Below are 57,671 nucleotides of genomic sequence, written 5' to 3' on the forward strand. Positions count from 1 at the left end.
GAAGAAGTAATGATATCAAAGACACAACTTAACATTGATATTGTATCTGATGTGGTTTGTCCTTGGTGTGTAATTGGTTATGGTCGCTTAAAAACGGCATTAGCCAATTTTGACACTAAATTCGACGTTAATATTGTCTGGCACCCCTTCGAGCTTAATCCCAGCATGCCTAAAGAGGGTGAAAACCTGAGACAACATTTGTCGAAAAAGTACGGGACGACTTTAGAGGGCAGCATTAGAGCCAGGGCAATGTTAACGGAAGAAGGCCAAAAAGTAGGCTTTACATTTAACTACTTTGACGAAATGAAAATGCTTAATACGCATCAATGCCATCAATTACTGCATTGGGCAAAAGAAAGTGATTTGCAAAACCAATTGGCAGAAGCACTTTTCGAACATTTCTTTAGTAACAGAGGAGAGTTCACCGAAAGTGAACTCGTCAACGTAGCAGAAAAAGTAGGACTAAGCGCTACTCAAGCGGTGAATATATTAGCTAATAACTCATACAGTGAAGAAGTGAAGTTAATCGAACAACACTGGCATCAAAGAGGCATTCAAGGCGTACCATTATTTATTTTTAATGGTGAACAAGCCTTATCTGGTGCACAAGAAGTAGCAACTTTCGAACGTGTACTCAATCAATATTTAAAGTAGAGACAGCAACTATGTTTACTTATTATGAACCTGATACGGCTCCAGCGGCATCAAAACCGCTAATGGAGCAATCTTTAGCTGGTTTTGGGATGATCCCAAACCTTCATAAAATCTTAGCGGAAGCTCCAGCAACTTATAAAGCGTATAACCAAACATTTACAAGCTTTATGAAAGACACAACGTTTAGCCCGCTTGAGCAACAAGTGGTATTTATGACATCAAACTTTGAAAATAATTGCCACTACTGTGTTCCCGGTCATACTTGGATGATGAAGTCAGCTAGAATGCCTGATAATGTCATTGAAGCATTAAGAAACGGTACTCAAATACCTGATGCAAAACTTCAGGCGCTTCACGATTTCACAAAAGAATTACTGGACAATAGAGGACACATTGGCGACGACAAACTAAATGAGTTCTTAAATGCAGGCTATACAAAGCGCCAAGCTTTAGAAGTTTTAACTGGATTGGCAGCTAAATTAATCTCTAACTTTACCAATGCGTTAACACATACAGAAGTAGATGATGAGATGAAACCTTACGCTTGGGAAAAACCGGAGAAATAATATGGCATTAGAAAATCATCCAATGTGGAGGTTACCAAAACACCACTTAGATCATGATGATGCACATGACCACGTGCATTGGGTAGAGTTATTTTACGATTTGATCCATGTGGTCATCATCTTCTTACTTGGTAATTTTTTAAGTGACCACTTAACCGTGGGTGGTTTTCTAGCATTTGCCGGACTTTTTATCGCTGTATGGTTTGCATGGGCGGACTCTAGCGTATTTAACTCGCTCTATGTCAGCACAGACGTAAAACATAGATTAATCATGTCCTGCCAAATTGTAACCGCAATGGTTATGGCGGCATCAATTCCTCATGTCTTAGATAAGGGCTGGATGTATTTTGCCCTTGCTTATGCAGCCAATAGAATGATCACCGCCTATTTGTATCACAGAACCAATAGGCTGGGTGTTGAAGCTACTGTGCTTTCACGTACTGTAAGTCGCAATTTCTTTATGCTTGCTATTGTATTTGCCATAAGTGCTTTTCTACCTGCACCATTTAATTTTTTATTGTTTGGGCTTGCCATAGTTTCGATCCAACTACTATATATGCTGCCCAAAGTTGGTGTTTTAGAGTGTAAGCGATTTTTGCCTCGATTAGGGCATATGTCCGAGAGATTTGCGTTACTGCTTCTCATTGTTGTTGGGGAAGGATTCTTTAAACTCGTGATCACCCTTTCCGAAAAAGGGGTGTATAAAGTTACTCCCGAAGTACTTTTTAACTTCATGTTCGGCGGTATCGCTGTATTTGTCCACTGCTGGATTTACTTCGATTTTGTTGGCAATGGAAAACCTAAAAACCAAGAAAAGTGGACACTAGTAAACTGGTGGTTAGCGCATTTATTTCTAATGCTATCAGCGGTGATGGTGGGTGTTGCTCTTGCAGGTGAAGTGAAAGTAGGATTTTGGGATCCATACCCGCTTAAATACGGTGTAATCGGCTGTTTAGGGCTTGCATCCTATTTACTCTGTTTACTTTGGATTCAATACAACATTGAAGAGCGTATAGCTCATCGATTTGCTACCACTAAAGTTCGGATGTTTGGTGTTGTTTTAGCATTAGTGACCTTGCTGGTCTTACCCCATGTACCCGCTATTGTAGGCAATTTATTATGGGGAACAGCACTAATTTCACAAATCGCGATTCCCGTAACAAGAGCCTACCTTACATTTTCTAAAGAAGAACAGGCTAAAGTATAAAATTAATATGCTAAAGGTTTACTTAAGAATTAATGGAAAAGGCTATGAGCATTACACACAGTAAAAGAAAAAAAGTATACGAAATTCTTGAACATGGATTTGACGGTTCGAAGATTAGCCGGCTATTTAGCGCCTTTATCGTGATGCTTATCATTTTAAATGTGAGTGCCATTATTCTTGAGTCTTACAAACCAATAGGGGAAAAGTACCATAGAGAATTTTATCTATTTAACGTCTTTTCCGTCCTTGTCTTTACACTAGAGTATTTCGCTAGGATTTGGGTTTCAGTTGAATCTCCTCGCAGTGATAGTTCTGCACCAATAAAATCGAGAGTTAAATATTTATTCAGTCCAGTATCACTTATCGATTTGTTAGCAATAGCTCCTTTTTACTTGTCGTTCATATTTGCCATAGATTTAAGATATCTGCGAATGCTTAGAATGCTTAGACTGTTGAAACTAACACACTACTTTAAAGGGCTTAGACTATTTATAGATGTCATACGAAAAGAATTACCTAGTATTGGCGCAGCGATTATCATAATGAGTGTTCTAGTCATACTCTCTGCTAGCGTAATGTATGGGGTCGAACATGTTGCGCAGCCAGAAGTGTTTGACAGCATTCCCAGCGCAATTTGGTGGTCAGTTGTAACTATGACTACGGTTGGTTACGGCGATGTAACGCCAGTGACTTTCTTAGGAAAATTTATATCTATTTTTATTATGCTACTAGGTGTAGGTATTGTAGCCCTACCCGCAGCAATGCTAGCAGCCAAGTTTGGCGATGAACTCAGAACCAGAAGGCAATTGCTAGAGCGAGAAATAGCAACTGCCTTGCAAGACGGTATTATTACTTCAGAAGAACAAGCTGCTATCGAAAAGTTGTCTGAATCAATGGGGATCTCTTCTCAGGAACTTGAACACGTCATATTAAATTACAACAGGAATACACCTTGCTCATTGAAATGTGATAACTGTGGTAAAGAACTTTCGATTAGCAGAGGAAATCATTAAAGATTAATTCTCGAGCCATGTAATACTTGAAGGCTGTATGTGACGCATTTTATTTATCTATAAGTCAAACCCTTTAGCTGTAAACTCTCCTTTTTACAACAAGCAAAAGTTATTCATTTGACTAGAAACTGCATCCGTTTCGCACAATAAATATCGAAGCTCAGCAAAGATTAAAGGTCTGATCTTCGCTCATCACGGTCTGTAAGGTGAAGTCTAAAGCTATCTATTTAACCTATATATTCAAAAATTAGCTACGACAGCCTAGGCTTTGATGCCCATACGACTTAAACCACCACTTTTTTTACCTTTGGCATCATAAGTCATCGTTGACTTACTATTCTTTTCAAGCAAGCTAGAGCGCATTCGTTCAACGGCTACCTCTGATTGAGCAATAACTTGCCCATTGACTTGATTAAGCGTTTTGCAACGCTCTAGAATTTCTCGTGCCTGAACCAAAAGTTGCGCATTTTCTTCGTTTTCCAGATCGCGTTTAAAGTGAGGGTGAAGTGATAGAGACTTATCACCTTGTTCGATTGCTTGAAGCAATGTCTGTTTTTCTTCAGTGATGGCGACCAGTGCTTGAGGGTCTTGTTTGGTGAGAATATCTTTTTCTTGCAATAAAAGCTTCTCTAACGCAAGTAGGGAAGCTTCTTGATGTTCGATTAATTGTTTAACTGTCAATGGTGCCGGCATGCACACTCCATCAGCTGCTATTCGTCTAACTTAAATTCAAAGTTAGCAATACTTGCAGCGAGTTTGTCTGGGTCAATTTTATATTCCCCTGAAACAATTGCTTTTTTAAGTTGCTCAACTTTTTTCTGATTCACTTCTGGCTCATTAGCTGATTTTTGCTGTAATTTTGCTAGCTGTTGTGCCTGAGGAGTTATAGAAACAGAATCTTGACGAGCTTGCGGCGCAGAACTCGTTTGTTGAGCTGTTTGTGCTGCTTGTTGTTTCGCATTTTGATCGGCAACTTTGGTTAATGGATTTGAATTACCTAAGTTGTTGATATTAATAGCCATAACTTATTCCTAAAGGCAAAGTAAAAACTTTTCTCTCTTTATATCGACCCAACGCAAAAAAACTTTAGCTTTTTTTATAACGTTATTTCAACATAATTGATTGCTGAAACTCTACCTGAGACAACCTTACCTGAGCGGGTATTTCTTACCCTTACTTGGTCACCTAAACTACCACTAGATACAGCAACACCTGTCGCTTTAACGCTAAAGCTACCAGAACTTGCTTTAATAGTCACGTTTTCGCCACTGCAAACTAGGCAAATATTTTTAGCATATACGGTACGCCCCCTAGCGATATTGCGTTTGGCTTTCGCACCAACAATTTCATCCATACTGTCGAGTACTTCGCCTCGAATATTATTACTATCAACATATTTGATTGCTAGGTTATCTTCAGATAAGACACTACCTTTATCAATTAACATTGTGGCGACAACGACGGGCAGCTCAGTTGTGATCTTTACTGGTACGAATAAATGCCAAGGCGTTGAATCATTGCAAGTTATTTTAATATTTACATTTCTACCGTAAGAATTTTCGGGTATATTTGCCGATAATGGTGACGAACAAGGTTTTATGTTAATTCGACGATCTAATTTTGTTGGTGAAATGTCAATTCTACCGCTTTGCGGTAGGTCGTGATTTTCTTCGATAAAGTTTTTTGCAAATTGCTCGATATATTCATGATCAAATTCTGTTGCTACGCAAGAACTAGCAAAAAACAATAATAAACTGCTAAGTAATGATAATAACTTTAAATTTTTCATAAATATTACTGCTATTTTTTTAGGGAATTTAAAATACTCGTCTATGCTTAAGATATTCTTGAGCACAGATGAAGTGTCAAAAAATTTACGTTAATTAAAACGTCTCGTAGTATTTATCAAGAAACGTGCCTGATTGCGAAAACTGCAAATGGGCTTTATTAAGAGGTTTGTATGGCTGGTATTCTAGATTCGGTAAATCAACGCACTCAATTAGTGGGGCAAAACAGGTTAGAATTATTACTGTTTAAACTTGTTGGGCCGCAGCGATTTGGCATCAACGTGTTCAAAGTGCGCGAGGTTTTACAGTGTCCACCACTTACTGCCTTTCCACATCAAGATTCCTATATAAAGGGTGTCGCCCATATTCGCGGTCAAACTATCTCTGTTATTGATTTAAGCAAAGCGACAGGCGGACCTGAAATTGTTCAAACGGAAAACTCTTTTATTATCATTGCTGAATACAACAGAGCGGTTCAAGGTTTTCTTGTTGCCGGCGTTGAGCGCATTATTAATATTCGTTGGCAAGACATCTTGCCGCCGCCAGAAGGTGCAGGTAAATCAAATTACTTAACAGCGGTTACAGAAATTGAAGGCGAGATGGTTTCTATTCTCGATGTTGAAAAAATCTTAAATGAAATTAACCCCGTCTCGACTGAGCTGAGTGAAGAGGTTGCAGATATTTCTGTGGGCGAAAGCGTTGGCGACAAAATTGTGATGATCGCTGATGACTCAACAGTAGCGCGTAACCAAGTTAAGCGCGCACTAGAACCTCTTGGCTTAACTATGGTGCTGGCGAAAAATGGTCAAGATGCCCTCGACCAGTTAAACGCGATAGCTGATACTTGTGAACGCAGTATTTCGGAGAAAGTGGCTTTATTGATCTCTGATATTGAAATGCCTGAAATGGATGGCTATACCTTAACCGCTGAAATTAAAAGCCAAGAGCGACTGAATCAAATGCCGGTGATTTTGCATACTTCCTTGAGTGGTGTTTTTAATAATGCAATGGTTGAAAAAGTGGGTGCTGAAGATTTTATTCCTAAATTCCATCCTGATGAACTAGCAACAGCAGTGAAAAAATGGTTAAAGCTCGAAGAATGAACATCGAAGTGAAGTAAGCGATGACAAAGCAATTAGACGATAGAAGTTATAGTCAGTTTAGAACATTTCTCGAGCAGCAATGCGGCATTGTGCTAGGTGAAAATAAACAATACTTAGTTAAGAGCCGTTTAGCGCCGTTGATGGCAAAATTTGATATCGCCAGTCTTGATGAGTTGGTTAATAGCACGCTAAACCCGACTCAACGTCAACTGCGGGCGGCGGTGATCGATGCGATGACGACGAATGAAACCTTGTGGTTTCGCGATGATTACCCATTCGAACTACTTAAAACTAAAATATTACCTGAACTTGCTAAGAAAAAGTCTTCAATCAAGATTTGGTCGGCAGCGAGCTCTTCTGGACAAGAGCCATATTCGTTGGCCATGACGGTATTGGAGTTCCAGCAAAAAAATCCCGGTGCGATAAAGCAAGCGCAAATTGTTGGCACCGACATTTCGGAAACTATGCTCGAGCATTGTCGGTACGGTCATTATGATAACCTTGCGTTATCACGTGGCTTGTCGATGGAACGCAAGCGTCAGTTTTTCGAAAACGGCGATAATGGCATGATGAAAGTAAAAGATAACGTTAAACGTTTAGTGAGTTTTAGACACCTAAATCTACTCGACAGCTATACGTTACTCGGTAAATTTGATCTCGTTTTTTGCCGAAATGTATTAATTTATTTCTCGCCTGAAGTTAAGAGCAAAATCATTTCGAAAATCCATGGTGTATTGAACCCTGAGTGCTATCTCGTATTAGGGGCATCAGAGTCTCTTTCGGGGATTAGCCAAGATTTCTCAATGGTGCGCTGCAATCCTGGTATTTTGTACCAAAAATAGAGACCCGATCTCAGACTCTATAAAACATATAGCGAGGTGCGGCAATCAAGCGCCTCGCTTAATTTCCTATTCTCTCTGTCACGTGCTCTTTTACGTTACAACATTTCTTTGACACTTCTTTTGGCACAGAACTTGAATCTCCATCCTTAGCTAATTTTGGAGAATGATTATGGCAATTAGTTTTGATAAAGCGTTTGGGATTCATCCGCAAGGTATGCTTGTACGTTCAAAACGCGCTGAAGTGATTGCAAGTAATATTGCAAATGCTGATACCCCTGGTTACAAAGCCCAGGGAATGGATTTTAAGGCGGCAATGACTCAAGCGGCAAAAAATCAACAAATGAGCATGACAAGAACTAATGAAAAACACTTCAATACCAACATGGCGCTGAATGATGGTGTTGAATATCGCGTTCCAAATCAACCGGATACAGGCGATGGTAATACCGTTGATATACAAATGGAACGAAACTTGTATCTCCAAAACTCATTAGAATATCAGGCAAGCGTTCAATTTATGAATTCAAAAGTTAAAGGCTTGAAAAAAGCGATCACTGGAGGTCAATAATTATGAGTTTATTTAATGTCTTCGACATCAGTGGCGCGGGTATGAGCGCTCAATCGATTCGCTTGAACACTACGGCAAGTAATATTGCAAATGCCGATAGTGTTAGTAGCAGCATTGACCAAACTTACCGCGCAAGACATCCAGTTTTTGCCGCAGAGATGCAAAAAGCTGCCGATGGCCAAAACCAATCAGTCAGTGTCCAAGTGCTTGGCATCGTTGAAAGCGATAAGCCATTGAACATTGAATATCAACCTGATCACCCAATGGCCGATAAAGACGGCTACATATACAAACCTAATGTTAATGTGATCGAAGAGATGACCAATATGATTTCAGCTTCTCGCTCATATCAAACTAATGTCCAATTAGCCGAGTCTGCCAAGAATATGGTTAATAAGACACTCATGCTAGGTCAGCGTTAATTAGGAGTTAAAAATGGTAGATTCAGTTAACGGTAGCAATGGTTTAGACGGCTTATATTGGCAAAAAGAGCAGTATAAAGTTGCCGATGAAAACGACAATGGCATGTTAACTCAGGCAGACTTTTTTGCCTTACTGACAAAAGAATTGTCATATCAAGACCCTACTAAGCCAGTTGAAAACAATGAAATGATCTCACAAATGACCGCGTTTTCGACAACAGACGGGGTATCTAAGTTAAACGATTCATTCGCTGCATTTGCTAGCCAAATGTCATCAAGCCAAGCACTTCAAGCGTCATCGCTTGTCGGACAAAGCGTGTTGGTTGACGACAATGCCTTCGGTATCGAAGAGGGGCAAACGGCAAAAGGCAAATTAGTGGCCGATGCACCGGCAAGTAATGTTTATATTTACGTAGAAAATGCCGTAGGTGAAATTGTCCAAACAGTGCCTGTTGGCAATGTTTCACAAGGTGAATTTACTTTTGAATGGAATGGTAAAGACGCCAATGGTGATCCCGCACCAGAAGGTGCTTATCGATTTAAAATTGCCGGTTTAGTTGATGGTCAAGCGTCAGAGTTACCGGCAATGACATATCGCAAGGTCGATAGTGTCACGCTTGCCGGAGCCGGTGGTGCGATTGTGTTAAATCTTAACGGCGGCAGCTCAATGGCGTTATCAGATGTCGTTGAGATTTCCGAGAGTTAAACAGAATTTAGAGTATAGGTGAACTTATGTCATTTAATATAGCACTTAGTGGTTTGAATGCCGCACAAAAAGATTTAGATGTTACTTCAAACAACATTGCCAACGTTAACACAACGGGTTTCAAAGAGTCGCGTGCCGAGTTTGTTGATGTTTACGCATCGTCTTTATTATCGTCGGGTAAAACCAAAGTCGGTGACGGTGTGTTAACCGCAGATGTAGCTCAACAATTTTCACAAGGTAGCATTAAATTTACTAATAACTCATTAGATTTAGCGATTACTGGTAATGGTTTTTATGCGACGGTTCCTCAGCTTGATAGTCTCGAACGCTCTTACACTAGGGCTGGTGAGTTCAAGTTAAACCGAGATAATTTCGTGGTAAATTCACAAGGTGGTCATTTACTTGGTTTCCCCGTAAACTCAGATGGTTCATCAGCATCAGTAAGTTTAAGTACGGCTACGCCTATTCGTGTACCAACGTCTTCGGGTGCGCCATCACAAACAACCAAAGTTGATGTGCGTATGAACTTGCCGGCTGGTGACTCGTATATTGCGAACTCTCCTGATAGTTTTGATCCAACAGACCCGTTAACCTATAACCATTCGACTTCGGTTACCGTGTTTGACTCGTTGGGTGATAGCCATGTCATGACCTATTACTTTATAAAGGACGATCCAGGTACTAACCCTAACGAATGGTTGCTATTTACGGCCATTGATGGGATCCCGATTGATATTCAAGATCCCGCAGGTGATGCAGTAGCAGATGGTCGTGTTGCCGGTGCTATTTCTGGTATTAACGGTGGCGCATTAATAGGTGCCCGTTTAGAGTTCGACTTTAGTGGTGATTTTACAAACCAATCTCCACCACCGATTTTAGGCGGCATTGTCACTGAGCAGTTAGGCGCCGGTATTTTGTCTAATGGTGCTGATGGTACCCAAACCATTGAAATCGATTTTAACCTTGATCCAACAGGGCCAAATGCCAATGAGCCAACTCAATTTGCTTCAAACTTTGAGGTGACAAAACTTGAACAGGATGGTTTAGCTGTTGGTCGTTTAACTGGTTTAGATATCGGTACTGATGGCTTAATACGAGCAACTTATTCAAATGGTACTTCTGAACCACTATCACGTATCGCTTTAGTTAACTTTGCTAATGTTCAAGGTTTGACTCAAATTGGCGGAACATCTTGGAAAGAGAGTATTATCTCTGGTGAGGCGTTAGCTGGTGAAGCAGGTTCTGGTACTTTTGGTACCATTAACTCATCGGCTTTAGAGCAATCAAATGTTAACTTGACCGCTGAGTTGATTGATCTTATTTCAGCACAGAGAAACTTCCAGGCGAATTCACGTGCCTTAGAAGTTGATAACCAATTAAACCAAACGATCTTACAGATCCGATAATTTATAACGCCTAGGCGCTGTAAATAATGTTATAAGGCTTTAGGGCGGAAACGCTTTAAAGCCTTATACATTCCTACATTCCTACTTTCCAACATTCATACTTTCCAACATTCAAACCTTAGTTGGCATATCGCTTGCATTTACCTAGTTAAGGTTATTTATAAAGAGAATTTGCTATGGATAAGATGCTGTATATCGCGATGAGTGGTGCAAAACAGAATATGCACGCTTTATCTATCACTGCCAATAACTTAGCAAACGCCAAAACAACCGGCTTTAAAGCTGATTTAGCACAGGCTAGAACGATGCAAGCGTTTGGTGAGGGGATGCCGACACGCGTTTTTGCGATGACGGAGCGAGCAAGCCAAAACTTTGACAGTGGCGCCTTGATCACCACAAACCGACCATTGGATATTGCTATTCAAGGCGATGGTTTTTTTGCTGTTCAAGCCGCTGATGGCTCAGAAGCTTATTCGCGAAATGGTAATTTGCGTTTAACAGAGCAGGGTGCACTCGAAACTAATGAAGGTGAATTGGTTTTAGGTGATGCTGGGCCAATCTTCTTGCCACTGCCGGTTAACAATATTCAAATTAGCCGTGACGGCACAATAATGATTCAGCCTGAAGGCGCCCCTTCTTCTGTGCAAGAAGAAATCGGCCGGATTAAATTGGTTAATCCCGATGTCAAAGAAATTGAAAAAGGCAACGATGGTTTATTTCGTCGTAAAGACGGTAACGCGATTGCTGCAGATGCTTTCGTGCAAGTTCAAGGTGGGATGTTAGAGAGCAGTAACGTCAATCCTGTCAGTGAAATGACCGATATGATTGCACTGCAACGTCAGTTTGAAATGCAACTGAAATTAATGAAAACCGCTGAAGAAAATGATTCGGCAGCCGCGAACTTATTACGCGCATTCTAATTGAGAGGTAAATTATGAACCCAGCATTATGGATCAGTAAAACAGGCTTAGATGCGCAAACAAAAGATATTGCGGTAATTTCTAATAACTTAGCTAACGCTAGTACGGTCGGCTTCAAGAAAAGTCGCGCAGTCTTCGAGGACTTGTTATATCAAACGATTAACCAACCTGGCGGTCGAACGGCACAAGATAGTGAGGCGCCATCTGGCTTAATGCTAGGAGCCGGTACTAAAGTTGTCGCAACGCAAAAAATTCACACGCAAGGTGACATGCTAACAACCGACAACTCACTTGATTTAATGATTCAGGGTGAAGGCTTTTTCGAGATCCAACTACCCGATGGTACTTCGTCATATACCCGAAATGGTCAGTTCACGATGGATGAAGAAGGTAACGTGGTTACTCCAGGGGCTGGTTATTTATTAAATCCTCAAATTACCGTGCCGGAAGATGCGCTTGAAATCATGGTCTCACAAGACGGTGAAGTATCAGTTCGCTTGCAAGGTCAGGCTGATAACGCGGTTATTGGTCAAATTAATACGGTTAATTTTGTCAACCCAACGGGGTTAGAGCCAATTGGTCAAAACTTATTTGTTGAAACAGCCGTTAGTGGTGCACCGCAAGAGGGAACGCCGGGGCTAGAGGGCTTTGGCATGATAGTACAAGGCGCTTTAGAAACCTCAAATGTCAATACCACAGAAGAATTAGTTAACTTAATTGAATCGCAACGCGTTTACGAAATGAACTCGAAGGTCATTTCAGCTGTTGATCAAATGTTGAGTTATATCAATCAGCAACTTTAGTTGAGGTGATGTCATGAAAAAGTTACTACTCCCATTATCGGCAATGATTATCTTATCAGCTTGCTCTGCCACCGATGATCGCGCCAAAATATTGCCCGATGATCCGGAATTTGCCCCCATCATGCCGATGGAAGAAGAAACGCCATTGGTGCCGACAGGATCCTTGTTTAAGGCCAATTACATCAACAATATTTATTCTGACTCTAAAGCACATCGCGTCGGCGATATTATTTCAGTGATTTTATCTGAAAGTACTCAAGCACAAAAAAATGCTAAAACGGAATTGAAAAAAGAGAATGATGCAACGCTATCACCTATGGTTGGCTTGGGCGGCACGCCAATAACGGTTAATGGACAGTCGATTGAGTTTGCCTACGATCAAGATTCAAACTTTAAAGGCGACTCTAAAGCGAATCAAAGTAACAGCTTAAGCGGTAATATTTCGGTTCATGTCTTGCGCGTATTGCCAAATGGCAACTTGATGATTCGCGGTGAAAAATGGATGACCTTAAATAACGGCGATGAATATATTCGGCTAACAGGCATTATTCGCTCGAAAGATATTAGTTCGACCAACACCATACTGTCGAGCAAAGTCGCCAATGCTCGTATTCAATACTCAGGGACAGGCACTTTTTCTGACGTCCAAGAGCAGGGGTGGTTATCTAAGTTTTTCTCTAGCTCATGGTGGCCTTTGTAAGGCATCGGGAGAATATTATGAAAGCAGTATTTCGTCTTATAATCAGTGTTTGTTTATTACTGGCAACAACCCAAGTCAATGCTCAGCGAATTAAAGATTTGGCTGACGTTCAAGGGGTCAGAAGTAACCAATTAGTGGGTTACGGCTTAGTTGTTGGTTTACCCGGAACGGGTGAACAAAGTCCGTTTACTGAGCAAAGTTTTAAAACCATGCTAAGTAACTTCGGTATCACCATGCCGGCAAATTTAAAGCCGAAAATTAAAAATGTTGCCGCTGTAGCCGTACACGCAGAATTACCGCCGTTTGCTAAACCGGGCCAAACCATTGATATTACCGTTTCGTCAATGGGCAGTGCCCAAAGTTTGCGCGGTGGTACATTATTACAAACCATATTGATGGGTATTGATGGCAACGCTTATGCTGTAGCGCAAGGCAGCTTAGTGGTTAGTGGTTTAGGTGCCGAAGGCTTAGATGGCTCAAAAATTTTAGTTAATACACCTACTGTTGGTCGTATTGCTAATGGTGCAACCGTTGAACGAGAAGTTAATACGCCATTTGGCAGCGGTGACTATATTACCTTTAATTTGCGCAACTCAGATTTTTCAAACGCCAAGCGTTTAGCTGACACCATTAACGATTTTATTGCTGGCAGTGCAAAAGCGATTGACGCAACCTCTGTACGAGTAACCGCGCCACGAGATATTTCTGATCGCGTAGGCTTCTTAGCAACGCTAGAAAACCTAGAACTTGAATTAGATACACCTGCTGCCAAAGTGATTGTTAATTCCCGCACAGGTACCATAGTGATTGGCTCTGATGTTCGACTGTTGCCAGCGGCAATTACCCATGGTGGTATTACCGTGACAATCAATGAAATGCAAGATGTCTCGCAACCTGATGCGTTTTCTGAAGGTGAAACCGTGACTACCACGCAATCCATTGTTGATGTTCGACAAGATGATTCAAGAATGTTCGTCTTTGATCCGGGGGTTACGCTAGATACCTTGGTTAGAGCGATTAATCAGGTGGGTGCTGGCCCAGGTGATGTCATGGCTATTCTAGAAGCTCTTGAGCAAGCCGGTGCACTTCGCGGTCAGTTAATTGTTATTTAACAAAGTAGAGCAGCGCCATGAAAACACCGGGTACTGAAGCCACTAATTTTTTTGACTTAACGAGCTTAAATAATATTCGTCAGCAATCAAAAGCTGATGATAAAGCCTCAAAAGATCAAGCGCTAGAAACCGCAGCAAAACAGTTTGAAGCGATTTTTATGCAGATGCTGTTAAAAAGCATGCGCAGCGCACAAGAAGTATTGGAAGCAGATAGCCCATTTAACTCACAAAATGCTAAGTTTTATCGCGATATGCACGATCAACAACTTGCATTAGAATTATCAAACAACGGCAGTTTAGGGCTATCGGATTTGATCGTTCGGCAGCTCGGTGGCAAGCAAGATGACTATATGCCGAGTTCTGTATTGCGCAGTGACGGCAACTTGGTTGTTCGCAGTGACCGTCAAGTAGCCGTTGGCGAGCAAAAAGCTGAGCGTCCGTTTGGCGAGATCATTGATAAGGCCGCGCAAAACGTTCAATTTGAACAGCCAGAAGATTTTGTTAAGCACCTGACACAGCCAGCTAAAGCCGTTGAACAAGCACTAGGTATTCCGTATCAAGTGGTGATTGCGCAATCAGCCCTAGAAACAGGTTGGGGTAAAAAGATCATTCAAAAATCTGACGGTCAAAGTTCGAATAATTTATTCAATATTAAAGCCGATAGTCGTTGGCAAGGCGATAAAGCTAACAAAGATACACTCGAGTTTGAAAATGGCATGATGACCAAGAAAAACGCGCCATTTAGAGTGTATGAGTCAATAAAAGATAGCGTTAATGACTACATAGATTTCCTATCAAATAACGACAGATATCAAGAAGCCTTAAACCAAACGTCAAATGTGGAGCAGTTTTTGCATGGGTTACAGAAAGCTGGTTACGCGACGGATCCTCAATACGCCAACAAGATCATTGGCACCCTCAAGCGAGTTACCAGTATTTTGAACAACTAGGCCTAGTGACTTTACATGGCTTAGTGACTAAGTTTCATGTAGGAGTACGATATGTCTGTTGATTTGTATCAAACTGGGGTGAGTGGCTTATTAGCTGCCCAGCAGCAGTTGGCAACGACATCACATAATATTGCCAATGTTAATACCGAAGGCTACAGTCGTCAGCGCGCTGAGCAGGAAGCGCGTTTGGGACAAAATCTTGGCGGTAATTATTTTGGTACGGGTACTTCTATTGTTGATATTCGTCGTATCTACGATGAGTTTGCTCAAAAAGAGCAATTGATCAATCAAACTAATTTAGGTTATTCCGATGGCCTTCATGCCTCACTTAACCAATTGAACGATACGATGAGTACGATGGGCAATGCCGTCATGTCATCGATTGAACAGCTTTATCAATCAATGAACTCGATAGCCGATAATCCAAGTAACCTTGGTTTGCGTTCGATGGCATTGAACCAAGCAAAAATTTTAAGCACAGATTTTAATTCAATAAATAGCCAATTTAATCAATTGGAAAAATCGGTGAATAGCGAAATTGAGCAAATTGCTAGCCAAATTTCAGACATTTCACGTGAACTTGCCCACATAAATAATCAAGTGTTGCAAAACAAAGATTTGACGTTGGCTGGTCAACCCAACGATTTACTTGATGCCCGAGATAAATTAATCAGTGAGCTAGGGCAATTCACTCAAGTGAATACCTTAGAAGATCAAAACGGTGTAATGACTGTTATGATCGCTAATGGTACTACCTTAGTTGCAGGCACAACGGCGTTTACAATGAACGTGACAGCAGGCGATCCCGACTCAGCAAAAACACAAATTGAGCTTATTTCTAAAAACGGAAACGCAGTTTTAGACGGTCGAAAAATTGGCGGTGAGCTAGGCGCAAAAATCGAGTTTCGCGATGAGCATCTCAAAGAAGCGCGGGCTCAAATTGACCGCTTGGCATTAGCTATTTCTGATACCTTTAACCAAAACCAACAAGATGGTTTGGATTTAAATGGCCTGCAAGGCCTCAATATGTTTACCGATATTAATAGCGTTGATTTAATGAGCGCTCGCGTGTTAACGCCTAGCGGTAATGCCGGGACATTAACTGCGCAGGTAGAAATAACAGATATTACTCAGTTAACAGAGAGTGAGTATGAAATTGCGTTTGACGGTGTAGATTACATCATGACCGACACGCGTTCTGGTAATCAAACTAACCTAGGTGCACCGGGAAGCGGTACCTACAATACGGCATTTGGTTTTGATTTTATTGAAACGGGTGGCGCGCCGGCGCTTAATGACACCTTCGTTATTCGCCCTGGTGAAAATGCCTCATCACTGATGAAGGCAACGTTAACTGATGGTCAAGGTATTGCAGCTTCAACCGCCGTTGAGGTGAGAGCTGGCAGTAATAATATTGGTGGTGGTAGCGTAACCATCGTTGATGTCAACGATCCTGTGGCAGCGCGAGCAAACGATTTGGGCCGTATTGAAATATTAGAAAACCCTACTGGTAGTGGTGTGTTTAACTATCAGGTTTTTGATACGGCTAATGCGGTTGTTGGCGGCGGTGCATACACGCCACCGAGTCAACAAATTACCGTTGGTGACTTAACCCTAGAGATTGCTGGCCGACCTTCGGGCTTAGCACCTAATGCACCTGAGGTTTTTAATCTAGAAGATGCCTTTGGTTTGGGTAATGGCACCAATGCGCTGCACCTCACTCAAACCGCTAACCAAGGTATTTTAAATAATGGCCGCGAGTCGTTTACCCAAAACCTTGGTATTTCGACATCGACGGTGGGCTCTAAAGCTGCCTCAGCCAAATTGGTTGCTGATACCGCAGATGCACTTTATACCCAAGCATATAACCGCAATCAACAAGTAAAAGGCGTTAACCTCGATGAGGAAGCGGCTAATCTGGTCAAGTTTCAACAAGCCTATCAAGCATCGTCAAAAATTATTTCGGTTGCCAATACCATTTTTGACACCTTGTTCCAAGCGGCGCGTTAGGAGTAGATGATGAGAGTTTCTACTAATCAAATGTTTACGACGTCAAGAAATTATATGTCGCGTAACGAATCCGATTTAAATCAGCAAGTAGGCTACCTTTCTTCGGGTAAGAAGGTACTGACGGCAAAAGATGATGCCGTTTCATACGGTACATTAACTGGCTATAAAGACGAGTTGGCCAATATTCAGCAGTTTCGCCGTAATATTGTTCAAGCGGAAAATCGCAACACACTTATCGAAGGCTCATTTTCGTCAGCACAAAATGTACTCAACAGTGTTAAAACGACATTTATTCAGGCTAATAACGGCTCAATGTCTGATGATGACCGAGCGGCTCTCGCTGAACAGCTAAAGCAAAACCTTCAAGAAATGCTCGATATCGCCAATGCACGAGATGAAACGGGCGGTTATGTTTTTGGTGGCTACCAAATAGATAAGCAACCGTTTTTATTACAACCCGATAATAGTGTCGTGTATCAAGGTGACAACGGCACGCGAGAATTAAAAATTTCAAAAAGTGTTGAAGTGCCACTAAATCAGCCTGGCGATGATGCATTTTTGAAAGCGGCAAATCCGATTGGCGATTTTGTTGGTGTCTATAACACCAACGTCAGTGGCATGTCAGTTAATCGAGCGATCATTCAAGATCGCGGTGCCTATGTTGACGGTGCCAATTACACCTTTGATTTTACCGATACTAATGGTGATGGCAATTTAGAGTTAACTGTTACCGATAATACCGCGACCAACTTGATTACTGTTGATCCTTACGTTCCAGGGCAAACTATTGCCTTTAATGGCATGGAGGTCAATATTGACGGCACGCCATTGCCGGGCGGTCAGCTAGAACTTGCCCCACAAGAGAATGTCAGCGTGTTCGAGGCTATCAAGGACGCTATCGATTGGGTTTCTCGCACCGGCAATGTTACTGGCACCGCCCAACATGGTGTCGATTACGGCCATATCTTGAGTAATATAAATGCGTCACTCAATCACATTTCGACTCGTCAAGGTGATGCCGGCATTAACCTGCAGTTAATTAAGAGCCAAGAGAACTTCCATGCTGACAACGAACTACTGATGGAACAAGGGCGTTCAGTTATCGAGGACTTAGACTTTGCCACCGCCGTGACACAATTCGAACAGTCAAAAGTGGCATTACAAGCGGCGCAGCAAACCTATGCGCAATTACAGAACTTATCGTTATTTAACTATATTTGATGATTTTTTGAATAGTTGGCACTTAGCTTGCTATTAACTATTTAGTTAACAAAATATTGCCGCTTTGTGGCAATAAAGAAATAAACACTAATAAGAGAGGTCAACATGCCTTTATATGTAAACAGTAATATCAGTGCGTTAAATGCACAACGACAATTAATGAACTCGGGTAATGCTTTAGATACCTCTTTTAAGCGTTTATCTTCTGGTTTGCGAATTAACTCAGCGGCAGATGATGCGGCTGGTCTACAAATTTCTGACCGTCTTCAATCGCAAATTTTGGGTTTAACTCAGGGTAACCGAAACGCTAACGATGGTATTTCATTAGCGCAAACCGCAGAAGGCGCCATGGAAGAGATGACGTCGATGTTCCAACGTGTTCGTACGCTAGCACAACAAGCAGCCAACGGCTCGAATACGGGTGAAGACCGTTTAGCATTGCAACAAGAAATTAAATCACTAATGGAAGAAGTTAACCGAGTTGCAACGGATACTACTTTTGGTGGTCAGAACTTACTAGACGGTTCATATGAAGCAAGCTTCCAAGTAGGTGCCGACGCATTGCAACTAGTAGGCTTTAGTATGAAATCTGTGGGTCAAACAGCAGCCGGTAGTGATTACGCGATGAGTGCCAATGGCGGTTTCACGCTTTCAGGTATTGCCATGGCAGCGTCTGCGGCAACGAGTAACCGCTTAACTGACGTGTTGGGTGTTGACGGTATCTCAGCGTTATCAGCGATTAACTCGGCGATTACTTTAACCGATATGCAATACTCTGAAATTTTTACCCAGTCGGGGATTTCAGTATCAAGCCAAGATGGCGCACAGCTAGTGATGGCGGGGATGGATACGCTAATTGCTGTGGTTGATAAGAAACGTGCGGAGCTCGGTGCGGTGCAAAACCGATTCCAATCAACGATTCGCAACCAAGCCAATATTTCTGAAAACTTATCTGCTGCGAAATCTCGTATTAAAGATGCTGACTTTGCCGCTGAAACGGCTGCATTGACGCGTAATCAAATCTTACAACAAGCTAGCCAAACAATTCTTGGTCAAGCTAACCAACGTCCGCAAGCGGCACTGAGCTTGCTACAGGGTTAAGTTTAGTTTTACCTTGATGAAAAAAAACCGGCTTTGGCCGGTTTTTTTTGTTTTAGCCGCTAGCAAATTTAAATACGCCTCCCATTACCATATCAAGTTTATATCGCCTAATAATCACCTAAAACAGTTGGCAACACACATCATTTTAATTAAAAGCCAAGGGCTAACTTTATGAATTCTATGTTAATTTAAAATTTTAAAAAAAACATTAAAGATCATTTTTATCTCGCCGATAAAGAAATTGTCAGGAGGTGAGAGACCTGGCAACCAGCTAGCAGTATTTGCTGTAGCTTTTTAGTAATGAGATATAAGAGAGTAAATTATGGCTTTATATGTAAACACTAACGTGAGCTCGTTAAATGCTCAACGCCAATTAATGAATTCTGGTAATGCACTAGATACATCATTCCAACGTTTATCATCTGGTTTACGCATCAACAGTGCAAAAGATGATGCTGCTGGTCTACAAATTACTGACCGCCTTCAATCGCAAATTTTAGGTCTTAACCAAGGTAACCGTAACGCTAACGACGGTATCTCTTTAGCGCAAACCGCTGAAGGTGCAATGGACGAAGTAACACAAATGTTCCAACGCGTCCGTACACTAGCACAACAAGCAGCAAACGGTTCAAACACTGATGAAGACCGCGTTGCACTACAAGAAGAAATCCGCTCATTAATGGAAGAAGTTAACCGCGTTGCTTCAGATACAACCTTCGGTGGTCAAAACTTACTTGATGGCTCATACGAAGCAAACTTCCAAGTAGGTGCCGATGCATTACAAACCATTGGCTTTAGTATGAAATCTGTTGGTGGTATTGAGCCTTCAGATCAAACTAACAGCATGAGTGACAACGGCGGTTTCACTTTATCAGGTATTGCTGGCTTAGTTGAAACTGCAACAGGTAACGCAATGACTGATGTCTTAGGTGCTGACGGTATTTCAGCATTATCAGCATTAAATAGTGATATTGCGCTAACCGATATGGCATTTTCTGTTGTCTTTGAAGCATCTGCTATCAGCGTATCATCACAAGATGCAGCGCAATTAGTTATGGCGGGTATGGATTCTCTAATTGCCATTGTTGATAAGAAACGCGCTGAGTTAGGTGCGATTCAAAACCGATTCCAATCAACGATTCGCAACCAAGCGAATATTTCAGAAAACTTATCAGCGGCGAAATCACGCATTAAAGACGCTGACTTTGCTGCAGAAACAGCTTCGCTTACACGTAATCAAATCTTGCAACAAGCTAGCCAAACTATCTTGTCACAAGCTAACCAACGTCCACAGGCCGCACTAAGTTTACTAGGTTAATTTAGGTAATCTGTGGTAGTTTAGGTGGCAAGTTATTGCCACCTTGGCCGAACCAGGTCAAAACCTGTCAACATATAGATGGTTCTTCAGTTTGAATAAAACGAGAGAGTGAAGAGATGTTAGTGTTGAGAGGAGTTGCGCCCTTGTCAGATGGGGTAATTTAACAAGGGCGCGAATAATTAATGTGGGAATATTGTGAGCGTGGAGGCTATTTTCAATATTTCAAACATTAATCGCGAAGTTCTCTCTCACATTCGCGTAATTAATAAAGCATTCTTTGTGCCAAGTTTTATGGATGAAATTTTGACGCGCTAATGTTTTATAGAGTCATACTCTCGACTCATTGGAAAGGGGAAGGTGAAAACCTTCCCTTTTTTCTGTTTAAGCATAACTTTTTTATTTTTTTAAGTTACTTAAAACAATTACTTAACCGACAAAGAAGAAAAAAGACAAAAAAAAGTTAAAGATCATTTTTTAGCGGCCGATATTAATTAACAGAGAAAGATTCTCTGGTAAAAAACATTTAGTTAGGGGTAATTAATTTGTTTTTTACAATAAAAAATTAATGTGGAGGCTGTATGGCTTTATATGTAAACACTAACGTGAGCTCTATCAATGCTCAGCGTCAATTACAAAACTCTGGTAATGCACTAGATACTTCATTCCAACGTTTATCATCTGGTCTTCGCATCAACAGTGCGAAAGATGATGCGGCTGGTTTACAAATCTCTGACCGTTTAACAAGCCAAATCAACGGTTTAAACCAAGGTATTCGTAACGCGAACGACGGTATTTCACTAGCGCAAACTGCTGAAGGTGCGATGGATGAAGTTACTTCAATGTTCCAACGTGTTCGTACATTGGCACAACAAGCGGCGAACGGTTCAAACACTGATGAAGACCGTGTAGCACTGCAAGAAGAAATTCGTTCATTAATGGAAGAAGTAAACCGCGTTGCTTCTGATACAACTTTCGGTGGTCAAAACCTATTAGACGGTTCATATGAAGCGGACTTCCAAGTAGGTGCTGACGCATTGCAATCAATCGGCTTTAGTATGAAATCTGTTGGTGGTATTGAGCCTTCAGATCAAACTAACAGCATGAGTGACAACGGTGGTTTCACACTTTCTGGTATCGCAGGCTTGGTAGAAACAGCGACCGGTAATGCAATGACTGATGTTTTAGGTACTGATGGCATTTCAGCGTTATCAGCACTTAACAGTGACATCGAGCAAACTGATATGACATTCTCGGCGATCTTTACTGCTTCTGGTATTAGTGTATCGTCGCAAGACAATGCACAGCTAGTCATGGCTGGTATGGACTCATTAATTGCTGTTGTTGATAAGAAGCGTGCTGAGCTTGGTGCGGTGCAAAACCGATTCCAATCAACGATTCGTAACCAATCGAATATTGCTGAAAACTTATCAGCTGCGAAATCACGTATTAAAGATACAGACTTTGCTGCAGAAACGGCTGCGTTAACGCGTAACCAAATCTTACAGCAAGCGAGCTCAAGTATCTTATCGCAAGCAAACCAACGCCCTCAGTTAGCACTAAGTTTATTAGGTTAATTTAAGGCAGTAAGCCTTATGGCCCTAATTTGGGTCATAAGGTTTTGTCCTTTCTAAGGAGGCATTATGGCGATTGAATCTATAGCTGATAAAAGCAAATTCAATGCTGCTCAAATTAATGAGCCTGTTTCGCTTAATGTTGGCTTAAATGTTGCTGGTGATAAAGTTGCAGAAACTGCAAAGGCTGAAACAGCAAACGACGAGTCAAATTTAAACAAACAAGCCCGTATTGAACAAGAAAAGGCTGAAGCGAAAGAGCGAGAAGTTGATCGTGAAGCTTTACTTGAGTCAATCAAACAAATTAATGCTGATTTTCCGATTAAAGAAACAAGCCTTGTTTTTGAATTTGACGAGTTGAACGAGCCGCCAATTGTCAAAGTTATTGATAAAGAAAACGGTGAAACCATTAGAGAGATACCACCAAAGTATTTCAGTGATGTTTCATCTGTTTTGAAAGATATATCAGGTAACAAATCAAGCAGTGGCATCTTACTTGATCAACAAGTATAAAGCATAGAGAGTTGACTGATTATTACAGTCAGTCAACTACATTGTGACTAAATTGTAGTTTCCATTGAACCATGCAGTATAAACGTACTATTCTTTAGGTAGAAGGTAGCTTTTTAGAGGTATTCATTATGGCTTTAATTACATCCGCTGGTGTCGGCTCGGGGTTAGACCTCGAAAGTATCATTAGTGCCACAGTAGACGCAGCCCGTTTACCTAAATTACAACGCTACGAAGAGCAAGAAACTAAACTCAATGTCGAGCTCTCTGCCATCGGAGCCATCAAGTCATCGCTTTCATCTTTTGAAGACGTCGTTGAAAAACTAGCAGATTTAGAAAACTTTAATAAGAGAACTGCTCGGGTTACCCAGCCTGAATCGGGTAACTTAATTAGTGTCTCGGCGACAGAAAACGCAACACCATCAAACTTTAATGTCGAAGTAATGCAGTTAGCTCAAGGCAGTCGAGCTGTAATGGCTGACGGTTTGTACACATCGCCAGAAGATGTGGTTACAGCATCGGGTGGTCAGTTAACACTTGGCGCTGGTGCAGACAGTTTTACGGTCGATTTAGCAGCCGGAGCAACCCTTGAAGATCTGCGCAATGCTATTAATGATGCTGACGGCAACTTTGGTGTCAGTGCTAACATCATTAACGATGGCACCAATACCAAACTCGTTTTAACTTCGAGCACTACCGGCTTAGGCAATGACTTAACGGTAACAGGTGATACCGCAGAATTAGATAATATAACAACAACGGCATTTGGCGGTGGTGCAGGTGGAATGGCAATTGCTGCCGACGATCAAGCGACTAACGCGATTATTGAAATAGATGGCATTTCCGTTACCAATGACACCAACACGTTTAAAGATGCTATCCAAGACATCACGATCACTGCGCTAAAAGAAAGTGAGAACAACGAAACAGCTAAACTTACTGTTGATGTTGACAAAGCGAGCGTTAGCACGACGATCGACGAATTTATCAACTCATTTAATAATGTTATAGGCACTATAGAATACCATATGCAAGCGGGCGCGGCCCTTAATGGCGACTCTGCAATGCGTTCATTAAAGTCACAAATGGTCAATAGTTTGACGAAAGTTGTTTCAGGCGCAGGTAATTTTGAAACGATATTTGATGTCGGTATTGGCTTAAACGATGACGGTAGGCTTGAAAAGTCATCATTGGTGCGCAGTACAAGCGATGCGCTTACCGAAGGTTATGATGATGTTGGCGCGCTATTTGCAGGCGAAACTGGTATTGCAACGATCTTTACCGGGTTACTTGATAATTACCTCGAAAGTGATGGCGCAATTAAATTTAGGCAAGACTCTTTAAATCAAGAAATTGATAAGATAGAAAACGATCGAGCGAATCATGAGTACCGGATGGAGCAATTAGAAGTTTCGCTTCGCCAGCAATATTCAGCACTTGATGTATTGATCGCGAATATGAAGAGTTCAGGTGATTATCTTGCTGCACAGCTTTCTAGTTTACCAGGCTTTACTAAACCAAAGTCCTAGGTAATAGGAATTAGCCCAACGAGTTGGAGAGTAATATGTACAACGCTAAGTTAAACCGCTACAAAAATGATGCATTAAAAACGCAGTTAGCCTCAGCAGATCCCTATCAGGTGATTCAGATGTTGATGGCTGGGGCTATTGATAATTTAAATTTGGCAAAAGCATCGATTGAACGCAACGAGAAAGAAAATAAAAGCCATTTTTTGTCAAAAGCTGGCGCGATTATTACATCGTTGGCGCATTGTTTAGATCACGAGGCCGGCGGTGAAGTTTCACAGAACCTTGAAGCGCTTTATGTTTATATGTCAGAGCGCCTGATCGAAGCCAATGTTGAAAACAACGGTGAGATGGTTGAAGAAGTTATGTCACTGTTGAAAGAAATCAAGTCTGGTTGGGATGCTATCCCCGTAGAAACCAGGAATAATGTTTTCGCACAAAAAGAGAGTCAAGCTTCTCAAGCCGCGAACACCTAATGTCTCGTACAAACGACATCTTGAATCTTCGCGAGTCTTTTATTAAGGCTGTCGAAGATCAAGATTTTACCGCAGCTAATCATTTTTTAAATGAATTCAACTCAAGTCTTGCCCAAACACAAGACTTAACACAGCTGAGCTCAAAAGAGCTTGAAGCTGTTTCATTATTCTATCAAACTATTCAACAATCACTTCCACAAGTTGAGCAAAATGCACAGAAAATAGCTGAGCAATTGAGGCCTTTTAACAAGCGTTCAATTGAGGGCTACTTATAAAATAAGGGTGATACGTGGACAATCTCCAAGAAATGCTGGGCAAAGCCGAGCAAGATCTCAATAAAATTATCGATAAGCAAAAACAAGAAGAAGCGTTTGCTGTTGAGGCGAATGCTCGCTTTGACAAGAATTTGCAAGTTTTCCAAAAATACTACCCTGATATTTATGATGTAATCGTTGACTTTCAAACCAGAGAAGACTTTTGCCTTCACGTGACCGACTCTGGCCACGGTAATTTTATTCCTGTTAAGGCTAAAACACCGTTATATGACCAAGATCCTGTTGCGCAGTCGCTTGCTCAAGTAGAAAAAAATATCGCTAAACCTTTCTTTAGTGACACAAAATACGGAGCAGCCCTAACTGAAGACGAAGCTGATGAGCGAATCCATATTCAATATATGCACAAGCTCAATGACCTATTTCACCAATTTAACCAGCAAGGGCATGAAAAGTTAAAGCAATTGCCTGAGCATTACCCAACCGCATTGGTGTTTGGTTTGGGGTTAGGTTATCACTTACCGATTTTGTTCGACAAATGCCAGTTCGATTATAGTTACATTTGTGAGCCAGACATCGAGCTGTTTTTTGCTAGTTTGTTTTGTATAGATTGGGCTTCGTTGATTGAAAAAATTGATCAGCAAGGCGGCTGTCTTTTCTTGCTCATTGGCACAAGTTACCAAGAATCTTTTGATGCAATTCGACAAATTGCAGCCGACGTTGGTGCCTTTTCGTTAGTGAAAAGCTTTTGTTATCAGCATTACCCGTCTAAAGAGGTCAATGAGATGATCAGTGACTTCTTTAAGCGTTATTATGAAACACAGCTCGGCTTTGGTTTTTATAATGATGCAATAACCGGGTTGGCTCATGCCATTATTAATATCGAAAATCACGCCAATTTTTTTGTCAACGTTGATAAAACCAAGTTTGATTATCTCGATACCCCGGTATTCATTATTGGCAATGGGCCATCGCTAGATGAGGCTGAACAGTTTCTCAAACAACACAACAATGATGCGATTGTCTTTTCATGCGGCACCGCCTTGGGTTCGCTGAAGAAAATGGGCTTAGAGCCTGATTTTCACGTGCTCGTTGAGCGACCTAAAATCACTTATGATATTTTGCTTGATTCACTGCCAAAAGAGGAATACCAAGATCTCAACCTCTTAGCTGTCGATGTTATGTATCCTGATGTGCTTGACCTATTTAAATGGTCAGGCCTAGGTTTGAAAGGACCTGAAGCTGCAACACGGTTAGTTAATTTACTGAGTTTAGACAAATATAAGGTGCCAATGTCGGCACTGCCTTTTGCCGCGCCATTAGTTGCCAACACGGCTTTGTCGTTTGCCGTAATGCTCGGCTTTAAAAATATTTACCTGTTTGGCGTTGACAATGGCTACCCTGTCTCAGGCGAGAGTCATTCAAAATACAGTGTCTACAACGATGAAAAGTTAAAGCACAAACACGTTGTCAATAAAAACGCTCGCCATAAATTACCCGGTAACTTAGGTGGTCATGTGATGGCGACTGACTTACTCAACGTTGCCAAAGTGCAAATGGAGCTGTTAACGCGGTTTGCCAAAGATTCTGATATTTTTAACGTCGGTGAGGGTGCTGCTATTGAAGGAACTGTGCCACTAACGCTTGACGAGTTAATGCCGCCAACACCGTTAAAAGACAAGCAGAGCGTGGTCGAAAGTGTTAAAGCATTAAACTTTAAAGATCTGGCATTTACCAATGTCGATAGTATTTTAGACGTCGATTATATCAGTGAAATGAGCCAACATTTGTTAGCGATTGCGCAAACTCCATATGAAACCAGAGAGCAAGCGGCTGAAATATTAAAGCGTCAAGCTCGCTATATTTATTCGTTTAAGCGAACCAAATACGAGCACTTTTTTAATATTTTTAAAGGCTCGCTATTGTATTTTCACTGCCCAATGATCACCTTGTTATATAAATACGATGATGAGCAGGCATCCCTCGCTATGTTTACTCAAGCCTTGTCGCTGTGGAACGATTATATCGCCGCCATTGAGCAAGACTTTAAAGCAAACTGGAAAACTAAATGTAATTGGGGCCTTGAGCAGCGTAACAAATCGAAGAAATAATTATGTCAAAAACTGTACTGGTAACTGGAGCTGATGGTTTTATTGGCTCGCATCTCGTTGAAATGTTGGTCAAGCAAGGTTTTAAAGTCAAAGCCTTGTCGCTATACAATTCTTTTAATTATTGGGGATGGCTTGAAGACATCAATTGCCTTGACAGCGTTGAAGTACTCAACGGCGATGTTCGAGATCCTCACTATTGCCGACATATCACGCAAGGTGTTGATGTTATTTATCATTTAGCGGCGTTAATTGCGATCCCATACTCTTACGTTGCTCCCGATAGCTATGTTGCAACTAATGTTAACGGCACGTTGAATATTTGCCAGGCAGCGCTAGATAACGGTGTTAGTCGCGTTATTCACACCTCAACTAGCGAGGTTTATGGCACTGCCCAGTATGTGCCGATCGATGAAAAACACCCTTTGCAACCCCAATCTCCGTACAGTGCTTCAAAAATAGGCGCGGATTCAATGGCGATGAGTTACTTCAATGCGTTTGATTTACCCTTGACGATTGCCCGCCCGTTTAATACCTATGGTCCTAGGCAGTCGGCTAGAGCGGTTATTCCAACCATTATTAGTCAAATTGCTGATGGCGCTAAACAAATCAAACTTGGCGACCTAAACCCAACACGTGACTTTAATTACGTGACGGATACGTGTCGCGGCTTTATCGCACTTGCTAATAGTGATAACACCGTTGGTGAAACCGTCAATATCGGCTCAAACTTTGAAATTTCCGTTGCTGATACCCTCGATTTAATCAAATCTTTAATGGGCAGTGATGTCGAGTTTCTCAGTGACTCACAACGTTTGCGCCCAGAAAAGTCAGAAGTCTTTAGGTTGTGGTGCGACAATTCGAAGATTGAGTCGTTAACCGGTTTTAAACCCGAAGTGAATATAGAGCAAGGGCTACAAAAAACCATCGACTGGTTTGTAAAACCGGAAAACTTAGCTAAGTATAAATCTTCGATTTATAACGTTTAGTTATTAAATAGCGGGCGCAAAAATGAAAAAGATAGCTGTTTTTACCGGGACACGCGCAGAATATGGCCTATTGTATTGGTTACTCAAAGATATTGAACAATCTGCCATGTTGGAGCTGCAACTTCTGGTGTCCGCTATGCATTTGTCACCCGAGTTTGGTTTAACTAAACAACAGATCATCAATGATGGCTTTAAGATTGATGAAGAAGTCGAAATGCTACTGTCATCTGATAGTGCTGTCGGTTGTGCTAAAAGTATTGGGCTAGGTATTATCGGTTACAGCGATGCGCTAAATCGCTTGGCACCTGATGCCCTGATTGTCTTAGGCGATCGTTTTGAAGCACTTGCCGTTAGCCAAACTGCGATGATGCTAAATATCCCGATTATTCATCTGCACGGTGGCGAACTGACTTTTGGCGCCAAAGACGACATGATTCGCCACGCGATTACTAAGTTCGCCTCGTATCATGTCACGGCTAATCAAGCCTATGCCGATCGCGTTAAACAATTAGGTGAATTTCCTGAGCGGATATTGAATTTAGGCGCGATTGGTTTAGATCATCTCAGTCGCACTGAATTACTCGATAAACCTGAGCTTGCTCAAGCATTGGATTTTCCACTTCAAGATTACTTCGTTGTCACATTTCACAGTGCGACGGCATCCGATGAAGACGGTGAGCAAGTGTTTAGCCAGTTAATCGCCGCGCTAGAGCAGTTTCCTGATCATCAAGTATTATTGAGTTACCCTAATGCTGATGACAGCGGTCGAGGGATTATTAAGAAAATTGATGAATTTGCTCAGCAATACCCTCAGCGAGTGCTAGCGCTTAGCTCGTTTGGTCATCAGCGTTATCTATCGGCTATAAAATATGCCTCAGCTGTGATTGGTAATTCATCAAGTGGTATTATTGAGGTACCAGCGTTTAATGTACCCACGGTTAATATTGGTACGCGACAAGCAGGGCGCTTGGCGGCAGAATCAGTGTTCAATTGTCAGTTACAAAGCCAAGATATTATCGAGGCAATTGAGCAGGCATTGGCGTGGCGACAACAAGGCGTAAGAGCTGACAACCCCTACGGCCAAGGTGATGTCAGCCAAGCGTTGGTGAGTTTTATCGAGCAGAACAAGCTGTCAGTAAAACAGGGCTTTTTTGATTTAAGAATTTAAGAGATGACGTTAATCATTGCCGAAGCCGGCGTAAATCACAATGGCGATGAAAATATCGCACTAGCACTTGTCGAAGCTGCCCATCGGGCGGGCGCAGATATCGTCAAGTTTCAAACGTTCAAAGCCAAGCACTTAGTAACAGCACAAGCACAACAAGCAAGTTACCAAGTTAAAAACACCCAAAAACAAGAAAGCCAATTGGCGATGCTAGAGCGCCTAGAGCTGAGTTATCAAGCACATGTTAGACTAAAACAGCGCTGCAGCGAGCTCGGTATTGAGTTTCTTTCTACCGCCTTTGATCTAGAGAGCCTCGACTTTTTAGTTCATGACTTAGGTATTGAGCGCTTAAAAATTCCATCAGGTGAGCTGACCAATTCGCCACTCGTCTTAGCCCATGCTCAAGCAGGCTGCCAATTGATTGTGTCGACAGGTATGGCGACACTGGACGAAATCAAGCAATGTCTATCTGTAATCGCCTTTGGTTTGTTACACAAAACGCAAACAGCACCTACTGAGCAGCAACTATTAAACGCCTATAATAGTGAGCAAGGGCAAGCGTTATTACAACAATATGTCACGGTATTACATTGCACTACCGAATATCCTGCGCCCTTTAACGAGATTAACTTAAAAGCAATGGTCAGTATGGCAAGAGATCTCAAACTCCCTGTGGGTTACTCTGATCATTCTGAAGGCTTTGTTGTGCCAATAGCGGCAACGGCATTAGGTGCGCAAATTATCGAGAAGCATTTCACGCTTGATAAACAAATGCCTGGGCCAGATCACAAAGCCTCGATTGAACCTGAAGAATTAACGGCGATGGTTCAAGCCATCAAACAAACCAACCAATCGCTCGGCGATGGGATCAAACAACCACAACCCTCAGAATGGGCAAATATTGCCGTTGCGCGCAAAAGTTTAGTGGCAAAAACTGCGATACAACAAGGTGAGTGCTTTAATGAGCACAACCTTGAAATTAAGCGGCCAGGATCAGGCGTTAGCCCAACAAAATATTGGCAGTATTTAGGGAGAGCTGCCAACAAAACATATCAAGCAGGCGACTTAATTGCTGAATGAACTATCACGATCGTTTAAATAGTAATTACTAAACAAGTGTTTAGCTTGACTTTGGGTGTGTCTTAATAACTTGATAAGCGCGTTAGTTCAACGAGTTGGTACACTTCATGCTTTATTCTACTTAGGTCGTTGAACCTTCATCTGTGAGTAAATTAAAACACGACTTTGGCTTTTAATCTGAGTAAAGTCAGCCTATATTGCCAATAAGTAATAAAAAATCAATAGCATAGTCAATTACTTGAAGGATTTTGATTTGCAACTAATTTGTCAGAGGTCGTTATGAAACATAGTTGGCAAGAAGTCACACTAAAGCCTGATGCTTCACTAGGTGATGCATTAAACACCATTAACCAAACGGGGTTAAGGGTGGCCTTAGTGATCGACGATGAGCGAAAACTCCTCGGGACAATAACAGATGGCGATATTCGACGAGCGATTTTAAAGCATGTAGATTTACAGTTGTCGGTGTCCCAAGTTATGAATACTCAACCTAAAGTTGCTTCCCCTCGCGCTAGCCGCTCTCAATTACTAGCGCTGATGAAAAAAGATCAACTCTTGTCGATTCCGGTCGTCGATGAAGACAAAACACTCATTGACTTAGCGTCTTGGCATCAACTCGTTGCCAATGACAGGTATGACAATCCCGTATTTCTCATGGCTGGCGGTTTTGGCACGCGCTTGAAACCGCTGACGAACGCTTGTCCTAAGCCGATGCTTAAAGTAGGTGGCAAGCCGATGCTTGAAAAGATCATTGAAAGCTTTATTAAATCAGGCTTTCATCGCTTTTATATTTCCACCCATTATATGCCTGAGATGATCACTGAGTATTTTGGCGATGGCAGTGATTGGGGCATTTCAATCGAGTACGTCCATGAAGAAAATCCTCTGGGCACGGGTGGAGCATTGGGATTATTGCCTGATGATATGCCGCAATTACCCATTATTATGATGAACGGCGATGTCTTGACCAATGTCGATTTTGAAGATTTACTGAGCTTTCACAAAGCAGAAAAGTCAATTTGTACCATGTGTGTTTGTGAATACGAATATCAAGTGCCTTATGGGGTTATTCAAGCCAAAAACCAAAAGGTGATCGACATGGTTGAAAAGCCGGTGCACAAATATTTTGTCAATGCGGGTATTTACGTGGTAGAGCCAGAGATGGCAAATAAAGTAAAGAAAAATCAAGCGATTGATATGCCAACCTTAATCGAGCAGCAGCTTAGATCTGAAATCGATGTGTCACTTTATCCAATCCATGAGTACTGGAAAGACATCGGTCAAATTCGAGATTTTAATCAGGCACAAGACGACATTAATTCGTTGGATATATGACGCAACGCTACGCAGTAATCGGTCAGGGCAGTATTGGCAAACGCCACCTCAACAATTTACGCGCATTATTTCCCGATGCTGTCATCTATTCAGTGTCGGCTAGTGGTCGATCGCCGACAATATTAGCGGCCGCTTCTCATTGTCTTAATCATACTCAAGAGTTACCAGACTCGCTCAATGGCGTAATTATTGCCTCACCGGCAAGTATGCACTTACTCCACGTTCAAGCCGTTATCGAAAAAACAAAACATTTACTCATAGAAAAACCGATAGCAAGTTCACTAGCAGATGCCTTACAAATTGAGCAATTGTGCCAACAACACGATATCAAAACACTTGTTGGTTATTGTTTGCGATTTTTATCGAGTAGCCAATTTATCAAACAAGCACTAGCACAACATCGCTTTGGCAAAATCTATAGTGTCCAAGCCAGTGTTGGCCAGCACTTAGCAACTTGGCGAAACGATAAATCTTATAACACTTCGGTGTCAGCACAAGCAAAATTAGGCGGTGGCGTCTTATTAGAGCTTAGCCATGAGCTTGATTACTTGGCTTGGTTATTTGGCGAGCTAGATTTTCACGGCGGTGTCATACAACAGTCAAATCTGCTCGAGACCGATGTTGAAGAAATTGCCGATATTTTCTTATCTCATCAGCATACGGCGATTTCATTACATCTCGATTTTATTCAACAGCAAACCGAGCGCTATTGTCATTTAATTACTGATCAAGGCAAAGTTTGTTGGAATTTACTCACCAATAGCGTTGAATTACTCGGCGAACAAAGCCAAGTGTTATTTGCCGAACCAGATTGGGATCGCAATCAAATGTACATGGCGCAACTCAATGCCATTTTTGGTCAACATCACACTAAAGATAGTGCGCAATTATCACAGGCCAGACAAACGCTAGCACTTGTCGAGACAATAAAAAGCAAAGCGATACGCCGTTAATGAGAAACTCACCATGACAGAAAAAAGTTACGCATTTATTTTTGCCCGTGGCGGCTCAAAGGGCTTACCTGGCAAAAATATTAAGCCGCTAAACGGAAAGCCATTAATTGCCTATTCAATTGACACGGCATTACAAACAAAGTGCTTTGAAAAGGTTTTTGTTTCGACCGACGATAGTAATATTGCTGATGTTGCGAAAAAATATGGCGCTGAAGTGATTGACAGACCCGCTCAGTTAGCAACGGATAAGTCACCAGAGTGGCTGTCTTGGCAACACGCGATCGAGTATGTTGAAGGCAGATACGGCGCCTTTGAGCAGTTTGTTAGCTTACCGGCCACTAGCCCTTTGCGCAGCGCACAAGATGTTATCGATGCAATGACTAAACGCAAAGCACTAGCCGCTGATATTTGTATTTCAGTGACTGAAGCTAGTCGCAGCCCGTATTTTAATATGGTTAGACTTGATAATGACTGGTGTCGTATCGTGATAGCGCCCGATAGCGATCTAACAAGGCGGCAAGATGCCCCTGAAGTGTTTGATATAACAACGGTTGTTTATGCCACAACGCCAACCTTTATCAAGCATAATCAAGGGTTATTTGACGGGCAGGTTTGCGCGATCACTGTACCGAAAGAGCGGGCTGTTGATATTGATGATATTTACGATTTTTATTTTGCAAAAGCAATATTAGAGGCACAAGGGCAGTAAGATGATTTTGACAAATAAACATATTCTTATTCTTGGTGGCTTAGGTTTACTGGGTAAAGCCGTTGCTCAATCAGCTCATGAGCAGGGCGCCAAGCTAATTGTTGCCGATCTCGATATCGATGGCTTAAAGCAACATTTCGAAAACTGGCAAAACGTCGAAATTAGACAACTTGATGTAACCAATGAGCAACAAGTTATTGCGTTTTTCGATTCAATCGAAGTACTTGATGGCGCAGTTAATTGTACCTACCCACGCAATCAACAATACGGCGCACACTTTTTTGATGTAAGCCTTGCGAGTTTTAATGAAAATGTCAGTCTTCATCTCGGCTCCGCGTTTTTAATTTCACAGCAATGTGCCAAGCTATTTAACCGATTGCAACAGCCATTTTCACTGGTCAATATCTCGTCAATTTACGGTGTTAACGCACCCGATTTTTCAATCTATGAAAATACCCCTATGACTATGCCAGTAGAGTACGCAGCGATTAAATCGGCGCTCTTACACTTAAATAAATACATTGTTAAGTACGTTAAAGATAGCCGTTTTCGGATTAATGCTATTAGCCCTGGTGGGATTTTTGATCATCAGCCAACAGACTTCCTTAAAGCTTATCAAGCAAAAACGCATGGCCAAGGGATGTTAAGTATTAACGACTTTGTTGGTACGATTAACTATTTGTTGTCAGAGCAAGCTAAGTTTGTCACCGGACAAAACATCATTATTGACGATGGCTTTACCTTATAGGTGCTTGCAAGCGTTAGAAAAAACTGCAAGAAGCTCGTAGAACGTGGGGTTACAGGCGATTTAATAGTTGAATGTCAATTTTATGTCGCATCTGGTGTCAATTATTTGTTGAATTACTGTCGCTCGTTGTTAGAATTCAAATATAACAAATAGACTCGTTATCGAGTTAAAAAAGAATAGGTTTGAAGTATGCAGGGTCAGAAACTTATTATTATTGTTGATAATAATGAGGCACGTCGTTATCAATTAGAAACCGTTTTCTCTTTTGTTGGAGAAAATTTCACTTCTTGTCGCTTAGACGAATTAACACACATCTTTAAACCACAAGATAATATTTTAACCATTGTGCTTGCCGGCGAATTAGACGAAGGCGCGATTGAATTTGTCAAAAACAATCCGGCAATGCCGTTTATTCTGCACGATGTCGTCGACAGTCATGCATTAGAGCAAAGAGCGAATGTCTTAGGTCAACTCTCTGTACCGTTAAATTATGCGCAGTTAACTGAGCTGATCCACCATTGCCATCAATATCAGAATAAACTGCCGTCGAAACGTCGTGGTAATTCCGGTAATAGCCCACTGTTTCGCTCGCTAGTAGGTGTTAGTGAGCCGATGCAACAGGTCCGCTTTTTAATCGAGCAAGTTGCTCCGACTGCAGCTAATGTACTGATTTTAGGCGAGTCAGGCACAGGTAAAGAAGTTGTAGCCCGTAATATTCACAATTTGTCAGATCGTGCTAAAGCGCCATTCGTGCCCGTTAACTGCGGTGCAATCCCTGGTGAGTTATTAGAAAGTGAATTATTTGGTCATGAAAAAGGGGCATTTACCGGGGCGATTTCAACGCGAAAAGGGCGCTTTGAGCTTGCTGAGGGCGGCACGCTATTTTTAGATGAAATAGGTGATATGCCGCAGCCGATGCAGGTTAAATTACTTCGAGTACTACAAGAGCGAACCTTTGAGCGCGTTGGTGGTGCAAAGAGTATTAAAACCAATGTTAGGGTCGTTGCTGCTACTCACCAAGACCTTGAAAGTATGATCGAATCTAACGATTTTCGAGAGGACTTGTTTTACCGCTTAAACGTTTTTCCAATTGAAACACCAGCGCTGCGCGAGCGCAAAGAAGATATTCCGCTGTTGTTAAAAGAGCTCACTGCTCGTTTTGAAGCAGAACAAGGGCAAAGTGTTCGTTTTACTGAACAAGCTATCTTATCGTTGCAAGAGCATCCGTGGGCAGGTAACGTGAGAGAATTATCCAACTTGATTGAGCGCATGATCATTATGTACGCCGATCAAGTGATAGATGTCAGTGAGTTACCAAGAAAGTACCAGCACATCGATACGGAAACTTACCAACCTGAATATCCAGAAGAGTTACAAGAACGCGAGGCGATTAACGAGCTATTTGCCGGTTTTGACTACGATGATGATGAATCAGACGATAACGGCTACGATGATGACGATGAACCACAAGCATTAGGTTTTGGTCAGCTACCTGAAGATGGGGTTAACGTAAAAGAATACCTAGCAGAGTTAGAAGTTTCACTCATTGAGCAAGCCCTTGAACGCACTGATAACGTCGTTGCACGCAGTGCCGAACTATTGGGTATGCGCCGCACCACACTAGTGGAGAAAATGCGCAAATACGGCTTGTCTAAGTAGGACTCTCGTTTGGCTAACTCAACGAACAAATCGGTTATTATGATTGGCTCTGGTGGCCATGCCAGTGTGCTACTTGATATCCTGCTAAAGCAAAAAGTTGATGTGATCGCGGTATCTTCTAATGAAGAAGTGATTGAACGCACTATTTTTAAAGGCATCAAACACATCAAAGGTAATGAAGGGGTTTTAGCCTACTCGTCAAATGACGTGCTCTTGGTCAACGGTGTTGGCGCTATGCCGGGTAGCGATATTCGCAGAAAAATCCATAAAAACTTTACTGAGCAAGGCTATCAGTTCTTAACCGTTATTGCTGATGATGCTTATGTCTCTGAGTATGCAACACTAGCACAAGGTGTTCAGGTACTTTCTATGGCTGTAATCCAAGCCGGTGCCACTGTCGGTGAAGCCAGTATTATTAACACCAAAGCGTCAGTTGACCACGACTGCCAGCTTGGTTTCAACAACCATATCGCACCAGGGGCTACCTTAAGTGGCCAAGTTGTCACCGGTGAAAACGTTCATATCGGCACCGGTGCTAATGTTATTCAATGTCTTGAAATTGGTAGTAACAGCGTCATTGGTGCGGGGGCTACGCTAACTAAAAACCTTGGTCACAACCAAATAGTTTATCCGGCGCGAAACTTTATTTGTTCTCGTCAATAAACCTAAATAAGGCGATAGTTAACGTCGACAAACAATTGACACCTCCCTTTGTCTTCTTTCTAATTCATTGAAAATAAACAGTTTTTTGTGTTTGGCTTGTATTTTGCTCTATCCGTTGTGTGTTTATAATGGAGTGAGCAAATATGACCATTGCAGTACAGTCATCTGCGCCAAAATCGGCAATTAATACACCTAATGTTCTCAACATTACTGGTGGCTTTCCGGTTTATCAGTCAAGTAAGCAGATCAGTGAGTTGAAGCAGGAAAATGCTCAACTTAACGAACTAATCGACCGCATGCCCAACGGTGTCGTGATTTTAGACGGCAACGGTGTCGTGACAAAAATTAATGCAATGGCTAAAACACTACTTGATGAGCCAATATTAGGGCAGGCCTGGGCGCAAGTGATCAAACGTTCTTTCCAACCGCGCAAAGACGATTGGCACGAGGTCTCTTTAAAAGATGGTCGTCGGGTGAAATTAGAAATTTCTTCCGTCGGCAATAAGCCAGGTCAACTCATTACTATCACTGACTTAACTGAAACTCGTTTACTGCAAGACAAGCTCTCTCACATGCAACGTTTGTCATCGCTCGGTAAGATGGTGTCAAGCCTTGCTCACCAAATTCGCACGCCATTATCATCGGCGATGCTTTATTGCGCAAATTTGAAAAACGGCAAATTAACGACGCAAGCAAGAGATAAATTTCAAGATAAACTGATGACACGACTGCAAGATTTAGAAAGCCAAGTCAACGATATGCTGTTGTTTTCAAAGAGTGGCAGTGAGCAAGTGGTTGAGGTTGTCTCAGTGAACGATACCGTCAAACGAGCCTATGCAACCATTGAAGGTGCTTGTGAAAAATATCAAGCACAAGTCAATTTACAGCTTTGCCAAGACGACTGTCAAATTCTAGCGAACCAACACGCTTTAAGTGGTGCGATCCAAAACCTAATCAACAACAGTTTAGAGATTATTGGCCGTGGTGCCAAAGTCAATGTTCGCACATACTGTAGCCCAACAGCAGCGTTTATTTCTGTACAAGATAACGGTCCAGGTATTGCCCCCGAATTTGCTGAAAAAGTATTCGAGCCGTTCTATACCTCTCGTTCACAAGGTACAGGTCTTGGTCTAGCGGTCGTCAAGTCCGTGCTCAAAGCCCATCAAGGGCAAGTTCATTTATTGAGTAAGTCGGGTGAGGGCGCGCATTTTTGTCTTGAAATTCCGCTCGCAAGCCAAATTAATCAAACACCTAGTGTAAAACCGGAGGCTGAATATGAGTAATAAACAGATTTTAGTTGTTGAAGACGATTTCGGTTTACGGGAAGCCTTGGTTGATACACTGAGCCTTGCCGGCTTTGATTGCGTTGAAGCCGATTGTGGTGAGGCGGCCTTAATAAAGCTCAAAGAGCACCATGTCGATATGGTGATCTCTGATGTTCAAATGGGTGGTATGTCGGGACTAAACTTATTGAAGAATATCAAGCATAGCTTTCCCGATTTACCGGTATTGATCATGACCGCTTACGGTACGATTAATGACGCGGTGCAAGCGATGAAAGACGGTGCAAGTAATTACATGGCAAAGCCCTTTGCGCCAGAAGTGCTATTAAACTTGGTTAATCAATATATGCCAGCTGAGTTTAGTGGTGATAATCAGCCGGTAGTTGAAGACGCCAGAAGTGTTGAACTACTTCAGCTTGCCAAAAAAGTGGCGATAACAGATGCCTCAGTAATGGTGCTTGGACCGAGTGGTTCGGGTAAAGAAGTACTCGCACAATACGTGCACAATAATTCACTGCGCAAAGATCAGCCTTTTGTTGCGATTAACTGTGCTGCAATTCCAGAAAATATGCTAGAAGCGACGTTATTCGGTTACGAAAAAGGTGCATTCACTGGCGCGATTCAGGCGTGCCCTGGCAAATTTGAGCAAGCCCAAGGCGGTACTATTTTACTGGATGAAATTACCGAAATGGATTTGGGCTTACAAGCTAAAATTTTACGTGTGTTGCAAGAGCGTGAAGTTGAACGGTTAGGTGGCAGAAAAACCATTGACCTAGACGTACGTGTGATTGCAACGAGTAACCGTGATCTAAAAGAAGCCGTTAATGAAGGAGTTTTTCGTGAGGATTTATACTATCGCCTAAATGTATTTCCACTGACATGGTTGCCATTAGCTCAGCGCAGTGACGATATTATCCCGTTGGCAGAGCACTTGATAAGTCGTCATTGTCAAAAAAGTGGTCAAGCGATAGCGCATTTAACTCAATCGGCTAAACATAAATTGGCCAATTACAGCTGGCCGGGTAATGTTCGAGAACTCGATAACGTAATCCAGCGAGCACTTATTCTGCATATTAACAACACGATCGAGTCGAGTGATATCTTGATTGAAAATATCGAGCCGATCGCTATTCAAAGTGCGAAAGTCGATGAGAAAAAGCTTGATGACAACTTGGGTAATGAGCTTAAGCAGCAAGAACATCAGATTATTCTTGATACTTTGCAAGCTTGCCAGGGCAGTCGAAAAGCCGTGGCTGAAAAGCTAGGTATTAGCCCGCGAACATTGCGCTATAAAATCGCAAAAATGCGAGAAAACGGTATCGCTATCCCCGCCTAAAATATCACCAAATCTCTTCTTGGGGTCAGAGTCAATTAACTCTGACTCCAAATTTTTAGCAAAATTTTATATGTAAAACAACGGATTACCAATATGTAAAATAATGTAATGCGTTGGCACTATGCTTGCTTTGATAGGTTATAGGTTTTTTTATAAACAAATAATTGACACAAGCGAGTTCATCATGGATATCAAAGGCAATTCTCTTTACGCTCAAATGCAAAGTATGGCACTTGAAGCAACGGGTAATCGTTTGCCTACACAAATGAATACCCAAGTAAATCAGGTCAATAATTCAGGCAGTGATTTTGCCAACTTACTTTCAGATGCGGTTAACAAAGTTAATGACGTACAAAAAGAAGCGGGCGAAAAAAGAACAGCGTTTGAATTAGGTGATCAAAATGTGACGCTTGCTGAAACAATGATAGCAGCACAAAAAGCCAGTATTGCCTTTGATGCAACGGTGCAGGTTCGCAACAAGTTTGTTGAAGCCTACAAAGAAATTATGAGCATGCCGGTATAAGCTAGCGGAGAAGTATAGTGTCTGATACGAATTCTACCTCAATGATGTCAACCGATGTTGGCAACGACCTAATCGCTAACGATGTTGAAAACGACGACAGTGTTGATAGCGAACAAAAATCTGGCTTTGCGGCGGCGATGGGCAATGTTGACGTATTGCGTCAAATAACCATTATTCTGGCCTTAGCGATTTGTTTAGCGATTGCCGTATTTGTTTTAATGTGGGCAAACGAGCCTGAGTATCGTTTTTTAGCTAAACAACCGACCGAGCAATTAATAAAAACAATGGACTTTCTCGATGCTAACAAAGTGGAGTATCGTCAAGAAAACAACACCATTTCAGTGCCGGAAGATCAATATCAACAAGTTAAATTGATGTTGGCACGTGAAGGATTGACCAAAGATAAAGAGCCCGGTACCGATATTATCATGCAAGATATGGGGTTTGGTGTCAGTCAGCGTTTAGAAACCGAGCGTTTAAAGCATTCACGTGAACAGCAATTAGCTCGTACTATTGAGGCATTACAATCAATATCGAGCGCAAAAGTCTTATTAGCGATACCACGAGAAAATGTTTTTGCTCGCAAAGCGAAGAACCCATCGGCAACTGTCGTCTTAACTATGCAGCGCGGCCGAATTTTGTCAGAAGAGGAAGTGGATTCTGTTGTTGATATCGTTGCTTCAGCGGTACAAGGCTTAAGCCCTAATCGCGTAACCGTTACCGATCAAAACGGCCGGTTATTAAATTCTGGTTCGCAAGACTCGATATCATCTCGTTCTCGTAAAGAGCTAGAAATCGAAGCTAAGCGTGAGCAGCAGTACATGGATAAAATCGACTCGATTATGATCCCTGTCGTTGGCCTAGGGAACTATACCGCGCAAGTCGATGTCACCATGGACTTCACCAACACCGAAGAAACATCGCGTCGCTATAATCCTGATATGCCAGCACTGCGCAGTGAAATGCGTGTCGAAGATACATCGATTGGCGGTGCTTTAGGCGGTATCCCAGGGGCGTTAACTAACCAGCCGCCGTTAGAGTCTGATATTCCGGAAAATGCGACAGGTGGTGGCGCTAAACAAATGATGCCAAGCCGCAAGCATGAAGAGTCAACCAAGAACTTTGAGTTAGATGAGTCGATTAGCTACACCAAACAGCAAACGGGTGTTGTTCGCAGAGTGAGCGTGTCAGTCGCACTTGATTACTTAACAACTACTGCTGAAGATGGTACAACGACACAAACACCGCGTAGCGTGCAAGAATTAGCGAATATTCGTCGCCTATTACAAGGTAGTATTGGATTTAACTTACAACGAGGTGATATTTTAGAAGTTGTTACTATCCCATTTTCACGTATTGAGTTGGGAGAAAAGGTTGAATTACCAATCTATGAGCAACCTTGGTTTATTAAAACCTTGAAATTGGTCATGGGTGGCCTAGTCATTATGACATTAATCATTTTTGTCATCCGTCCAATGTTGAATCGTCTGATGTATCCAGACCAAACACCGGACGATTACGGTGAAAAATCACTGGACTCAAATGTTGATTTAGGTGATGCCACTTTAGATATGTTAACAGCAGATTTTGACGAAGATGCTGTAGGATTCGCGCCAGACGGCAGTTTACAATTACCAGACTTGCATCGTGATGAAGATGTCTTGAAAGCGGTTCGCGCACTTGTTGCCAATGAGCCAGAATTATCGTCGCAAGTTGTTAAAAGTTGGTTGATGGAAGATGAGTGATATAGCTACAACAGAAAATAACCCGAAAGGGAATCTCGTTGAAATGTCAGGCGGTTTTGATGTTTCAAAGCTAGACGGCTCCGAGAAAGCGGCAATATTATTGCTGAGCTTATCGGAAGAAGACGCGGCGCAAATTCTCAAGCACTTAGAACCCAAGCAAGTGCAACAAGTGGGTATGATCATGGCGGGTATGCAAGACTTTACCCAAGAAAAGATTACCGCTGTACACAAATTGTTTATCAATGAGATCCAAAACTTCTCAACCATTGGTTTCCAATCTGAAGAGTTTGTCAGAAAAGCATTAACCGCGGCACTTGGTGAAGATAAAGCGGGTAACTTAATTGACCAAATCGTGATGGGATCAGGTGCTAAGGGGCTTGATTCCCTGAAGTGGATGGACTCAAAACAAGTGGCTAACATTATCCGCAACGAGCATCCACAGATCCAAACAATTGTACTGTCGTATTTAGAGCCTGAGCAGTCAGCCGAAATTTTAGGGCAATTCGCCGATAAAGTTCGCCTCGACTTAATGATGCGTATCGCTAATTTAGAAGAAGTACAACCGGCGGCACTTCAAGAATTGAATGAAATCATGGAGAAACAGTTTGCTGGCCAAGCGGGTGCACAAGCGGCGAAAATGGGCGGCCTGAAAGCTGCTGCCGACATTATGAACTACTTAGACACTAACGTGGAAGGGGTCTTAATGGATGCAATTCGCGAGCACGATGAAGAAATGAGTCAGCAAATCCAAGACTTAATGTTCGTCTTTGAAAACTTAGCCGACGTTGATGATCGCGGTATTCAAGCGATTTTACGCGAAGTACAACAAGATACCCTAATGAAAGCGATCAAAGGTTGTGACGAAGCGCTTAAGGAAAAAATCCTTAGCAATATGTCTAAACGTGCGGCAGAGATGTTAGCTGATGACCTTGAAGCCATGGGACCAGTGCGTATTAGTGAAGTTGAAGCGGCTCAAAAAGAAATTTTGTCTATTGCCCGTCGATTATCTGACGCCGGTGAAATTATGCTAGGTGGCGCAGGTGGCGGTGACGAATTCTTATAATCGTCAGCCAAAGAGTAAAAAATGACCAAAGTAACTCAAAAACCTTCAACGCGACAAATGCTGACCAACGAAGAGGCAGCTAATTGGACGATCCCAAATGTTGAGGTAGAAACTAATGATGGTGAAACCAATGCGTTAGGGCTAAGTAAAAACTGGCGTTATGAGCCGCCTGAACAAGCGCTAGAAGAAGAGGTTGCACCGTTAACCGCTGAAGATATTGAAGCCATTCGACAAGCGGCTTATGAAGAAGGTTTTAGCCAAGGTAAAGAAGAAGGTTTTGCTCAAGGCTACGAAGAAGGCAAAGCTAAAGGTCATCAAGAAGGCGCAGAAGCTGGGCATAATGAAGGGCTGAGTAAAGGCTTAGCTGACGGTGAAGAGCAGATCAACCAACTAGCGGAAAACTGGAGTAACTTAGTCAATGAGCTAACCGATCCGCTTGCTAAAGTTGCAGGTAATGTTGAACAGCAATTACTCGAGCTTGTTGTACAATTGACTCAAGCCGTGACATTAGAAGAATGTAGAACTAACCCTGATATAATTTTTCAAGCCATTGACCGCGGGCTTAAAGCGTTGCCGAGCCAAGAAAAACAAACCCAAATCTATTTAAACCCGATTGATTTAAAATTAGTAGAAGCGCAATTTGGTAGCGACTTCCTGCAAGATAAAGGCTGGCGTCTACTGCCCGCACCACATGTCGAGCAAGGTGGCTGCCAAATCGAAAACTCGACATCAAATATCGACTTAACGATGAAATCTAGATTAAAAGAAGTCTTGGACTCGTTTTTGCAAGAAGCATTACATCAGTAATTTTCGTTCACTAGAGTCAAATCCTTGTCATGCTAGATATTAGTCAACTGCAACAGCGATTAACCAATAGCAAACAGTTCATCCATCGCCATCAAGTCTCGGTGGCTGGCCGATTGGTTCGCGTTGTTGGCTTAACACTTGAAGCCGTTGGCGTTAAAGCACCTGTAGGCAGTCAATGTTTAGTTGAAACTTCGCAAGGGGATTTGGTTGCTGAAGTGGTAGGCTTTGATGGTGAGCATACGTATTTGATGCCTGAGCAATCACTGCAAGGTGTATTGCCGGGCGCTCGTGTATTACCACTGAACCAAAAAGCTCAATTGCCATTAACCATGAATTTACTCGGCAGAGTAATTGACGGCGTTGGCAAACCACTTGATGGTAAAGGGCCTATTAAAGTTGAAGAACACTATCAATATAATCCTGCGCCATTAAATCCATTATCTCGACGGGCAATTTCAGAGCCGCTTGATGTCGGTGTAAGGTCAATCAATAGTTTTATCACGGTCGGAAAAGGCCAGCGGATGGGACTTTTTGCTGGCTCGGGTGTCGGTAAAAGTGTGTTACTTGGTATGATGACCCGAGGCACTACCGCCGATGTTATTGTTGTTGGCTTGGTTGGTGAGCGTGGCCGAGAAGTAAAAGAATTTATTGAAGAGATATTGGGGGAAGAGGGGCGTCAACGATCAGTAGTCGTTGCAGCACCTGCTGACAATTCGCCGCTCATGCGATTAAAAGGCTGTGAAACAGCGGTGGCGATCAGTGAATATTTTCGCGATCAAGGGCTGAACGTCCTGTTATTACTCGATTCTATTACTCGTTATGCTCAAGCGCAGCGTGAAATAGCGTTAGCTGTGGGGGAGCCACCAGCAACCAAAGGCTATCCACCCTCGGTGTTCTCAAAACTGCCGCAGTTGGTTGAGCGAGCTGGTAATGGGGGAGATGGTCAAGGCTCAATTACCGCATTTTATACCGTATTGACCGAAGGTGACGATTTACAAGATCCAATCGCTGATGCTTCACGGGCGATTTTAGATGGTCATATTGTTTTATCGCGTGAACTAGCTGATGCTGGCCACTACCCTGCCGTTGATATAGAAGCGTCTATTTCGCGTGTCATGCCGATGGTAACCAGTGAAGAGCACCAGCAGTTGGCGCGGTCTTTAAAGCAGAACTACTCACTTTACCAACAAAATAAAGATTTAATTTCCATCGGTGCTTACAGTGCAGGAAGTGATCCGCGTATCGACCAAGCGATCAGGCTACAACCTGTGATTAGCTTTTTCTTGCAGCAACAAATGAAAGAGGTGATCCCATACGATCAGAGCTTAGCGCAGTTACAAGAAATTATTCAAGCAGCTCAAGCACATGCTCAACAAACGCAACAGCAGGCTACGCAGTAGTCAAGGCTATAGTAAGGGCTACTGATGTCGTTAAAACAACTCAATACGCTATATAAGTTTGAAAAAGATAAAGAGCATCAAGCCGCAACGGCATTGCAACAAGCTGAAGCTGAATATCAACAAAATATATCGCGCTTACAAAACGTTAGCGACTATCGCTTAGAATACATGAAGCGTTTAAGTGAGCGTTCAAAAATTGGCATTGATTCAGCAACCTACACCCATTTTCACGCGTTTGTTCAAAAACTTGATTACGCTTCAGAGCAGGTTGAAATTGCACTAAAGCAAGCTAAAGCATTAGTTGAGCAGCGCAAGCAACAATGGTTAGCACAACAGCAAAAAGTGCAAGCTGTTGAGCTTTTGCGCGAAAAGCTTATCGCTAAAGAGCGCTGCAAGGCAGATAAACTAGAGCAAAAAATGTTTGATGAAATTGCTACTCAGCAATTTGTTCGTCGTAAACTGACTCGTTAACAAGTTGGTACTGGTTTTGCTTAATCGTTAGTAGCCAACGAACAATGTTGTTAGGTGGCAATAATAACTAGAGATTAATATTCATGAGTCAAGCGATTAATATTTCATTAGAATTGCCTTCTACGTCAGATATTGCAACACATCTTGCAACTGACAATAGTGCGGAGCAGGGACGAAATCCCGGCTTTGCTCGTGAATTTGAACGGCAAGTTGCCGCCCATGGTGCGACTTCAAAGACCAAAAGCGGCAACCCCAATGCCGCTAAAGAACCCTCTACAGTTCAACAATTTCAACAAAAAGCTGATAAAACTGGCGATGATGAGGCATCGTTGAAGAGCGATGAGGTATCAGAAAAAGGCCCGATTAGCGAACCCAGCGCAATTGCGCAAGATAACCGTAATAAAAAATCAGCGGCAGAAATTGACAGCGCTAGGATAAATAAACAGCAAAAAGATAGTGAATACCAAGGCTTAAAAGAAGACGCTAAAACAAATAGTCTAGCTGTTGATAGTGCGCCAAACCCTAAAAGTACTATAGCGCCTGAAACACTGCTTACAATGCTTGATAGTGCTCAACAATTCGTTGTTGAGCCTACCGCTAGTGCTGAGCAACATAATACAGAGGAGAGTTCGTTAGTTAAGCATGATCTTGTGAGTGCTAATCGCGTGGCTTCGCCCAATCCAATCTCAATATCTGCAAGCCAACAAACAACTGAGCGACAAGCCACCAACAATTTCCCTGAATCTCAGCAAGCGCGACAAACAGAGCGTGATAATACTATTGCGTCACAAGTGAGTGAATTAGTAAAGGCTCCGAATAAAGGACCGTCGATAAATGTTGTTCAAGCACAATTAATTAACTCTCAGCCACAAGTTGAGGATAGTGATATAGCGACAGAACAGCCGCATAAAAGTGTTCCTGAAGGTAACTCGTTAACTAGTGTTAAGCATTCAATAGCGACAGGGGTTGAAAAAGCGATAACACTACTGCAGCAAGACAGTAAATTGACGAGTGCTAGTGTTGCAACAGATGGTGCGTCAGTAACAGGTCAACGTTTAACAATAAATCAGCTTGAGGCTAAAAACCAAGCGGTTCAGTTAATGCAAAACCCACAACTTACCGATGCTTTTGAAGCACAAATTGAGGCTGGAGAGGAAGCGTTATCGGCACCAGCGCTAGCTGGAAAAAAGGTCGTAAATACCCCATCGGTTCGAAGTGGTTTAGTGATGGCTGAAGGTGGTGTTGATGCAAACAAAGATTTAATCAAAGCTCATCAACTTAACGTAAACTCCGCTGCTGGTGATCAAGCGATAGTTGAGGCGGAAAATGGCGTTGATGAAACATTTACTCGTGCTTCACACACGATGCAAAGCCCGCAACATCAACTAGATAAATCGGCTCGTCAAATCAATCAAGCGACAGAACAAGTCGTCAAGTTAAATCAAGAAATTCAGCAAGCCACTGATGAGCAATCGATAGAGCACGTTGTCGATGAATTGTCTGAGCAACTAAATATCAACCCGAAAGAGCAAAAACAAGCAAGCCCGGTAAGCCAAAATACAGCAACAGTCACCGCTAACTCATCAACATATCAATCGCCTTTATCAAGAGTGCACAGTGGCACTAGCTATGACAGTGAAGTCGCAAATGCTCACTCACAAGCAGTAGATCATCAAGTAAGTCATCAACAACAACTTAAGCAAGTTGAAAAAGTGGCCTTAGAGGTGATCAACGTCAACCATAAAAACTTTGCTCAACAAGTCAAAGAGAAAGTATTAGTTATGGTCAGCCAAAAATTGCAATCGGTTGATATTCAATTGGATCCGCCAGAGTTGGGTAATGTTCACATCAGGGTTAATTTGCAAGGTGAGCAGGCCATGGTCAACTTTGTGGTTCAACAGCCACAAGCAAAAGAAGCACTTGAACAACATATGAATAGATTAAGGGATATGCTATCAGAATCGGGTATCGATTTAGGTGATACTGATGTTAAACAGCAATTTGCCCAGCAAGGTGATGAAATGGCAGACAACCAAGCGTTTGAAGACGACTTGGCAAGCGACGAATTAGTCTCAGCAGAAGCCACGTTGGAAAACCGAGAAGGTCAATTGGTTAATGTGCAATCAATCGGTATCGATTACTTTGCTTAATGTAATAAATCTGTATGCATTATCTTGGCTTAAAGTTAGCATAACGCTATAGTGGGCAACATATATAGTAAAAATATTTTTGAGAGTAAACCATGGCTGATGAAGAAAAAGAACTCGAACTAGAAGACGGTGGTAAGAAGAAAAAACTCATTATCATTATTGCTGTCGTTGTTTTACTGGCTGCGGCCGGGGCTGGTGCGTTTTTCTTTATGGGGGGCGAAGAAGCGCCAAGCCAAGCTGAAGTCGACGCGGCCCTAGCAAGTGGTGAACCAGCAGCCGTAGAAGCGCCTGCTGGAGCAACAGGCTCTGCGCTATACGTACCTATGCCAAGGCCATTTCGATTTAATGTGCCTGGGGCGTCACGCGATCGCTATGTTGAGATTCGCGCGCAATTGTTGGTTCGCGGTGCTGAAAACGAAGAAGAAGCAAAAAAACACGTACCTTTAATTGAAAGTACGTTGTTAGGTGTGTTTTCCATGGCTAATGCTGATGATTTATCAACCAGTGCCGGCAAAACATCCTTAAAACAGTTATCGTTAACGGAAGTGCAAAAGGTCATGGTAGAAATATCAGGACGTAAAGTCGTAGAGCAGGTCTTGTTTACTGGCTTTGTAATGCAATAAATCGTTTTATTGCATGGAATAAATAAGAGAAATATACGTGAGTGATTTATTATCCCAAGACGAAATTGACGCGCTACTCCACGGTGTCGATGATGTCGAAGAAGAAGAGATAGTTGAGGACGTCGAACATACCGAAGGGATGAGCGACTACGACTTTTCGTCTCAAGATCGCATCGTTCGCGGCCGTATGCCAACATTGGAAATGGTTAACGAACGCTTCGCTCGACATATGCGTATTAGCTTATTTAACATGATGCGCCGCACCGCAGAGGTGTCGATTAACGGTATTCAAATGATTAAGTTCGGTGAGTACGTACATACCTTGTTCGTTCCTACTAGCTTGAATATGGTGCGCTTTAGACCATTGAAAGGCACCGCGTTAATTACGATGGAAGCGCGTCTGGTCTTTATCTTGGTAGATAACTTTTTCGGTGGCGATGGTCGCTATCACGCAAAAATTGAAGGGCGCGAATTTACACCAACCGAGCGACGCATTATTCAAATGCTGTTAAAGCTTATTTTTGAAGATTACAAAGAAGCTTGGTCACCGGTGATGGATGTATCATTTGAATATTTAGACTCAGAAGTTAACCCGTCAATGGCAAATATTGTTAGCCCGACAGAAGTGGTTGTGATCAGCTCCTTCCACATCGAACTCGATGGTGGCGGTGGTGACTTCCACGTAGCCTTGCCGTATTCGATGTTAGAGCCGATTCGCGAGTTACTTGATGCCGGTGTTCAATCTGACAAAGAAGATACCGACATGCGTTGGTCTAAAGCATTGCGTGACGAAATAATGGATGTACCGGTTGAGTTAACAACCAAATTTATTGAAGTCGACTTACCGTTGTCACAAGTTCAACAACTCAAGGCTGGCGATATTATTCCAATTGAGATGCCGGATCACATCACAGTGTTAATAGAAGACTTGCCAACGTATCGCGCAAAATTAGGCAAGAGCCGCGATAACTTAGCCTTGAAGATCCAAGAGAAGATTAAACGTCCAGAGTCAGTTAAGTCTGAACTGACAATTTTAACGAAAGGTGGCAAACGCTTAGACAGTGACGCTGAGCTCCACATGTTAGAAGACGATTTAGAGTATTAATGTAAGAGGTTAGTGACATGAGCACTGAGAATGAAGATGGTTTAGACATGTGGGCAGAGGCGATGGACGAACAAGCCGCCGCTGAAGCAGAAAATGTTGAACTTGAAGAGCTTGAAGAAGAGTCGCCACCAATAAGCGGTGAAGAGCAACGTCGTTTAGATACGATTTTAGATATTCCTGTAACCATTTCAATGGAAGTTGGCCGCAGTCAAATTAGTATTCGCAACTTGCTCCAGTTAAACCAAGGCTCAGTTGTTGAGCTTGATCGCGTAGCGGGTGAGGCACTTGATGTACTGGTTAACGGTACGCTAATCGCCCATGGTGAAGTTGTTGTCGTTAACGACAAGTTTGGTATTCGTTTAACCGACGTTATTAGCCAAGTCGAACGTATTAAAAAGCTTAAATAATGAAGCGTCACCTTGTTGCAGTGCTATCGCTGTTGGTTACACTACCAAGTTGGGCGGAGCAAGCTCAAATAGGAAAAAATGTCGCCGGTAACATGGATTCTTTGTCTATGTTACTGTCGCTGTTGATGGTGCTGGGTTTGATTGTTGTCTGTGCTTTAATCTTAAAAAAATTTCAGCACAACCAACACAACTTATCGGGCATGAAGGTTATTTCAACATTGCATTTAACCACCAAGGAAAAGTTGGTGGTGGTTGAGATTTCAGGTAAACAAATTTTACTGGGTGTTACAGCTAATCAAATCACGAAGTTAGAAACGCTCGATGAACCGCTTGAGCTTAATCAGGGGAATCAATCCTTGTCACAGTCCTGGGCGCAAATGAAAAAGAACGTATTAAAACAATAAATCACTATGAAAATTCACGCTAAAGTTATCTTATCCGCCTTATTATTCTTTGCTTTTGCCGGCTCTGCTTTAGCTCAACAAGACTTGTCTTTACCGGCATTTACTTTGTCTACCAATCCAGATGGTTCACAGGAGTACTCGGTAACCTTACAAATTCTCATCTTTATGACGGCGCTGAGCTTCATTCCAGCCGCCATAATAATGATGACATCCTTTACTCGAATCGTGGTCATTATGGCGATCCTTCGTCAAGCCTTTGGTTTACAACAAACGCCATCTAACCAAGTTATTTTAGGCCTAACGCTATTTCTTACCTTGTTCATTATGACGCCGGTTTATAATCAGGTAAACGAAGTTGCAATTCAGCCGTATTTGAATGAGCAACTCACCTCGATTGAAGCGATTGATCGCGGCAAGGAGCCTTTGCGAGCATTTATGCTTGAGCAAACCCGACTTAAAGATTTAAATACACTGGCGTCAATGGCGGGCATTGAAGATATTGGTGAACCAGAAACCTTACCGATGACGGTCATCATTCCCGCGTTTATTATTAGTGAGCTCAAAACCGCGTTTCAGATAGGCTTTATTCTGTTCATCCCATTTTTAATTATTGATTTAGTCGTTGCCAGTATTTTGATGGCAATGGGTATGATGATGTTATCGCCAATGATTGTCTCATTGCCGTTTAAACTGATGCTATTTGTTTTGGTTGATGGTTGGAATCTGGTGATAGGTACTATTGCCACCAGTTATGGCTTAGGAGCAACCTGATGAGTCCTGAGATTTTTGTCGATATTTTACGAGATGCGCTTTTTCTCGTCATTATTTTGGTGAGTGCGGTCATTGTCCCAAGTCTATTGGTCGGTTTAATGGTTGCCGTATTCCAAGCGGCAACGTCGATTAATGAGCAAACGTTAAGTTTCTTACCGCGCTTAATTGTCACCTTACTCGCGTTGATCATTGGTGGTCATTGGCTAGTACAAAAGCTAATGGACTATACCTTTAGATTGATTGCCAGTATTCCGTCAGTGGTGAGTTAAATGGAGTTTACCGAGTCAGTTATTAACCAATATCTGGCTGATTTTTTACTGCCTCTAGCTCGCATCTCTGCCTTGATCATGGCGATGATTGGCCTCGGCGCTCAAACAACGCCAGGCCGCGTAAAGCTTATGTTGTCACTTGCTGTTACCGTTTGTGTTATGCCTGCAATTCCGCCGGCTAAAGTCGATAACCTATTTAGCTTTGCGACAACTTTGTTGGTGGCAGAGCAAGTTATTATTGGCGTAATGATTGGTTTTATTACCGTTATGGTGATCAATACCTTTACCTTAGCCGGTCAAATTATTGCTATGCAAACCGGTTTGGGCTTTGCCTCACTCGTTGATCCTGCATCAGGTACAAGTGTGCCAGCGGTAGGTCAATTTTTCTTAATTTTATCTACCCTGCTATTTTGGGCATTGGATGGTCATTTAGCGTTCTTACAATTTGTCGTTGCGAGCTTTGACACCATTCCAATCCCGTCGACTGACTTTGAAGTTGTCAAGTTTAAAGAAATCGTTGAGTGGGGCGGTTGGATGTTCGCTACCGCCATGTCACTAGCATTAGCGCCTTTAACTGCAATGCTGCTGATTAACTTCTCATTCGGTGTCATGACGCGTGCAGCGCCGCAGCTTAATATTTTTGCTATTGGTTTCCCCATTACCATGACCGCCGGTTTGATTATTATGTGGTTAACCATGAGTAATTTTCTTGTTCACTTTGAGGCTCAATGGCAACGCGCTGTTGATTTTAGCTGTTACCTGATTGATTGTGGGACACCATAATGGCTGAAAGTGATAGCGGTGAACGCACCGAAGAACCGACCCCGAAAAAACTCGCCGATGCTCGGAAAAAAGGGCAGATAGCGAGATCAAAAGACTTAGGCACCATGTTTGTGCTTTTGGGTAGCGCATCGGCAATGCTGCTAGTGGGAGAGCAATTAACGCGTGCATTGAAGTCGATTATGACCCGTTTGTTTTCACTAACGCGTGAAGAAGCACTTGACGTTAGTGCCTTGTTCGACCTGATTTCAGATGCCGTTTTTACGATAATGACGCCAATGTTGTGGATGTTTTTTATCATTGTATTAGCGGCGTTTATTGGTAATACACTCTTAGGTGGGATGAGTTTTTCTTGGGAAGCTGCCGCACCAAAGCTCAATAAAATGTCACCTATTGCTGGCTTTAAGCGGATGTTTGGTTTGCAAGCCTTGGTTGAATTTATTAAATCACTGCTCAAATTTTTAGTCGTGGTAACGGTTGCTTACTTCTTGCTATACGGTCTGTTTGAGGAAATTTTACATTTGAGTTTAGAGATTAGCCCTGGCAACTTTGGTCATGCGGTTAATATGTTGCTATGGATGTTTATCGCCTTGTCGATGTCGTTGATCATCATTGCTGCGATTGACGCACCGTATCAGAAGTGGAATCACACTCGGCAACTGAAAATGACCAAGCAAGAAGTCAAAGACGAGATGAAAAACGCTGATGGTAATCCTGAAATTAAAGGGCGGATAAGACGACTGCAATACGAAATGTCACAGCGCCGGATGATGCAAGAAGTACCCAATGCCGATGTTGTCATCACCAACCCAACACATTACTCAGTAGCGATTAAATACGATCCTAATGGCAGCGGCGCGCCGACGGTTATTGCCAAAGGAATCGACGAAATGGCGATGCATATTCGCACGATTGCCAAAGAGCACGGCGTTGAAATTCTCGCATCACCTGCCTTAGCGCGCAGCTTATATTACACCACGGAAGTTGATGACGAAATTCCAGAGCAGCTCTTTGCTGCGGTTGCTCAAGTACTTGCTTTTGTTTTTCAGCTTAATTTATACAAAGAAGGCAAGGGTAAGCGACCAGTTCCGGTTGACAAAAACTTGCCAATCCCAGACGACTACAAGTATTAAGACCAATTTAAATATTGAACTCACTTGGTAGAACTGTTGATAAAATAGCCAGTTGACTCCCCGATTGAGATATTTGGTCTAGTTATTGCTTTTTGACTGTTATGAGTCAAAAAATTATCACAGTTGTACATGCAATTACTCGCTCAATTTAATCGTTTTGATAAGAATAAATTATCGTTTTTATCTGGCTTAGGTACGCCTTTGTTGATCATTGCCGCCCTCGGCATGGTCATTTTACCGATGCCAGCGGCACTACTTGATATACTTTTCTCGTTTAATATCGCCCTTGCGTTAATAGTTCTACTCATCACTGTTTACACGCTAAAGCCGTTGGAGTTTGGTTCGTTTCCATCGGTGTTGTTGATTGCGACTATCTTGCGTCTAGCCTTAAACGTTGCCAGTACCCGTGTGGTATTACTTGAAGGTCATCAGGGGCCAGATGCCGCTGGTAAGGTCATCGAGGCCTTTGGCTCGGTTGTTATTGGCGGTAACTACGCCGTTGGTTTAGTCGTCTTCTTAATTCTGATCATTATCAACTTTGTTGTTGTCACTAAAGGTGCGGGCCGCATTTCTGAAGTTACGGCACGTTTTACGCTAGATGCTATGCCGGGCAAGCAAATGGCGATTGATGCGGATCTAAACGCTGGTTTTATTACCGCTGATCAAGCTCGTGAGCGCCGCCAAGAAGTGACTTCTGAGGCAGATTTCTACGGTTCAATGGATGGTGCCAGTAAGTTCGTTAAAGGTGATGCAATCGCCGGTATTTTGATTTTATTTATCAATATTATTGGTGGCTTGGTTATCGGGATGGTTCAGCATGATTTAGAGTTTTCTCAAGCGGTTGAAATCTATACGCTGTTGACAATTGGTGACGGCTTAGTGGCGCAGATCCCTGGTTTGTTACTTTCTGTTGCAACAGCGATAGTTGTTACTCGACAAAATACTGCCCAAGACATGGGTGAGCAAATGAGCTCTCAACTAGGGCAAGAGCGCAGCTTATACATCGCTGCAGCCGTTATGTTTGTCATGGGAATCGTGCCAGGCATGCCACATTTTGCATTCTTGTTTTTCTCATTGATGATTGCTGCTTCGGCTTATTTCGGAAGTAAATACAAAGCCGCCAAAGCCTTGAAAGAGCAAGAAGCGCAGGCTCAATCTCAAGCTGACGAATCACAACAAGCCGATGAAGTTAAAGAGCTTGGCTGGGATGATGTCAACCACGTTGATGTTATTGGTTTAGAAATTGGCTATCGACTGATCCCATTAGTAGATAAAGGCCAAGGTGGCGAATTACTTAACCGAATTAAAGGGGTGCGTAAAAAACTCTCACAAGAGTTCGGCTTTTTGGTGCCTGCGGTTCATATTCGCGATAATTTAGACTTAGATCCTAACAGTTATCAAATTACCTTAATGGGCGTTACGGTCGGCGAGGCGGAAATTCGTCACGATCACGAGCTGGCAATTAACCCGGGTCAAGTTTTTGGCAAACTCGAAGGTATCGATACAAAAGATCCGGCATTTGGCTTAGACGCTGTATGGATCAAGCAAGATCAGCGCGAACACGCTCAAGCGCTTGGTTATACAGTAGTTGATGCAACTACCGTTTTAGCAACGCATCTGAGCCAAATCTTAACCAATAACGCCGCGCAATTACTAGGCCATGAAGAAGTACAAAATCTATTAGACATGTTAGCGAAGAGCTACCCTAAACTCGTTGAAGGGCTAGTGCCGGATATCTTGCCGTTAGGCACTGTGGTGAAAGTATTACAAAACCTGATGAACGAAGGTGTTGCGGTAAGAGATATGCGTTCAATTGTCCAAACCTTAGTTGAATATGGCGTGAAGAGCCAGGATCCTGAAGTTCTCACGGCTGCAGCGCGTATTTCACTGCGTAAATTTATTGTTCAAGATATGGTTGGCTCGAACAATGAGATACCTGTCATAACATTGTCACCTGAATTGGAACAGATGTTGCATCAGTCTATGCAAATGGCTGGCGACGATGGCGCGGGCATTGAACCAGGACTTGCTGAGCGCATGCAAAAATCTCTAACAGAGGGCGCACATCAGCAGGAGTTGGCAGGTGAAACACCTATTTTATTAACATCGGGCATTCTACGCACTGTGTTAGCAAAATTTGTTAAGTACACCATTCCTGGTTTACGAGTAATCTCTTATCAAGAGGTTCCAGACGATAAACAAATAAAAATCGTTAGCGCCATCGGACAATAATCAGCAGCAAAAAATGTTGTAAGGGGTTAACAATGAAGATTAAACGTTTTGTCGCAAGAGATATGAAAACTGCACTAGCAGAAATCAAAGAAGTTTTAGGTGCTGATGCCGTCATCATGTCGAACAAAAAAATCCCTGAAGGCATCGAAATTATGGCCGCGGTTGATTACAATCAGCAGCCTGTTGCAGCTGAGCCAGCACAGACATCAAGTGCAGTTGCCAGCGCAGATCGTCAAATCGCTGAAGATGTTGTTTCAATAGGTGTTGGTCAATCAACAGAGCAAGGCGAAGCTCAGCCTTCAGCTAACATGCCCAAAGTCCCTGATAGCTTAGCGGAATTGCTGAAACGCGATATCCAAAAGCCAAAGCATCAAGCTACTGATACCACTGAAACTATCGAGCAACAGTTTAAAGAGTTTACCCAGCGCCTGAGTAATGCCCAGTCTCAGGTCGACGAGCCGCATCTTGCCTCGAAGCCAACTGTTGATGATGTCGATGGCACTGAGCATCAACATATGACCGATGCAAAAGCTGTTAATACACCGCAAAACGAAGAGTTCGAGCGGATGAAGCAAGAGATGGCATCTATTCGCCAGCTACTAGAGCATCAAGTAGCAGGTTTATTGTGGCAGGATCGCGTTCAAAAAGATCCCAACCGTGCTGTTTTAGTCAATAAATTATCTTCGATGGGGATTGATGAACACCTTGCAGATCAAATTGCGGGTTTTATTCCTCGCCAATTGAATGAACAAGAGGCATGGCAGCAAGTTAAGCATTTATTGGCCAATCAATTACAAACAACCAATAACGACATTATTCGCCAAGGCGGTGTGGTGTCGTTAGTAGGCCCAACAGGCGTTGGTAAGACGACAACTATCGCCAAAATTGCCGCGCGTTTTGCTCAAATCCACGGCGCTGATTCTGTCGCGTTAATTTCAACGGATACCTACCGCATTGCAGGTTTTGAGCAATTAACTACCTACGGTAAAATTATTGGCTGTCCAGTGAAGTTAGCTGAGGACGCAAAAGAGCTCGATATGTTGCTCGCACAGTTCTCTAATAAAAAACTCGTGCTAATTGATACCGCAGGCATGGGGCAACGCGATATGCGCTTAAACCAGCATTTAACAACGCTAGTTGCTAATACCCGTGCACGAATTAAAAACTACTTGGTTTTAGCGGCTAATACCCAAGCTAGCGTGATGGATGAAAACGTTCAGCGATTCAATAAAATACCGCTTGCAGGCTGTGTATTTACTAAGTTAGATGAAAGCTTAAGTGTCGGTGAAATAATATCGACTTCAATTCAACATAACTTACCTGTTGGTTATTTAACCGACGGTCAGCGTGTGCCAGAAGATATTAAGGTTGCAAATGCTGAAAAGTTAGTTACGCTTGCTGATAAAATGTTTACCAAACAACGTAAACAAGCACCAATAAATTGGGCTCATCAATCTATGGCTTCTCATGCCGTGATGTAGAGCACCACAGTACAAGTAGTAAGAAATAGAAGATGTTAGATCAAGCGAGTGGCTTACGAAAAATGCAACAACCCAAAAAAGTGAAGGTCATTGCTGTTTCAGGTGGTAAAGGTGGTGTGGGAAAAACAAACGTTTCACTCAACACTGCAATTGCTATGGCTCAAATGGGCAAAAAGGTCCTAGTATTAGACGCCGACTTAGGGTTAGCAAATGTTGATGTAATGCTAGGTTTGCGAGTTAAGAAAAACTTATCTCATGTGATGTCAGGAGAATGTGAACTCGACGACATCATTATAGAAGGGCCCGCGGGGATCAAAATCATTCCTGCTACCTCAGGCACACAGACGATGGTCGATTTAACGCCATCTGAGCACGCCGGTTTGATTCGGGCATTTAGTGATATGGAAACTGACTTTGACGTGCTCATTGTCGATACCGCTGCCGGTATTTCAGATATGGTTTTGAGTTTTGCTCGAGCCGCACAAGACGTCATGTTAGTGGTCTGTGATGAACCTACGTCGATTACCGACTGTTATGCCTTGATGAAACTTCTCAGCCGAGATCACGGCGTATTTAAATTTAAAGTTGTCGCCAATATGGTACGCAGTCCTAAGGAAGGCCAGCAATTATTTGCTAAACTTACAAAAGTTAGCGATCGCTTTTTAGATGTTGCCCTCGAGTTGGTTGGTATCGTGCCATTTGATGAGAACATCAGAAAGTCAGTGAGAAAACAACAAGCCATTGTTGAAGCTTTTCCTGATTCACCCGCGTCAAAAGGATTTAAGCGTATTGCAAAAAATGCCTTAGATTGGCCAATACCCCATCAGCCATCAGGTCATTTAGAGTTTTTTATAGAACAGTTACTAGAGAAATAGTAACAACAACTGATGAGCGGATGTTAAGTGGTAAAAACGCAAGCGTATATTGATCAAATAGATAAAACTGCTTTAATAGAGCAGCAAACTGTCTTGGTTAAAAGAATTGCCTATCATTTAATGGCTCGGTTACCTGCTAGTGTACAGGTAGACGACTTAATTCAAGCCGGCATGATTGGCTTGCTTGAGGCGTCAAATAACTTTGATGCGAGTAAAGGCGCGAGCTTTGAAACGTTTGCTGGTATTAGAATTCGCGGTGCTATGCTCGATGAAATTCGTCGCGGTGATTGGACGCCCAGATCAGTACACAGAAACTCCCGCCTCATCAGTGATACCATCAAAACATTAGAGGCTGAACACGGTCGTGATGTAACCGATAGCGAAGTGGCTGACAAACTAAATGTCTCATTGCGCGAATATCATGATATGCTTAATGAAGTAAGCTCTGGTAAAATAATAGGTATTGAAGATCTTGGTGTGACAGAAGATGCAATAAATTTTGCTCATGAGGCCACGATAGATAGCCCTCATGACGAAATTGAGCATAGCGCTTTTAAGCAAGCGTTAGCAACTTGTATAACTTCTTTACCCGAACGTGAATCTTTAGTGTTATCATTGTATTATGACGAAGAACTGAATT

The 57,671-nt window shown here is 42.4% G+C and carries 59 protein-coding genes (2 of these 59 cut by a window edge); 56 read left to right on the forward strand and 3 right to left on the reverse strand.

Going from position 1 to position 57,671, the window contains the following annotated elements; translation table 11 throughout:
• The 5 genes in view from LP316_RS07115 to LP316_RS07135 are tightly spaced (at most 44 nt apart) and all read left to right on the forward strand, a layout consistent with a single transcriptional unit that may run on beyond the window.
• A protein-coding gene (locus LP316_RS07115) for a hypothetical protein (protein WP_193023625.1) crosses the window boundary here: on the forward strand, positions 1-10 show its 3' end. 353 nt of this gene lie to the left of the window's left edge; 10 of the gene's 363 nt are visible here — the last part of the coding sequence; its start codon lies off the left edge, out of view; the stop codon is at positions 8-10.
• Positions 10-654 carry a DsbA family oxidoreductase gene (locus LP316_RS07120; RefSeq protein ID WP_226960825.1) on the forward strand — a complete coding sequence of 215 codons (645 nt, stop codon included), beginning with the start codon at positions 10-12 and terminating at the stop codon, positions 652-654. The genes LP316_RS07115 and LP316_RS07120 overlap by 1 nt, the downstream gene beginning before the upstream one ends.
• Before the next feature lie 11 nt (positions 655-665).
• Positions 666-1,220, forward strand: a complete 555-nt coding sequence (locus LP316_RS07125; RefSeq protein ID WP_193023626.1) for a carboxymuconolactone decarboxylase family protein — start codon at positions 666-668, stop codon at positions 1,218-1,220.
• Position 1,221: 1 nt separating this feature from the next.
• Complete coding sequence (locus LP316_RS07130) at positions 1,222-2,427, forward strand: low temperature requirement protein A (protein ID WP_193023627.1); 1,206 nt, start codon at positions 1,222-1,224, stop codon at positions 2,425-2,427.
• Between the two features lie 44 nt (positions 2,428-2,471).
• Entirely contained in the window at positions 2,472-3,440 is a 969-nt protein-coding gene (locus LP316_RS07135) for an ion transporter (protein ID WP_193023628.1), read from the forward strand.
• Between the two features lie 261 nt (positions 3,441-3,701).
• Here LP316_RS07135 and flgN read toward each other — a convergent pair whose 3' ends face one another.
• From flgN to flgA, 3 genes are all read right to left on the reverse strand, one after another.
• Positions 3,702-4,133 carry a flagellar export chaperone FlgN gene (gene flgN, locus LP316_RS07140; protein WP_193023629.1) on the reverse strand — a complete coding sequence of 144 codons (432 nt, stop codon included), beginning with the start codon at positions 4,131-4,133 and terminating at the stop codon, positions 3,702-3,704.
• A gap of 17 nt (positions 4,134-4,150) precedes the next feature.
• On the reverse strand, positions 4,151-4,462 hold the full coding sequence (flgM, locus tag LP316_RS07145) for a flagellar biosynthesis anti-sigma factor FlgM (RefSeq protein ID WP_193023630.1): 312 nt from the start codon (positions 4,460-4,462) through the stop codon (positions 4,151-4,153).
• 74 nt (positions 4,463-4,536) lie between these two features.
• The gene (gene flgA / locus LP316_RS07150; RefSeq protein WP_193023631.1) at positions 4,537-5,229 is read right to left on the reverse strand and encodes a flagellar basal body P-ring formation chaperone FlgA; all 693 of its coding nucleotides are present in this window, start codon (positions 5,227-5,229) and stop codon (positions 4,537-4,539) included.
• A gap of 171 nt (positions 5,230-5,400) precedes the next feature.
• Here flgA and LP316_RS07155 point away from each other — a divergent pair, with 171 nt between their 5' ends.
• From LP316_RS07155 to LP316_RS07405, 51 genes are all read left to right on the forward strand, one after another.
• Positions 5,401-6,330, forward strand: coding sequence for a chemotaxis protein (locus tag LP316_RS07155; protein WP_193023632.1), 930 nt, complete (start codon positions 5,401-5,403; stop codon positions 6,328-6,330).
• 20 nt (positions 6,331-6,350) lie between these two features.
• Complete coding sequence (locus tag LP316_RS07160) at positions 6,351-7,172, forward strand: CheR family methyltransferase (protein ID WP_193023633.1); 822 nt, start codon at positions 6,351-6,353, stop codon at positions 7,170-7,172.
• Positions 7,173-7,341: 169 nt separating this feature from the next.
• Positions 7,342-7,740, forward strand: coding sequence for a flagellar basal body rod protein FlgB (flgB, locus tag LP316_RS07165; protein WP_193023634.1), 399 nt, complete (start codon positions 7,342-7,344; stop codon positions 7,738-7,740).
• Between the two features lie 2 nt (positions 7,741-7,742).
• Positions 7,743-8,162 carry a flagellar basal body rod protein FlgC gene (gene flgC / locus LP316_RS07170; protein WP_193023635.1) on the forward strand — a complete coding sequence of 140 codons (420 nt, stop codon included), beginning with the start codon at positions 7,743-7,745 and terminating at the stop codon, positions 8,160-8,162.
• Between the two features lie 13 nt (positions 8,163-8,175).
• The gene (locus tag LP316_RS07175) at positions 8,176-8,868 is read left to right on the forward strand and encodes a flagellar hook assembly protein FlgD (protein WP_193023636.1); all 693 of its coding nucleotides are present in this window, start codon (positions 8,176-8,178) and stop codon (positions 8,866-8,868) included.
• Between the two features lie 26 nt (positions 8,869-8,894).
• On the forward strand, positions 8,895-10,274 hold the full coding sequence (gene flgE / locus LP316_RS07180; RefSeq protein WP_193023637.1) for a flagellar hook protein FlgE: 1,380 nt from the start codon (positions 8,895-8,897) through the stop codon (positions 10,272-10,274).
• A 176-nt stretch (positions 10,275-10,450) separates the two neighbouring features.
• The gene (gene flgF, locus LP316_RS07185; RefSeq protein ID WP_193023638.1) at positions 10,451-11,194 is read left to right on the forward strand and encodes a flagellar basal-body rod protein FlgF; all 744 of its coding nucleotides are present in this window, start codon (positions 10,451-10,453) and stop codon (positions 11,192-11,194) included.
• A 14-nt stretch (positions 11,195-11,208) separates the two neighbouring features.
• A complete protein-coding gene (gene flgG, locus LP316_RS07190) occupies positions 11,209-11,997 on the forward strand; it encodes a flagellar basal-body rod protein FlgG (protein WP_193023639.1) in 789 nt (262 codons plus the stop codon).
• A gap of 13 nt (positions 11,998-12,010) precedes the next feature.
• Positions 12,011-12,697, forward strand: coding sequence for a flagellar basal body L-ring protein FlgH (gene flgH / locus LP316_RS07195; RefSeq protein ID WP_193023640.1), 687 nt, complete (start codon positions 12,011-12,013; stop codon positions 12,695-12,697).
• Positions 12,698-12,714: 17 nt separating this feature from the next.
• Positions 12,715-13,809: a flagellar basal body P-ring protein FlgI gene (locus LP316_RS07200; protein ID WP_193023641.1), complete on the forward strand. Its 1,095-nt coding sequence runs from the start codon at positions 12,715-12,717 to the stop codon at positions 13,807-13,809.
• A gap of 17 nt (positions 13,810-13,826) precedes the next feature.
• Entirely contained in the window at positions 13,827-14,759 is a 933-nt protein-coding gene (flgJ, locus tag LP316_RS07205; RefSeq protein ID WP_193023642.1) for a flagellar assembly peptidoglycan hydrolase FlgJ, read from the forward strand.
• A 51-nt stretch (positions 14,760-14,810) separates the two neighbouring features.
• Complete coding sequence (flgK, locus tag LP316_RS07210) at positions 14,811-16,769, forward strand: flagellar hook-associated protein FlgK (RefSeq protein WP_193023643.1); 1,959 nt, start codon at positions 14,811-14,813, stop codon at positions 16,767-16,769.
• Between the two features lie 9 nt (positions 16,770-16,778).
• Positions 16,779-17,990 carry a flagellar hook-associated protein FlgL gene (flgL, locus tag LP316_RS07215; RefSeq protein WP_193023644.1) on the forward strand — a complete coding sequence of 404 codons (1,212 nt, stop codon included), beginning with the start codon at positions 16,779-16,781 and terminating at the stop codon, positions 17,988-17,990.
• A gap of 105 nt (positions 17,991-18,095) precedes the next feature.
• Entirely contained in the window at positions 18,096-19,091 is a 996-nt protein-coding gene (locus LP316_RS07220; RefSeq protein ID WP_193023645.1) for a flagellin, read from the forward strand.
• Positions 19,092-19,413: 322 nt separating this feature from the next.
• Positions 19,414-20,409, forward strand: coding sequence for a flagellin (locus tag LP316_RS07225; RefSeq protein WP_193023646.1), 996 nt, complete (start codon positions 19,414-19,416; stop codon positions 20,407-20,409).
• Between the two features lie 578 nt (positions 20,410-20,987).
• Positions 20,988-21,983, forward strand: a complete 996-nt coding sequence (locus tag LP316_RS07230) for a flagellin (protein WP_193023647.1) — start codon at positions 20,988-20,990, stop codon at positions 21,981-21,983.
• 66 nt (positions 21,984-22,049) lie between these two features.
• Positions 22,050-22,493 (forward strand): flagellar protein FlaG, encoded by a 444-nt coding sequence (locus LP316_RS07235; protein ID WP_193023648.1) that lies wholly within the window; start codon positions 22,050-22,052, stop codon positions 22,491-22,493.
• Between the two features lie 128 nt (positions 22,494-22,621).
• A complete protein-coding gene (fliD, locus tag LP316_RS07240) occupies positions 22,622-24,019 on the forward strand; it encodes a flagellar filament capping protein FliD (RefSeq protein ID WP_193023649.1) in 1,398 nt (465 codons plus the stop codon).
• 35 nt (positions 24,020-24,054) lie between these two features.
• Positions 24,055-24,492 carry a flagellar export chaperone FliS gene (gene fliS, locus LP316_RS07245; protein WP_193023650.1) on the forward strand — a complete coding sequence of 146 codons (438 nt, stop codon included), beginning with the start codon at positions 24,055-24,057 and terminating at the stop codon, positions 24,490-24,492.
• On the forward strand, positions 24,492-24,767 hold the full coding sequence (locus tag LP316_RS07250) for a hypothetical protein (protein ID WP_193023651.1): 276 nt from the start codon (positions 24,492-24,494) through the stop codon (positions 24,765-24,767). The genes fliS and LP316_RS07250 overlap by 1 nt, the downstream gene beginning before the upstream one ends.
• Before the next feature lie 14 nt (positions 24,768-24,781).
• A complete protein-coding gene (locus tag LP316_RS07255; RefSeq protein ID WP_193023652.1) occupies positions 24,782-26,875 on the forward strand; it encodes a 6-hydroxymethylpterin diphosphokinase MptE-like protein in 2,094 nt (697 codons plus the stop codon).
• Between the two features lie 2 nt (positions 26,876-26,877).
• Complete coding sequence (locus LP316_RS07260) at positions 26,878-27,861, forward strand: NAD-dependent 4,6-dehydratase LegB (RefSeq protein ID WP_193023653.1); 984 nt, start codon at positions 26,878-26,880, stop codon at positions 27,859-27,861.
• Positions 27,862-27,883: 22 nt separating this feature from the next.
• Entirely contained in the window at positions 27,884-29,029 is a 1,146-nt protein-coding gene (gene neuC / locus LP316_RS07265) for a UDP-N-acetylglucosamine 2-epimerase (RefSeq protein WP_193023654.1), read from the forward strand.
• Between the two features lie 3 nt (positions 29,030-29,032).
• On the forward strand, positions 29,033-30,106 hold the full coding sequence (neuB, locus tag LP316_RS07270; RefSeq protein ID WP_193023655.1) for an N-acetylneuraminate synthase: 1,074 nt from the start codon (positions 29,033-29,035) through the stop codon (positions 30,104-30,106).
• Positions 30,107-30,385: 279 nt separating this feature from the next.
• Positions 30,386-31,441, forward strand: coding sequence for a nucleotidyltransferase family protein (locus LP316_RS07275; RefSeq protein ID WP_193023656.1), 1,056 nt, complete (start codon positions 30,386-30,388; stop codon positions 31,439-31,441).
• Complete coding sequence (locus LP316_RS07280; RefSeq protein WP_193023657.1) at positions 31,438-32,394, forward strand: Gfo/Idh/MocA family protein; 957 nt, start codon at positions 31,438-31,440, stop codon at positions 32,392-32,394. The genes LP316_RS07275 and LP316_RS07280 overlap by 4 nt, the downstream gene beginning before the upstream one ends.
• A gap of 13 nt (positions 32,395-32,407) precedes the next feature.
• A complete protein-coding gene (locus LP316_RS07285) occupies positions 32,408-33,103 on the forward strand; it encodes a cytidylyltransferase domain-containing protein (RefSeq protein WP_193023658.1) in 696 nt (231 codons plus the stop codon).
• A gap of 1 nt (position 33,104) precedes the next feature.
• On the forward strand, positions 33,105-33,851 hold the full coding sequence (locus tag LP316_RS07290) for an oxidoreductase (protein WP_193023659.1): 747 nt from the start codon (positions 33,105-33,107) through the stop codon (positions 33,849-33,851).
• A gap of 189 nt (positions 33,852-34,040) precedes the next feature.
• Positions 34,041-35,510 carry a sigma-54 dependent transcriptional regulator gene (locus LP316_RS07295; protein ID WP_193023660.1) on the forward strand — a complete coding sequence of 490 codons (1,470 nt, stop codon included), beginning with the start codon at positions 34,041-34,043 and terminating at the stop codon, positions 35,508-35,510.
• A 9-nt stretch (positions 35,511-35,519) separates the two neighbouring features.
• Positions 35,520-36,173: an acetyltransferase gene (locus tag LP316_RS07300; protein ID WP_193023661.1), complete on the forward strand. Its 654-nt coding sequence runs from the start codon at positions 35,520-35,522 to the stop codon at positions 36,171-36,173.
• Positions 36,174-36,316: 143 nt separating this feature from the next.
• Positions 36,317-37,456, forward strand: coding sequence for a sensor histidine kinase (locus LP316_RS07305; protein WP_193023662.1), 1,140 nt, complete (start codon positions 36,317-36,319; stop codon positions 37,454-37,456).
• A complete protein-coding gene (locus LP316_RS07310) occupies positions 37,449-38,792 on the forward strand; it encodes a sigma-54-dependent transcriptional regulator (RefSeq protein ID WP_193023663.1) in 1,344 nt (447 codons plus the stop codon). Before LP316_RS07305 ends, LP316_RS07310 begins: the two co-directional genes overlap by 8 nt.
• Positions 38,793-38,976: 184 nt before the next feature.
• Positions 38,977-39,315, forward strand: a complete 339-nt coding sequence (fliE, locus tag LP316_RS07315; protein ID WP_193023664.1) for a flagellar hook-basal body complex protein FliE — start codon at positions 38,977-38,979, stop codon at positions 39,313-39,315.
• Positions 39,316-39,359: 44 nt separating this feature from the next.
• Entirely contained in the window at positions 39,360-41,060 is a 1,701-nt protein-coding gene (fliF, locus tag LP316_RS07320; RefSeq protein ID WP_193023838.1) for a flagellar basal-body MS-ring/collar protein FliF, read from the forward strand.
• A gap of 43 nt (positions 41,061-41,103) precedes the next feature.
• The gene (gene fliG / locus LP316_RS07325; RefSeq protein WP_193023839.1) at positions 41,104-42,123 is read left to right on the forward strand and encodes a flagellar motor switch protein FliG; all 1,020 of its coding nucleotides are present in this window, start codon (positions 41,104-41,106) and stop codon (positions 42,121-42,123) included.
• Positions 42,124-42,144: 21 nt separating this feature from the next.
• Positions 42,145-42,930, forward strand: a complete 786-nt coding sequence (fliH, locus tag LP316_RS07330) for a flagellar assembly protein FliH (protein ID WP_226960826.1) — start codon at positions 42,145-42,147, stop codon at positions 42,928-42,930.
• 29 nt (positions 42,931-42,959) lie between these two features.
• The gene (gene fliI / locus LP316_RS07335) at positions 42,960-44,330 is read left to right on the forward strand and encodes a flagellar protein export ATPase FliI (RefSeq protein ID WP_193023665.1); all 1,371 of its coding nucleotides are present in this window, start codon (positions 42,960-42,962) and stop codon (positions 44,328-44,330) included.
• 24 nt (positions 44,331-44,354) lie between these two features.
• A complete protein-coding gene (fliJ, locus tag LP316_RS07340; protein WP_193023666.1) occupies positions 44,355-44,801 on the forward strand; it encodes a flagellar export protein FliJ in 447 nt (148 codons plus the stop codon).
• 83 nt (positions 44,802-44,884) lie between these two features.
• Positions 44,885-46,951 (forward strand): flagellar hook-length control protein FliK, encoded by a 2,067-nt coding sequence (locus tag LP316_RS07345; RefSeq protein ID WP_193023667.1) that lies wholly within the window; start codon positions 44,885-44,887, stop codon positions 46,949-46,951.
• A 92-nt stretch (positions 46,952-47,043) separates the two neighbouring features.
• Positions 47,044-47,574 (forward strand): flagellar basal body-associated protein FliL, encoded by a 531-nt coding sequence (fliL, locus tag LP316_RS07350; RefSeq protein ID WP_193023668.1) that lies wholly within the window; start codon positions 47,044-47,046, stop codon positions 47,572-47,574.
• 37 nt (positions 47,575-47,611) lie between these two features.
• Positions 47,612-48,679, forward strand: a complete 1,068-nt coding sequence (gene fliM / locus LP316_RS07355) for a flagellar motor switch protein FliM (RefSeq protein ID WP_193023669.1) — start codon at positions 47,612-47,614, stop codon at positions 48,677-48,679.
• Between the two features lie 17 nt (positions 48,680-48,696).
• A complete protein-coding gene (gene fliN / locus LP316_RS07360) occupies positions 48,697-49,086 on the forward strand; it encodes a flagellar motor switch protein FliN (protein ID WP_193023670.1) in 390 nt (129 codons plus the stop codon).
• A complete protein-coding gene (fliO, locus tag LP316_RS07365) occupies positions 49,086-49,490 on the forward strand; it encodes a flagellar biosynthetic protein FliO (protein ID WP_193023671.1) in 405 nt (134 codons plus the stop codon). Before fliN ends, fliO begins: the two co-directional genes overlap by 1 nt.
• Positions 49,491-49,496: 6 nt before the next feature.
• Positions 49,497-50,261, forward strand: coding sequence for a flagellar type III secretion system pore protein FliP (gene fliP, locus LP316_RS07370; RefSeq protein ID WP_193023672.1), 765 nt, complete (start codon positions 49,497-49,499; stop codon positions 50,259-50,261).
• Positions 50,261-50,530 carry a flagellar biosynthesis protein FliQ gene (gene fliQ, locus LP316_RS07375; protein ID WP_193023673.1) on the forward strand — a complete coding sequence of 90 codons (270 nt, stop codon included), beginning with the start codon at positions 50,261-50,263 and terminating at the stop codon, positions 50,528-50,530. The genes fliP and fliQ overlap by 1 nt, the downstream gene beginning before the upstream one ends.
• Positions 50,531-51,313 carry a flagellar biosynthetic protein FliR gene (gene fliR / locus LP316_RS07380; protein WP_193023674.1) on the forward strand — a complete coding sequence of 261 codons (783 nt, stop codon included), beginning with the start codon at positions 50,531-50,533 and terminating at the stop codon, positions 51,311-51,313.
• Positions 51,313-52,443: a flagellar biosynthesis protein FlhB gene (gene flhB / locus LP316_RS07385; RefSeq protein WP_193023675.1), complete on the forward strand. Its 1,131-nt coding sequence runs from the start codon at positions 51,313-51,315 to the stop codon at positions 52,441-52,443. Before fliR ends, flhB begins: the two co-directional genes overlap by 1 nt.
• Positions 52,444-52,572: 129 nt before the next feature.
• Positions 52,573-54,675, forward strand: coding sequence for a flagellar biosynthesis protein FlhA (flhA, locus tag LP316_RS07390; protein ID WP_193023676.1), 2,103 nt, complete (start codon positions 52,573-52,575; stop codon positions 54,673-54,675).
• 32 nt (positions 54,676-54,707) lie between these two features.
• Positions 54,708-56,156, forward strand: coding sequence for a flagellar biosynthesis protein FlhF (flhF, locus tag LP316_RS07395; RefSeq protein WP_193023677.1), 1,449 nt, complete (start codon positions 54,708-54,710; stop codon positions 56,154-56,156).
• A 32-nt stretch (positions 56,157-56,188) separates the two neighbouring features.
• Positions 56,189-57,031: a MinD/ParA family protein gene (locus tag LP316_RS07400; protein WP_193023678.1), complete on the forward strand. Its 843-nt coding sequence runs from the start codon at positions 56,189-56,191 to the stop codon at positions 57,029-57,031.
• Between the two features lie 27 nt (positions 57,032-57,058).
• Positions 57,059-57,671, forward strand: the 5' portion of a protein-coding gene (locus tag LP316_RS07405) for an RNA polymerase sigma factor FliA (RefSeq protein WP_193023679.1). Its footprint extends 107 nt past the window's final position; only the first 613 of its 720 coding nucleotides appear in the window; the start codon lies at positions 57,059-57,061; its stop codon lies beyond the right edge, outside the window.

The sequence above is a fragment of the Thalassotalea sp. LPB0316 genome (assembly GCF_014898095.1).
In the GTDB taxonomy this organism is placed as follows: Bacteria; Pseudomonadota; Gammaproteobacteria; order Enterobacterales; family Alteromonadaceae; genus Thalassotalea_G.

Excerpts from the sequence above, each read along its gene's own strand:
- LP316_RS07120 (WP_226960825.1), top strand. The coding sequence starts at position 10 with ATGATATCAAAGACACAACTTAACATTGATATTGTATCTGATGTGGTT.
- LP316_RS07125 (WP_193023626.1), top strand. The coding sequence starts at position 666 with ATGTTTACTTATTATGAACCTGATACGGCTCCAGCGGCATCAAAACCG.
- LP316_RS07130 (WP_193023627.1), top strand. The coding sequence starts at position 1,222 with ATGGCATTAGAAAATCATCCAATGTGGAGGTTACCAAAACACCACTTA.
- LP316_RS07135 (WP_193023628.1), top strand. The coding sequence starts at position 2,472 with ATGAGCATTACACACAGTAAAAGAAAAAAAGTATACGAAATTCTTGAA.
- flgN (WP_193023629.1), bottom strand. The coding sequence starts at position 4,133 with ATGCCGGCACCATTGACAGTTAAACAATTAATCGAACATCAAGAAGCT.
- flgM (WP_193023630.1), bottom strand. The coding sequence starts at position 4,462 with ATGGCTATTAATATCAACAACTTAGGTAATTCAAATCCATTAACCAAA.
- flgA (WP_193023631.1), bottom strand. The coding sequence starts at position 5,229 with ATGAAAAATTTAAAGTTATTATCATTACTTAGCAGTTTATTATTGTTT.
- LP316_RS07155 (WP_193023632.1), top strand. The coding sequence starts at position 5,401 with ATGGCTGGTATTCTAGATTCGGTAAATCAACGCACTCAATTAGTGGGG.
- LP316_RS07160 (WP_193023633.1), top strand. The coding sequence starts at position 6,351 with ATGACAAAGCAATTAGACGATAGAAGTTATAGTCAGTTTAGAACATTT.
- flgB (WP_193023634.1), top strand. The coding sequence starts at position 7,342 with ATGGCAATTAGTTTTGATAAAGCGTTTGGGATTCATCCGCAAGGTATG.
- flgC (WP_193023635.1), top strand. The coding sequence starts at position 7,743 with ATGAGTTTATTTAATGTCTTCGACATCAGTGGCGCGGGTATGAGCGCT.
- LP316_RS07175 (WP_193023636.1), top strand. The coding sequence starts at position 8,176 with ATGGTAGATTCAGTTAACGGTAGCAATGGTTTAGACGGCTTATATTGG.
- flgE (WP_193023637.1), top strand. The coding sequence starts at position 8,895 with ATGTCATTTAATATAGCACTTAGTGGTTTGAATGCCGCACAAAAAGAT.
- flgF (WP_193023638.1), top strand. The coding sequence starts at position 10,451 with ATGGATAAGATGCTGTATATCGCGATGAGTGGTGCAAAACAGAATATG.
- flgG (WP_193023639.1), top strand. The coding sequence starts at position 11,209 with ATGAACCCAGCATTATGGATCAGTAAAACAGGCTTAGATGCGCAAACA.
- flgH (WP_193023640.1), top strand. The coding sequence starts at position 12,011 with ATGAAAAAGTTACTACTCCCATTATCGGCAATGATTATCTTATCAGCT.
- LP316_RS07200 (WP_193023641.1), top strand. The coding sequence starts at position 12,715 with ATGAAAGCAGTATTTCGTCTTATAATCAGTGTTTGTTTATTACTGGCA.
- flgJ (WP_193023642.1), top strand. The coding sequence starts at position 13,827 with ATGAAAACACCGGGTACTGAAGCCACTAATTTTTTTGACTTAACGAGC.
- flgK (WP_193023643.1), top strand. The coding sequence starts at position 14,811 with ATGTCTGTTGATTTGTATCAAACTGGGGTGAGTGGCTTATTAGCTGCC.
- flgL (WP_193023644.1), top strand. The coding sequence starts at position 16,779 with ATGAGAGTTTCTACTAATCAAATGTTTACGACGTCAAGAAATTATATG.
- LP316_RS07220 (WP_193023645.1), top strand. The coding sequence starts at position 18,096 with ATGCCTTTATATGTAAACAGTAATATCAGTGCGTTAAATGCACAACGA.
- LP316_RS07225 (WP_193023646.1), top strand. The coding sequence starts at position 19,414 with ATGGCTTTATATGTAAACACTAACGTGAGCTCGTTAAATGCTCAACGC.
- LP316_RS07230 (WP_193023647.1), top strand. The coding sequence starts at position 20,988 with ATGGCTTTATATGTAAACACTAACGTGAGCTCTATCAATGCTCAGCGT.
- LP316_RS07235 (WP_193023648.1), top strand. The coding sequence starts at position 22,050 with ATGGCGATTGAATCTATAGCTGATAAAAGCAAATTCAATGCTGCTCAA.
- fliD (WP_193023649.1), top strand. The coding sequence starts at position 22,622 with ATGGCTTTAATTACATCCGCTGGTGTCGGCTCGGGGTTAGACCTCGAA.
- fliS (WP_193023650.1), top strand. The coding sequence starts at position 24,055 with ATGTACAACGCTAAGTTAAACCGCTACAAAAATGATGCATTAAAAACG.
- LP316_RS07250 (WP_193023651.1), top strand. The coding sequence starts at position 24,492 with ATGTCTCGTACAAACGACATCTTGAATCTTCGCGAGTCTTTTATTAAG.
- LP316_RS07260 (WP_193023653.1), top strand. The coding sequence starts at position 26,878 with ATGTCAAAAACTGTACTGGTAACTGGAGCTGATGGTTTTATTGGCTCG.
- neuC (WP_193023654.1), top strand. The coding sequence starts at position 27,884 with ATGAAAAAGATAGCTGTTTTTACCGGGACACGCGCAGAATATGGCCTA.
- neuB (WP_193023655.1), top strand. The coding sequence starts at position 29,033 with ATGACGTTAATCATTGCCGAAGCCGGCGTAAATCACAATGGCGATGAA.
- LP316_RS07275 (WP_193023656.1), top strand. The coding sequence starts at position 30,386 with ATGAAACATAGTTGGCAAGAAGTCACACTAAAGCCTGATGCTTCACTA.
- LP316_RS07280 (WP_193023657.1), top strand. The coding sequence starts at position 31,438 with ATGACGCAACGCTACGCAGTAATCGGTCAGGGCAGTATTGGCAAACGC.
- LP316_RS07285 (WP_193023658.1), top strand. The coding sequence starts at position 32,408 with ATGACAGAAAAAAGTTACGCATTTATTTTTGCCCGTGGCGGCTCAAAG.
- LP316_RS07290 (WP_193023659.1), top strand. The coding sequence starts at position 33,105 with ATGATTTTGACAAATAAACATATTCTTATTCTTGGTGGCTTAGGTTTA.
- LP316_RS07295 (WP_193023660.1), top strand. The coding sequence starts at position 34,041 with ATGCAGGGTCAGAAACTTATTATTATTGTTGATAATAATGAGGCACGT.
- LP316_RS07305 (WP_193023662.1), top strand. The coding sequence starts at position 36,317 with ATGACCATTGCAGTACAGTCATCTGCGCCAAAATCGGCAATTAATACA.
- LP316_RS07310 (WP_193023663.1), top strand. The coding sequence starts at position 37,449 with ATGAGTAATAAACAGATTTTAGTTGTTGAAGACGATTTCGGTTTACGG.
- fliE (WP_193023664.1), top strand. The coding sequence starts at position 38,977 with ATGGATATCAAAGGCAATTCTCTTTACGCTCAAATGCAAAGTATGGCA.
- fliF (WP_193023838.1), top strand. The coding sequence starts at position 39,360 with ATGTCAACCGATGTTGGCAACGACCTAATCGCTAACGATGTTGAAAAC.
- fliG (WP_193023839.1), top strand. The coding sequence starts at position 41,104 with ATGTCAGGCGGTTTTGATGTTTCAAAGCTAGACGGCTCCGAGAAAGCG.
- fliH (WP_226960826.1), top strand. The coding sequence starts at position 42,145 with ATGACCAAAGTAACTCAAAAACCTTCAACGCGACAAATGCTGACCAAC.
- fliI (WP_193023665.1), top strand. The coding sequence starts at position 42,960 with ATGCTAGATATTAGTCAACTGCAACAGCGATTAACCAATAGCAAACAG.
- fliJ (WP_193023666.1), top strand. The coding sequence starts at position 44,355 with ATGTCGTTAAAACAACTCAATACGCTATATAAGTTTGAAAAAGATAAA.
- LP316_RS07345 (WP_193023667.1), top strand. The coding sequence starts at position 44,885 with ATGAGTCAAGCGATTAATATTTCATTAGAATTGCCTTCTACGTCAGAT.
- fliL (WP_193023668.1), top strand. The coding sequence starts at position 47,044 with ATGGCTGATGAAGAAAAAGAACTCGAACTAGAAGACGGTGGTAAGAAG.
- fliN (WP_193023670.1), top strand. The coding sequence starts at position 48,697 with ATGAGCACTGAGAATGAAGATGGTTTAGACATGTGGGCAGAGGCGATG.
- fliO (WP_193023671.1), top strand. The coding sequence starts at position 49,086 with ATGAAGCGTCACCTTGTTGCAGTGCTATCGCTGTTGGTTACACTACCA.
- fliP (WP_193023672.1), top strand. The coding sequence starts at position 49,497 with ATGAAAATTCACGCTAAAGTTATCTTATCCGCCTTATTATTCTTTGCT.
- fliQ (WP_193023673.1), top strand. The coding sequence starts at position 50,261 with ATGAGTCCTGAGATTTTTGTCGATATTTTACGAGATGCGCTTTTTCTC.
- fliR (WP_193023674.1), top strand. The coding sequence starts at position 50,531 with ATGGAGTTTACCGAGTCAGTTATTAACCAATATCTGGCTGATTTTTTA.
- flhB (WP_193023675.1), top strand. The coding sequence starts at position 51,313 with ATGGCTGAAAGTGATAGCGGTGAACGCACCGAAGAACCGACCCCGAAA.
- flhA (WP_193023676.1), top strand. The coding sequence starts at position 52,573 with ATGCAATTACTCGCTCAATTTAATCGTTTTGATAAGAATAAATTATCG.
- flhF (WP_193023677.1), top strand. The coding sequence starts at position 54,708 with ATGAAGATTAAACGTTTTGTCGCAAGAGATATGAAAACTGCACTAGCA.
- LP316_RS07400 (WP_193023678.1), top strand. The coding sequence starts at position 56,189 with ATGTTAGATCAAGCGAGTGGCTTACGAAAAATGCAACAACCCAAAAAA.